General features: G+C 66.3%; 49 protein-coding genes (1 of these 49 running past the window's edge). 23 read left to right on the top strand and 26 right to left on the bottom strand.

From position 1 onward, the window contains the following. From FIU66_RS00245 to FIU66_RS00235, 3 genes are all read right to left on the bottom strand, one after another. Positions 1–505 carry the 5' portion of a Crp/Fnr family transcriptional regulator gene (locus FIU66_RS00245; RefSeq protein WP_167620823.1) on the bottom strand. 167 nt of this gene lie to the left of the window's left edge, so the window shows 505 of its 672 coding nt (coding positions 1–505); the start codon lies at positions 503–505; its stop codon lies off the left edge, out of view. Between the two features lie 273 nt (positions 506–778). Then, positions 779–2050: a glycerate kinase gene (locus FIU66_RS00240; RefSeq protein WP_167620822.1), complete on the bottom strand. Its 1272-nt coding sequence runs from the start codon at positions 2048–2050 to the stop codon at positions 779–781. Further along, the gene (locus FIU66_RS00235) at positions 2047–2826 is read right to left on the bottom strand and encodes an FCD domain-containing protein (RefSeq protein WP_167620821.1); all 780 of its coding nucleotides are present in this window, start codon (positions 2824–2826) and stop codon (positions 2047–2049) included. Before FIU66_RS00235 ends, FIU66_RS00240 begins: the two co-directional genes overlap by 4 nt. Before the next feature lie 100 nt (positions 2827–2926). Between FIU66_RS00235 and FIU66_RS00230 the strand changes: the two genes are divergently transcribed. The 5 genes from FIU66_RS00230 to FIU66_RS00210 all read left to right on the top strand — a co-directional run bounded on the left by FIU66_RS00230 (position 2927) and on the right by FIU66_RS00210 (position 9238). Further along, positions 2927–4369 carry an FAD-linked oxidase C-terminal domain-containing protein gene (locus tag FIU66_RS00230; protein WP_201281097.1) on the top strand — a complete coding sequence of 481 codons (1443 nt, stop codon included), beginning with the start codon at positions 2927–2929 and terminating at the stop codon, positions 4367–4369. Beyond that, positions 4366–5460 (top strand): FAD-binding protein, encoded by a 1095-nt coding sequence (locus FIU66_RS00225; protein WP_167620819.1) that lies wholly within the window; start codon positions 4366–4368, stop codon positions 5458–5460. Before FIU66_RS00230 ends, FIU66_RS00225 begins: the two co-directional genes overlap by 4 nt. A 1-nt stretch (position 5461) precedes the next feature. Continuing rightward, positions 5462–6760: a glycolate oxidase subunit GlcF gene (gene glcF / locus FIU66_RS00220; RefSeq protein ID WP_167620818.1), complete on the top strand. Its 1299-nt coding sequence runs from the start codon at positions 5462–5464 to the stop codon at positions 6758–6760. Positions 6761–6877: 117 nt separating this feature from the next. After that, positions 6878–8578, top strand: a complete 1701-nt coding sequence (locus FIU66_RS00215; RefSeq protein ID WP_167620817.1) for an ABC transporter ATP-binding protein — start codon at positions 6878–6880, stop codon at positions 8576–8578. Positions 8579–8749: 171 nt separating this feature from the next. Further along, the gene (locus FIU66_RS00210; protein WP_167620816.1) at positions 8750–9238 is read left to right on the top strand and encodes a hypothetical protein; all 489 of its coding nucleotides are present in this window, start codon (positions 8750–8752) and stop codon (positions 9236–9238) included. Positions 9239–9322: 84 nt separating this feature from the next. Here FIU66_RS00210 and FIU66_RS00205 read toward each other — a convergent pair whose 3' ends face one another. Next, positions 9323–10294, bottom strand: a complete 972-nt coding sequence (locus tag FIU66_RS00205; RefSeq protein ID WP_167620815.1) for a siderophore-interacting protein — start codon at positions 10292–10294, stop codon at positions 9323–9325. A gap of 108 nt (positions 10295–10402) precedes the next feature. Between FIU66_RS00205 and FIU66_RS00200 the strand changes: the two genes are divergently transcribed. After that, positions 10403–11296 carry an AraC family transcriptional regulator gene (locus FIU66_RS00200; protein ID WP_201281069.1) on the top strand — a complete coding sequence of 298 codons (894 nt, stop codon included), beginning with the start codon at positions 10403–10405 and terminating at the stop codon, positions 11294–11296. 6 nt (positions 11297–11302) lie between these two features. Here FIU66_RS00200 and FIU66_RS00195 read toward each other — a convergent pair whose 3' ends face one another. Further along, the gene (locus FIU66_RS00195; protein WP_167620814.1) at positions 11303–13459 is read right to left on the bottom strand and encodes a TonB-dependent siderophore receptor; all 2157 of its coding nucleotides are present in this window, start codon (positions 13457–13459) and stop codon (positions 11303–11305) included. Between the two features lie 286 nt (positions 13460–13745). Here FIU66_RS00195 and FIU66_RS00190 point away from each other — a divergent pair, with 286 nt between their 5' ends. From FIU66_RS00190 to FIU66_RS00170, 5 genes are all read left to right on the top strand, one after another. After that, entirely contained in the window at positions 13746–14732 is a 987-nt protein-coding gene (locus FIU66_RS00190) for an iron-siderophore ABC transporter substrate-binding protein (protein WP_167620813.1), read from the top strand. Further along, positions 14729–15751 carry an iron ABC transporter permease gene (locus FIU66_RS00185; protein WP_167620812.1) on the top strand — a complete coding sequence of 341 codons (1023 nt, stop codon included), beginning with the start codon at positions 14729–14731 and terminating at the stop codon, positions 15749–15751. The genes FIU66_RS00190 and FIU66_RS00185 overlap by 4 nt, the downstream gene beginning before the upstream one ends. Continuing rightward, positions 15748–16776: an iron chelate uptake ABC transporter family permease subunit gene (locus tag FIU66_RS00180; RefSeq protein ID WP_167620811.1), complete on the top strand. Its 1029-nt coding sequence runs from the start codon at positions 15748–15750 to the stop codon at positions 16774–16776. The genes FIU66_RS00185 and FIU66_RS00180 overlap by 4 nt, the downstream gene beginning before the upstream one ends. Next, positions 16773–17576, top strand: coding sequence for an ABC transporter ATP-binding protein (locus tag FIU66_RS00175; protein ID WP_167620810.1), 804 nt, complete (start codon positions 16773–16775; stop codon positions 17574–17576). Before FIU66_RS00180 ends, FIU66_RS00175 begins: the two co-directional genes overlap by 4 nt. A 156-nt stretch (positions 17577–17732) precedes the next feature. After that, positions 17733–19508 (top strand): SLC13 family permease, encoded by a 1776-nt coding sequence (locus FIU66_RS00170; RefSeq protein ID WP_167620809.1) that lies wholly within the window; start codon positions 17733–17735, stop codon positions 19506–19508. Here the strand turns inward: FIU66_RS00170 and nhaA are convergent, their stop codons facing one another. Together nhaA and FIU66_RS00160 are read right to left on the bottom strand one after the other, a co-directional pair. Further along, positions 19509–20696 carry a Na+/H+ antiporter NhaA gene (gene nhaA / locus FIU66_RS00165; protein WP_167620808.1) on the bottom strand — a complete coding sequence of 396 codons (1188 nt, stop codon included), beginning with the start codon at positions 20694–20696 and terminating at the stop codon, positions 19509–19511. 113 nt (positions 20697–20809) lie between these two features. Continuing rightward, the gene (locus tag FIU66_RS00160; protein ID WP_229849236.1) at positions 20810–21904 is read right to left on the bottom strand and encodes an AI-2E family transporter; all 1095 of its coding nucleotides are present in this window, start codon (positions 21902–21904) and stop codon (positions 20810–20812) included. A 181-nt stretch (positions 21905–22085) separates the two neighbouring features. Between FIU66_RS00160 and FIU66_RS00155 the strand changes: the two genes are divergently transcribed. The 3 genes from FIU66_RS00155 to cysN all read left to right on the top strand — a co-directional run bounded on the left by FIU66_RS00155 (position 22086) and on the right by cysN (position 26303). Continuing rightward, positions 22086–23324: an Hsp70 family protein gene (locus FIU66_RS00155; protein ID WP_167620806.1), complete on the top strand. Its 1239-nt coding sequence runs from the start codon at positions 22086–22088 to the stop codon at positions 23322–23324. Positions 23325–23455: 131 nt separating this feature from the next. Continuing rightward, the gene (gene cysD, locus FIU66_RS00150) at positions 23456–24382 is read left to right on the top strand and encodes a sulfate adenylyltransferase subunit CysD (RefSeq protein ID WP_167620805.1); all 927 of its coding nucleotides are present in this window, start codon (positions 23456–23458) and stop codon (positions 24380–24382) included. Position 24383: 1 nt separating this feature from the next. After that, positions 24384–26303 (top strand): sulfate adenylyltransferase subunit CysN, encoded by a 1920-nt coding sequence (cysN, locus tag FIU66_RS00145; protein WP_167620804.1) that lies wholly within the window; start codon positions 24384–24386, stop codon positions 26301–26303. 293 nt (positions 26304–26596) lie between these two features. On the opposite strand, the gene FIU66_RS00140 is transcribed toward cysN, so the two are convergent. The 4 genes from FIU66_RS00140 to FIU66_RS00125 all read right to left on the bottom strand — a co-directional run bounded on the left by FIU66_RS00140 (position 26597) and on the right by FIU66_RS00125 (position 35459). After that, the gene (locus FIU66_RS00140; protein ID WP_167620803.1) at positions 26597–27853 is read right to left on the bottom strand and encodes a CAP domain-containing protein; all 1257 of its coding nucleotides are present in this window, start codon (positions 27851–27853) and stop codon (positions 26597–26599) included. Positions 27854–28073: 220 nt separating this feature from the next. Next, a complete protein-coding gene (locus FIU66_RS00135; protein WP_167620802.1) occupies positions 28074–32558 on the bottom strand; it encodes a translocation/assembly module TamB domain-containing protein in 4485 nt (1494 codons plus the stop codon). Further along, the gene (locus FIU66_RS00130) at positions 32558–34420 is read right to left on the bottom strand and encodes an autotransporter assembly complex family protein (RefSeq protein ID WP_167620801.1); all 1863 of its coding nucleotides are present in this window, start codon (positions 34418–34420) and stop codon (positions 32558–32560) included. The genes FIU66_RS00135 and FIU66_RS00130 overlap by 1 nt, the downstream gene beginning before the upstream one ends. A gap of 112 nt (positions 34421–34532) precedes the next feature. Further along, positions 34533–35459 (bottom strand): glucokinase, encoded by a 927-nt coding sequence (locus FIU66_RS00125; protein WP_167620800.1) that lies wholly within the window; start codon positions 35457–35459, stop codon positions 34533–34535. A gap of 153 nt (positions 35460–35612) precedes the next feature. On the opposite strand from FIU66_RS00125, the gene FIU66_RS00120 reads away from it, so the two are divergent. Then, on the top strand, positions 35613–36044 hold the full coding sequence (locus FIU66_RS00120; protein ID WP_167620799.1) for a hypothetical protein: 432 nt from the start codon (positions 35613–35615) through the stop codon (positions 36042–36044). Here FIU66_RS00120 and FIU66_RS00115 read toward each other — a convergent pair. From FIU66_RS00115 to FIU66_RS00105, 3 genes are read right to left on the bottom strand one after another with little or no spacing between them, the layout of a single operon-like run. Then, complete coding sequence (locus FIU66_RS00115) at positions 36041–36781, bottom strand: amino acid ABC transporter ATP-binding protein (RefSeq protein WP_167620798.1); 741 nt, start codon at positions 36779–36781, stop codon at positions 36041–36043. The two genes, FIU66_RS00120 and FIU66_RS00115, sit on opposite strands and share 4 nt — an antisense overlap. Then, entirely contained in the window at positions 36778–37452 is a 675-nt protein-coding gene (locus tag FIU66_RS00110; RefSeq protein ID WP_167620797.1) for an amino acid ABC transporter permease, read from the bottom strand. Before FIU66_RS00110 ends, FIU66_RS00115 begins: the two co-directional genes overlap by 4 nt. Continuing rightward, positions 37449–38210 carry an amino acid ABC transporter substrate-binding protein gene (locus FIU66_RS00105; protein WP_167620796.1) on the bottom strand — a complete coding sequence of 254 codons (762 nt, stop codon included), beginning with the start codon at positions 38208–38210 and terminating at the stop codon, positions 37449–37451. The genes FIU66_RS00110 and FIU66_RS00105 overlap by 4 nt, the downstream gene beginning before the upstream one ends. Positions 38211–38469: 259 nt before the next feature. On the opposite strand from FIU66_RS00105, the gene FIU66_RS00100 reads away from it, so the two are divergent. Genes FIU66_RS00100 through FIU66_RS00090 form a run of 3 tightly spaced genes read left to right on the top strand, consistent with a single transcriptional unit; the run spans position 38470 to position 41216 of the window. After that, entirely contained in the window at positions 38470–39435 is a 966-nt protein-coding gene (locus tag FIU66_RS00100) for a TRAP transporter substrate-binding protein (protein ID WP_167620795.1), read from the top strand. A gap of 4 nt (positions 39436–39439) precedes the next feature. Further along, a complete protein-coding gene (locus FIU66_RS00095) occupies positions 39440–39934 on the top strand; it encodes a TRAP transporter small permease (protein WP_167620794.1) in 495 nt (164 codons plus the stop codon). Beyond that, positions 39927–41216, top strand: a complete 1290-nt coding sequence (locus FIU66_RS00090) for a TRAP transporter large permease (protein ID WP_167620793.1) — start codon at positions 39927–39929, stop codon at positions 41214–41216. The genes FIU66_RS00095 and FIU66_RS00090 overlap by 8 nt, the downstream gene beginning before the upstream one ends. Here the strand turns inward: FIU66_RS00090 and FIU66_RS00085 are convergent. Then, positions 41213–41827, bottom strand: a complete 615-nt coding sequence (locus tag FIU66_RS00085; protein ID WP_370528925.1) for an enoyl-CoA hydratase/isomerase family protein — start codon at positions 41825–41827, stop codon at positions 41213–41215. The genes FIU66_RS00090 and FIU66_RS00085 overlap by 4 nt on opposite strands. 76 nt (positions 41828–41903) lie before the next feature. Here FIU66_RS00085 and FIU66_RS00080 point away from each other — a divergent pair, with 76 nt between their 5' ends. The 4 genes from FIU66_RS00080 to FIU66_RS00065 all read left to right on the top strand — a co-directional run bounded on the left by FIU66_RS00080 (position 41904) and on the right by FIU66_RS00065 (position 46508). Beyond that, on the top strand, positions 41904–43517 hold the full coding sequence (locus tag FIU66_RS00080; protein WP_167620791.1) for a DUF2125 domain-containing protein: 1614 nt from the start codon (positions 41904–41906) through the stop codon (positions 43515–43517). Positions 43518–43588: 71 nt separating this feature from the next. Then, complete coding sequence (locus FIU66_RS00075) at positions 43589–44938, top strand: TldD/PmbA family protein (RefSeq protein ID WP_167620790.1); 1350 nt, start codon at positions 43589–43591, stop codon at positions 44936–44938. Continuing rightward, entirely contained in the window at positions 44925–45704 is a 780-nt protein-coding gene (locus tag FIU66_RS00070) for a 3'(2'),5'-bisphosphate nucleotidase CysQ (protein WP_167620789.1), read from the top strand. The genes FIU66_RS00075 and FIU66_RS00070 overlap by 14 nt, the downstream gene beginning before the upstream one ends. A gap of 339 nt (positions 45705–46043) precedes the next feature. Then, entirely contained in the window at positions 46044–46508 is a 465-nt protein-coding gene (locus tag FIU66_RS00065) for a hypothetical protein (protein ID WP_167620788.1), read from the top strand. Between the two features lie 66 nt (positions 46509–46574). On the opposite strand, the gene FIU66_RS00060 is transcribed toward FIU66_RS00065, so the two are convergent. From FIU66_RS00060 to FIU66_RS00030, 7 genes are read right to left on the bottom strand one after another with little or no spacing between them, the layout of a single operon-like run. Continuing rightward, complete coding sequence (locus tag FIU66_RS00060) at positions 46575–47207, bottom strand: membrane integrity-associated transporter subunit PqiC (RefSeq protein WP_167620787.1); 633 nt, start codon at positions 47205–47207, stop codon at positions 46575–46577. Between the two features lies 1 nt (position 47208). Next, positions 47209–49251 (bottom strand): intermembrane transport protein PqiB, encoded by a 2043-nt coding sequence (locus FIU66_RS00055; RefSeq protein WP_167620786.1) that lies wholly within the window; start codon positions 49249–49251, stop codon positions 47209–47211. A 7-nt stretch (positions 49252–49258) separates the two neighbouring features. Further along, a complete protein-coding gene (locus FIU66_RS00050) occupies positions 49259–49921 on the bottom strand; it encodes a paraquat-inducible protein A (protein ID WP_167623326.1) in 663 nt (220 codons plus the stop codon). Positions 49922–49926: 5 nt separating this feature from the next. Then, entirely contained in the window at positions 49927–50604 is a 678-nt protein-coding gene (locus FIU66_RS00045; RefSeq protein ID WP_167620785.1) for a paraquat-inducible protein A, read from the bottom strand. Positions 50605–50643: 39 nt separating this feature from the next. Continuing rightward, positions 50644–52425 (bottom strand): sensor histidine kinase, encoded by a 1782-nt coding sequence (locus FIU66_RS00040; protein ID WP_167620784.1) that lies wholly within the window; start codon positions 52423–52425, stop codon positions 50644–50646. Between the two features lie 9 nt (positions 52426–52434). After that, on the bottom strand, positions 52435–53001 hold the full coding sequence (locus FIU66_RS00035; RefSeq protein ID WP_167620783.1) for an RNA polymerase sigma factor: 567 nt from the start codon (positions 52999–53001) through the stop codon (positions 52435–52437). 44 nt (positions 53002–53045) lie between these two features. Further along, complete coding sequence (locus FIU66_RS00030; protein ID WP_167620782.1) at positions 53046–53192, bottom strand: NepR family anti-sigma factor; 147 nt, start codon at positions 53190–53192, stop codon at positions 53046–53048. Positions 53193–53289: 97 nt separating this feature from the next. Between FIU66_RS00030 and FIU66_RS00025 the strand changes: the two genes are divergently transcribed. Further along, positions 53290–54096, top strand: a complete 807-nt coding sequence (locus tag FIU66_RS00025; protein WP_167620781.1) for a response regulator — start codon at positions 53290–53292, stop codon at positions 54094–54096. A gap of 33 nt (positions 54097–54129) precedes the next feature. Here the strand turns inward: FIU66_RS00025 and FIU66_RS00020 are convergent, their stop codons facing one another. Genes FIU66_RS00020 through FIU66_RS00005 form a run of 4 tightly spaced genes read right to left on the bottom strand, consistent with a single transcriptional unit; the run spans position 54130 to position 57209 of the window. Beyond that, positions 54130–55020, bottom strand: a complete 891-nt coding sequence (locus tag FIU66_RS00020) for a YihY/virulence factor BrkB family protein (RefSeq protein ID WP_167623325.1) — start codon at positions 55018–55020, stop codon at positions 54130–54132. A 59-nt stretch (positions 55021–55079) separates the two neighbouring features. After that, positions 55080–55781 (bottom strand): DNA polymerase III subunit epsilon, encoded by a 702-nt coding sequence (gene dnaQ / locus FIU66_RS00015; RefSeq protein WP_167620780.1) that lies wholly within the window; start codon positions 55779–55781, stop codon positions 55080–55082. After that, positions 55774–56361 (bottom strand): dephospho-CoA kinase, encoded by a 588-nt coding sequence (gene coaE / locus FIU66_RS00010; RefSeq protein ID WP_167620779.1) that lies wholly within the window; start codon positions 56359–56361, stop codon positions 55774–55776. The genes dnaQ and coaE overlap by 8 nt, the downstream gene beginning before the upstream one ends. Next, positions 56358–57209, bottom strand: a complete 852-nt coding sequence (locus tag FIU66_RS00005; RefSeq protein ID WP_167620778.1) for a shikimate dehydrogenase — start codon at positions 57207–57209, stop codon at positions 56358–56360. The genes coaE and FIU66_RS00005 overlap by 4 nt, the downstream gene beginning before the upstream one ends. Between the last annotated feature and the right edge of the window lie 462 nt (positions 57210–57671).

Genomic DNA, 57671 nt, shown 5'->3' with positions numbered 1-57671 from the left:
CCGAATCGTCCGATTCGCTGGTCAATTGGCGCAGATACAGGCGGATGCGCTGTTCGGCACTGTAGTAATGGTCGGCCGTCCGGTTGCGGTTTTCCCGCATCAGCCGGTCATGCAGCAGGGTGCACAGGTTCGGGATCAGGATCTGCGGGGGGACATGGGCGAACAGCGCCTTGGCGGGGCAGAACAGCACTGTCGTGTCCGTCAGGGTCTGGCAGCTGGCCGCGCAGGGTCGGCCCGACAGGGCCTCGACCTCGCCCAGCATCTCTCCGGCCGTGGCGATATGGACGATGACCTGGTTGCCGGAACTGTCCACGTAACAGACCTCGACCCGGCCCGAGGCGATGAAATAGCTGCCCTCGGTCGTCTCGCCCTGGCGCAGGATATAGGCCCCGGGTTTCAGCAGCCGGGATGTGCAGCTGGCCAGCAGCGCGTGCTTCTGGCTCCGTGTCAGCCCCTTCAGGATCGGCGCCTGAAACAGATGGGAATATTCCTGGGGATCGATCATCGCAAACAGGTCCCTCGGCAACATTCGGGCAGGCCGCCCGCGAACCGCGAAATCATAGCAATGAAGCAGGAAAAAGGCTATCCCGGCCCAAAAAGGGCAACGCATCACACAAGATGCGACGGGATAGCCGGAACTCGCACTCAACCCAGAAAATGCAGCGCACCACGACTGCGCCCTTAGACAGATAGACCTTTTGTCTGAGGCGAAGTGTCAACCAGCCGACACAAGGCCTAACAAAACGCAGCCGGGTGCGACGATTGCATTATCTGAAAGCTATAAAGTCAGGATCGCCCTGAAATCGTTCACGTTCGTCAGCGTAGGTCCAGTAATGACCTGAGCATCGCAGGCTTGGAAAAAGCCGTGCGCATCGTTCGCCGACAAGGCCTGCCGCGCAAGGTCCAGCGACATAACGGACAAGGTGCCGGGGCCGATGATCGCGCCCGCAACCTCGGCCGCGCCATCGACGCCATCCGTGTCGCAGGCCAGTGCGTGAATGCCCGGCGCCCCCGCAAGCGCAATGGCCAAGGCCAGGCAGTATTCGGAATTGGGCCCGCCGATCCCCGTGCCTCGCCGGGTCACTGTCAGCTCGCCGCCCGACAGGATGAGATGCGGCTGGCCGCTGCCATGGCCGTCGGCCTGCCGCGACAGGGCCAGGCGGGCATGCTGGGCCGCGACCTCGCGCGCCTCGCCCTCCAGGGAATCACCCAGGATCTCGACGGTGCAACCGGCGGCGCGGGCCATTTCGGCCGCAGCCTCCAGCGATCGGGCAGGGGCGGCGATGATGTGGTTCTTGACCCGTGACAGGCGCGGATCGCCGGGGGGAATGACGCCGCTGCCGCCTTGCAGGGCGCGGGTGACGCTGTCAGGGACTGCGATCCCCCAGCGGTCCAGGATCGTCCGCGCATCGGCGGGGGTGCTGGCGTCGCCCACCGTCGGCCCAGACCCGATCATCGCCGGATCGTCCCCCGGCACGTCCGAGATCATCAGCGCCAGCATCCGTGCGGGCCAGGCGGCTGCAGCCAGCTGGCCGCCCTTGACGCGCGACAGGTGCTTGCGGACCACGTTCATCTGCCCGATCGGCGCGCCCGAGGCCAGCAGCGCTGCATTCACCGCCTGCTTTTCCGCAAGGCCCACGCCCTGAACCGGCGCGCAAAGCAGCGCCGAGGCCCCGCCCGAGATCAGCGCCAGAACGAAATCCCCCTCGTCAAGCCCGGCCAGCAGGTCCAGCATCCGCAGCGTGGCCTGCGCCCCGGCCTCATCCGGGACCGGATGGGCGGCCTCGACGATCTCGATCCCCTTGCAGGGGCGGCCATAGCCATAGCGGGTGATGACCAGGCCTTCGCATGACCCCCAGGCGGCTTCCACGGCCTCGGCCATGCGGGCACTGGCCTTGCCCGCGCCGATCACCACCACGCGCCCGTCGGGCCGAGGCGGCAGATGGGTTGCAAGCGAGCGCATGGGATCGGCCACCTCGACCGCGCGGTCGAACAGGGCGCGCAGGAAGGCGCCAGGATCGGCACTTGGATCGGCGGCGGGCGCGGTCATGGGCGACGCTGGCCCAAGCCCCCGCCCGACTGGCGGCGGCGGGCGGTTTCCAGTTGCGCCTCGGCCTCGGCAATGTCGCGCGAGGCTTGGCGGACATAGCCCAGATGGTCATGGGCCGCGGCGCGGGCAGCATCGGGGTCGCGGTCCAGGATCGCGGCCCCGATGGCGCGGTGCTGGTCGCGCAGCCGGTCGCGCATCTGCGGCAGGGTGAACATCCGCCCCCGGTTCCGCGCCACGTTGCTGCGCAGGTTGCCCGACAGCGCCCGCATGATCTGCAAAAGGACCAGGTTGTGGCTGGCCTCGTAGATTGCCTGGTGCAGGGCAGCGTCGGCCTCGGCCTCGTCTGCGGGGGTTGCGGCGGCATGGGCGGCCTCGATCGCCTCCAGCGCGGCGGCGATGCGGTCGCGATCCAGTTCCGTGGCCCGCTGCGCGGCCAGACCCGCCGCATGGCTTTCGACCACGTCGCGGAAATCCAGGTAGTCGTCCTCGACCTCGGGGTGATCGGCCAGAAGGGCGATCAGCGGGTCCGTGAAGGCCGCCTGCCCCAGCGGCGCCACGCGCAGGCCGCGCCCCTTTTCGCCCACCAGCAGCCCGCGATCCTGCAGCATCTTCAGCCCGTCCCGCAGCGTCGGGCGCGAGACGTTCAGCCGCTGCGCCAGGTCACGTTCCGGCAGCAGCCCTTCATCGGGGGCCAGCGACCCTTCAAGGATCAGCGTCTCGATATGGCGGGCCACGGCCTCGGCGGCGCGTTCGGGGCGGATCGGAAATTCGGTCATGGGCGGCACCCTTATCGCTGCGGCCATATCATCGCAATTGACAGGCTTGGTCAAATCATTTTACCAAAGATGCCGGAACAGAAAGGCCCGAGCCATGTCCATCGCCATGCCGACGCCCGACCCGCGGATCATCGCGCGCGGCCCGCAGATCGTGGCTGCCCTGCGCGCCGTGCTGCCCCCGGACGCTGTGATCGACGACCCGCAGGAAACCCGCGCCTATGAATGCGACGCGCTGACGGCATACCGCTGCCCCCCGCTGGCCGTGGTCCTGCCGCGCACGACGGCAGAGGTGGCGGCAACGATGAAGATCTGCGGCCAGATGGGTGTGCCGGTGGTGCCGCGCGGGGCGGGCACCTCGCTTGCGGGGGGCGCGCTGCCCACGGCCGATTGCGTGATCCTGGGCACCATGCGCCTGCGCGACGTGTTGCAGATCGACACCGACAACCGCTTTATCCGCGTCCAGACCGGCGTGACCAACCTGTCGGTCAGCGCGGAACTGGAACCATACGGCTTCTTCTACGCACCCGACCCGTCCTCGCAACTGGCCTGCACCATCGCGGGCAATATCGCGATGAACTCGGGCGGGGCGCATTGCCTGAAATACGGGGTCACCACCAACAACCTGCTGGGCGCGACCGTGGTCCTGACGACCGGAGAGATCGTGGAACTGGGCGGGCCGGAACTTGGCCCCGCGGGCCTGGACCTGCTGGGCGTGCTGTGTGGGTCCGAAGGCCAGCTTGGCGTCGTGACCGAGGCCACCTTGCGCATCCTGCCCCGCCCGGAAGGCGCGCGGCCCGTGCTGATCGGCTTCGATTCCCCCGAGGTCGCGGGCGAATGCGTGGCCAACATCATCCGGTCCGGCGTGCTGCCGGTCGCCATCGAATACATGGACGAACCCTGCCTGCGCGCGGTCGAGGCCTTCGCCAAGGCCGGATACCCCGATTGCCCTGCCGTCCTGATCGTCGAGGTCGAGGGATCGCGAGCCGAGATCGACGACCAGATCGCCCGCATCCGCGCCATCGCAGACGCCCTGAACCCGGTCGAGTTCCGCGAAAGCCGCAATGCCGACGAAGCCCTGGCGATCTGGAAGGGCCGCAAGTCGGCCTTCGGCGCGATGGGACGCCTGGGCGACTACATCTGCCTGGACGGCACCGTGCCTGTGGGCCAGTTGCCCTATACCCTGCGCCGGATCGGCGAACTGTCGCGCCAGCACGGGCTGGAGGTCGCGAATGTCTTCCACGCGGGCGACGGCAACATGCATCCGCTGATCCTGTTCAACGCCAACAAGCCCGGCGACCTGGCGCGCGCCGAGGCCTTCGGCGCCGACATCCTGCGCCTTTGTGTCGAGGTGGGCGGCTGCCTGACCGGCGAACATGGGGTGGGCGTGGAAAAGCGCGACCTGATGTCGGACCAGTATGCGCCCGAAGATCTGGCGATCCAGATGCAGGTGAAGGATGTCTTCGATCCCCAATGGCTGCTGAATCCGGCCAAGGTCTTTCCGCTGGACGCCAGCGCCGCGCATCGCGGGATGGCTGCGGAATGAACGTGGCATCGGATCTGGCGCCCACGACCGAAGCCGAACTGTCCGAAATCCTGTCGGACCACCATGCCCGCCGCGCGCCCCTGCGCATCATGGGCGGCGGCACGCGGGTCGAAAACCGCGCGGCCGGCGAAGCCCTGTCGCTGTCGCGCCTGTCCGGCGTGGTGACCTATTCCCCGGGCGAGATGACGCTGATCGCCCGCCCCGGCACGCCATTGGCGGAAATCGAACAAATGCTGGCCGCCGAAGGCCAGGCCCTGGCTTTCGAGCCGCCCGACATGGGCGCCGTCCTGGGGGGCAACGGCACGCCTACCCTGGGCGGCACCGTCGCGGCCAATGCCAGCGGTCCGCGCCGTCTGCTGGCAGGCGCCTGCCGCGATCACCTGCTGGGCGTGCGATTCGTCGACGGCCGGGGCCGCGTGATGAAGAACGGCGGGCGGGTGATGAAGAACGTCACCGGCCTGGATCTGTCCAAGCTGCTGGCCGGATCATACGGCACCTTGGCCGTGCTGGCCGAGGTGGTGCTGAAGACCCTGCCGCTGCTGCCCGCCCGCACCACGCTGTCTTTTCCCGGCGTGACCGAGGACATTGCCCTGCGCATCTTCACGACAGCTTTGTCCACCCCCTTCGAGGTCTCGGGCGCGGCCCATGTCGGCGGCACGGTCTATCTGCGCATCGAAGGGCTGGAAGGCCAGCTTGCCTATCGCCGCGACCGTCTGCTGGCGCTTCTGGCGGACCACCGCCCCGAGGTTCTGGACGATGCCCCTTGGCAAGCCATCCGCGACGTGGCGCATTTCGCCGGCGGCGGCCCGCTGTGGCGAATCCTGTGCAAGCCCAGTGATGCGCCCGGCCTTTGCGACGGGCTGCGAGCGATGGGCGGGGACTGCTCGCTGGATTGGGGCGGCGGCCTGATCTGGTATCGCGGCCCCGGCAACCCGCGTGCCCTTGCCCCCCATGCCACGCTGGTCCGCCGCGAAGGCGCGGAAGGTCCGGCCTTCCCGCCGCTGGCCCCCGCCGTCGCGCGCCTGCAGGACGGGCTGCGGCGCAGCTTCGACCCGGCGGGCATCCTCAACCCCGGCCTGATGGACGCCTGACATGCAGACCACCTTCACCGCCCAGCAACTGGCCGATCCCCTGACCGCGCGGTCGAACGAGATCCTGCGCACCTGCGTCCATTGCGGCTTCTGCACGGCGACCTGTCCTACCTACAAGGTGCTGGGGGACGAGTTGGACAGCCCGCGCGGGCGCATCTACCTCATCAAGGACATGCTGGAAAACAGCCGCGTGCCCGATGCGAAGACCGTCCAGCATATCGACCGCTGCCTGTCCTGCCTGTCCTGCATGACGACCTGTCCGTCGGGCGTGCATTACATGCACCTGGTCGATCACGCGCGGGAATATATCGAGGCGAACTATCGCCGCCCCCTGCCCGACCGGCTGCTGCGCTGGATGCTGGCGAAGATCCTGCCCTATCCCGGACGCTTCCGGCTGGCGCTGCGCGGCGCGAAACTGGGCCGTCCCTTCCGCCGCCTGCTGCCCGACCCCCGGCTGCGCGCGATGCTGGACATGGCCCCCCGCGACATCCCGCCGCCCAGCCTGAACGACCGCCCCCAGGTCTTCGCGGCCCAAGGCGCCCGCCGCAGGCGGGTGGCGCTGCTGGTGGGCTGCGCGCAGCGGGCGCTGAACACCGACATCAACGACGCCACCATCCGCCTGCTGCGCCGCCACGGCTGCGAGGTGGTGATCCCCAAGGACCTCGGCTGCTGCGGCGCGCTGACCCATCACATGGGCCGCACCGACGAAAGCCATGCCATGGCCGCGGCCAACATCCGCGCGGTCATGGCCGAGGTGAACGGCGGCGGCCTGGACGCGGTGGTCATCAACACCTCGGGCTGCGGGACCACGGTCAAGGACTATGGCCACATGTTCGCGGGCGATCCGCTGGAAGCCGACGCGGCGCGCGTCGCGGCCTTGGCAAAGGACATCACCGAGGTCATGGCCGACCTGGGCCTGCAGGACGCAACCCACGCCGCCCCCCTGCGCGTCGGCTATCACGCCGCCTGTTCGCTGCAGCACGGGCAGCAGATCAAGGCCACGCCCAAGGAACTGCTGGCCGATGCCGGCTTCACCGTGCTGGAGCCGAAGGACAGCCATATCTGCTGCGGATCGGCCGGAACCTATAACCTGATGCAGCCCGCCATCAGCGCCGAGTTGAAGGCCCGCAAGGTCTCCACACTGGAGGCTATCCGTCCCCAGGTCATCAGCGCCGGCAATATCGGCTGCATGATGCAGATCGGGTCCGGCACGGGCGTTCCGGTCGTCCACACCGCCGAACTGCTGGACTGGGCCACCGGCGGGCCCAGGCCGCGGGCGCTGTCCGAGGCCCTTGCCTAGGGCCGGGTTCTGGCGCTTGGCCGACCATTGTGGCAAGAGGCGGATCGCCGCGCCCCGACGCCGGGCATGACAAGCCGCCGCCGCGTCCGGGCAAGACCCGCCTGAAGGAATCACCCGATGCTGCGCCAGTTCTTTTCCTATTACCGTCCCTTCATGGGGCTGTTCTGGCTGGATTTCGGCTGCGCGGTGCTGTCGGGCCTGCTGGAACTGGCCTTCCCGCTGGCCGTCACGGCTTTCATCGACCACCTGCTGCCGCAGGGTGACTGGACGCTGACCGTTGCCGCCGCCGCGGGCCTTCTGGTGCTTTATGCCGTCAATGCGGGCCTGCTGACGGTGGTGATCTATTGGGGCCACAAGCTGGGCATCAACATCGAGACCGAAATGCGCGCCCGTGCCTTCGACCACCTGACGCGGCTGTCCTGGCGGTGGTACGACCGGGCGCGCACCGGCAAGCTGGTCGCCCGCGTGACCCGCGACCTGGAAGAAATCGGAGAGGTCGCCCATCACGGCCCCGAGGACGCCTTCATCGCCATCATGACCTTCGTGGGCGCCTTCGCGCTGATGTTCTGGGTCAACCCGCAGCTTGCCGTGATCGTGGCGCTGATCGTGCCGGCGATGCTGGCCATCGTGATCGTCTATGGCGGACGCATGACCCAGACCTGGCGCGCCATTTATTCCCGCGTGGGCGATTTCAATGTCCGGCTCGAGGAAACCCTGGGCGGCGTCCGCGTTGTGCAGGCCTTCGGCAACGAGGCGCATGAGAACCACCTGTTCGCCGCCGACAACGCCCGCTACCGCCAGGCCAAGCTGGACGCCTATCGCGTGATGGCGGCGTCGAACGCGCTGCAATACATGGGCCTGCGCCTGGTGCAGGTGGTCGTCATGGTGGTGGGCGCGGGCTTCGTGCTGTCGGGCGACCTGACCACCGGCGGCTTCGTGGGCTTCCTGTTGCTGGTCGGCGTCTTCTATCGCCCGCTGGAAAAGATCGCCGCCGTGATCGAGACCTATCCGCGCGGCATCGCGGGCTTCCGCCGTTACCAGGAACTGCTGGCAACCGAGCCCGAGATCTCTGACGCTCCCGACGCCGTCGAGGCCCCCGCCCTGCGCGGCGACATCCGCTTCGAGAATGTGGGCTTTTCCTATGACGCGGGCCGCCCCATCCTGGACGGGATCGACCTGACCGTGAAGGCGGGGGAAACCGTGGCCTTCGTCGGCCCCTCTGGCGCGGGCAAGACGACACTGCTGGCGCTGCTGCCGCGGTTCTACGAGCCGACCGCCGGCCGGATCACGGTGGACGGGCTGCCCCTGCCCGCCCTGCGGCTGAACAGCCTGCGCCGCCAGATCGGGCTGGTCAGCCAGGACGTGTTCCTGTTCGGCGGCACCCTGCGCGAAAACATCGGCTATGGCCGCCTTGGCGCGACCGACGACGAGATCCGGCAGGCCGCCGCGCGCGCGCAGCTGACCCAGATGATCGAAGGGCTGCCCGACGGGCTGGATACGGTCGTGGGCGAACGCGGCGTGATGCTGTCGGGCGGGCAGAAGCAGCGCGTGGCCATCGCCCGCGCCTTCCTGAAGAACCCGCCGATCCTGATCCTGGACGAGGCGACAAGTGCCTTGGACAGCCAGACCGAACGGGAAATCCAGCAGGCCCTGGACGCGCTTGCCGTGGGCCGCACCACGCTGGTCATCGCCCACCGCCTGGGCACGATCCGCAACGCCCATCGCATCGTGGTCATGCAGGCGGGCAGGATTGCGGAAATCGGCAGCCATGCGGACCTGATTGCAAAAGGCGGGATCTATGCGGGCCTGGCGGCCTGAAGGAACGGGCACCCGTTTGCGGCAAATAGCGGCAGGGGACGACGAATTTCATCCGGTCCGCAGAAAAGTGTTAATCTTTCGTTAATGATAGGGCATATTTCCCTTCGCGTGCGCAGGTGCCTTTCGATCACCTAGTCATGGTTTTCTTGTTCAAGTGGTATGGAGTGGTTCATGAATACATCCTTGAAGGCTGCCGCATTCCTTTTCCTCACGACCCTTGGCGTGGCACCGGCTGTCGAGGCGGCGACAGTCGCGTCGGTGGACGCGTCCTGGCTGCAGGCACGGGGGTTCCTTTACGAGATCGAGACTGCGGGGAACTACACGCTCGACTTTTCGGGTGAGGGACGCTGGCCGATCGCCCCGGATTTCCTGGGAACGGCCGCCTATGCCTTTGCCGAGTTCGACGGTGGCATCGACGAGTTCTTCGACAGCGTGACGATGGGCATGACCTTCGTCGCCTTCGACGGGCTGTCCATCAACCTTGGCTTTCTGGATGCCGGGGTCGACTTCGCCGCCGGGATCATCGCGCTTGGCGGCGACGCCACGCTCAGCCTGAACCGGGTCGATGATCCTGCGCCCGTTCCCCTGCCGGGAACCCTGCCGCTTCTGGCGGCCTCGATCGGGTCCGCCCTCTTCCTGCGGCGGCGCAACACGGCCTGAACACCCGATCCGCCAGACAAGCCAAAGGCCGGGTTGCACTTCGCATCCCGGCCTTTTTTAACGGCCGGGGCAGGCAAGGCGGCATCAGCCCCAATAGGCGGCGGCCATGAAGTCCTTGCGGTCGATGCCGCGGGCGATCAGGTGCTGCCGGGCAAGCCGGGCCTGGCCTGCCTCGCCCGCGAACCAGACATGGCTGCCTTGCTCCAACCGGGCCTCGGCCAGGGCAGCCAGCAGATCGCCGCAAGGCGTCACCCGCGGATCGGCGGCCAGGGGACCAAGGTCGCGCAGATCGGCCCGGACATGGGCTGAAACCTGACCCCGCGCCAGGTCTAGCATCCGCGCGATGGCAGGAAGCGCGGTTTCGTCGCCAAACAGGTGCAGCCGGTCGGCATCCGGGCACCAGCCGCCCCCAGGACCGATGATGCCCACCTCGGCCCCTTCGGGACCGGACAAGGCCCAGTCGCAGGTCGGGCTGCCCGCGTGGCGGAAGATGTCGAAATCCAGCCAGTCGGCGGCCTGTTCCGCCACGGTATAGACCGGCCGGTGCAAGGCATCCGCGCCCGTCGGCCATTCCGTGCGCCCCGAGGCGCCAATGCGCGGCCAAAGGGCTGCCCGTCCCGCAGGCGGCAGCAAAAGGCGGAAATGAAGGCTGCCCGTGCCGAAACGCGCGGCATCGGGACCGGCCAATCGAACCCGGATAAAGCCCGGGCTGCGCTGCCTGACCGATGCCACCCGCATCAAGGACAGCCCCGGCGCAAGGGCGCCGGCATCCACCCGGTCCCATTGAACGTCCAGCCCGGCTTCCGCGAACAGTTCGGTGGCGCTGTCCTGTAGGCTGCCGATCAGCCGCGATTCGGGCGCAGACAATTCGACGCGCACGTCATCGTCCCCCGGGATCAGCCGCAGCTCGCACCCCCAGACGAACAGGCTCAGCGCATCGGCGGTTTCTTCCAAGGGCACGTCCCAGGCCACGGCCCGCGCCTTCAGCGCAGCAGCCGCCGCGCCCGAGGCCCGGGGGATGATGCCAAAGTTCCGATGGGTACGCAGATGCGACATGACGCAGGCCTTTCCCTGATCGTGATGTGGATATAGTAAAGACATTCAGTCAACAATATGAAACACGGCTGCCCCGGCCGGATTTCCGGGGAAGATGAAAGGCGCGGGATGAGCTTTCTTCACAGGATGACCTGCCGGACCGAAGGGATCCATGCGACGCTGCCGGTCCGCTGGCGCAGCCTGGACGGGATGGTCGGGGTATTCTGGCAGGCGCGTGGCGAAGCCGGCGCCCGCGGCTATTACCTGTCGCCCGACCCGCGCATCGTGTTCTTCTTCAACGACGTGTCGTCCCATATCCGCGTTTCCAACCGCGAGGATGGAATACCCGGTCACGCCCGGCCGATGATGCGGGCGCTGTACGTCCCGCCGGGCGTCCCGCTGTGGTCCAGCTTCGCCGGGGCGCACCATTTCTCTCACCTGGATCTGCACCTTCACCGCGACCGGCTTCTGCGGCTGCTGTCCCCGTCCTTGGGAACGTCCGAGGCGCTGTCCGTCCTGAACCGTCCGGTCGAGACCGGGGATGCCGCCCCCCTTTCCGCCCTGGCCGATCTGCTGGTAGCCGAGGTTTCCCAACCCCGCCATCACCCCGTCTTTGCGGAAAGCCTGGTGGGCAGCATTGCCACGGCCCTGCTTGACCTGCCGGTGGAAGGTGGCGACCCTGTCTCGGGCGGGCTGACGCCGGCGCAGATGCGCCGGCTGACCGGCGCGCTGACGGCGCGGCAGGACCGGCGCATGACCGTGGCCGAGATGGCTGCCACGGTGGGCCTTTCCGAAAGCTGGTTCGCCGCCGTCTTCAAGCAGACCACCGGCCAGACGCCCCTGCAATGGCAGCTTGCGCAAAGGATCGTCCAGGCCAAGCGCCTGCTTCTGGAAAGCGACCTGACCGTGGCCGAGGTCGCGGCACAGCTTGGCTTTTCCGACCAGGCGCACCTGACCCGCGCCTTCCGCCAGATCGCGGGCGAGACACCCGCCGCATGGCGGCGGATGCAGATGGCAGGATGACATGGACTACCAGGTGCGGCGCAGGGTGACCGCGACCTCGCGGCCGGGGTTGTAGGTGATCGACCCGCCGGCAGCCTCGCGGTGCTTTTCATCCAGCAGGTTCGTCACGTTGACGGCCAGTGTGGTGTCGCTTGTCACGTCATAGCTGTAGGCAGCATCGACCAGGACGGCGGCTTCGCTTTTCACAAGATTGTCGTCGCCACCGAAGGCGGTGCCCTTGTAGCGGGCCCCGATCCCGAAGGTCATGTCTCCACGCGCGCCCTCGCCAGCCAGCGTGTAGTCTAGCCACACCGAAGCCAAGTGTTTGGGAACGTTGCCCAGGCTGTTGCCCTGGTTGGGTGACAGACGGTCCGTGATTTCGGTATCCGTATAGGAATAGGCCGCGATCACCTCAAGCTCGTCTGTCAGTTCGGCGCGTGCTTCAAGCTCTAGCCCGCGGGCGCGGATTTCACCGATGGTCCGCGGAATCGGGGGGCTGGTGCTGGAATCGGTACGAGTGATGTTCGTCTTGCGCAGGTCATAGACGGCGGCCGTGAACAGGGCATTCATGCCTGCCGGACGATACTTCATCCCCACCTCGAACTGCTCGCCTTCTTCCGGCTCGACCGTCAGGGCGGCCGGCAGGACCGATTCGGCATAGCTGGCATAGGTGGAAAGGTCCGGGGTGATCTTCCAGGTCAGGCCAAGGCTGGTCGTGGTCTTGCTGAAATCGCCTCTGGTGTCCGATCCCGCCAGCCGGTTGGTCTGCTGCCCGTCGATCCAGTCGTGACGCAGCCCGACATTTGCGATGAACCGGTCCGAGAAGGTCAATTCTTCCTGAAGGTAAAGGCTCTTGACGGTCGAGCTTGTTGCCTGGTCCGTGATGACCGGGATCAGCGACAGGTCGATGTCGCCGATATAGCGCGGATATTCCCAGTCGTAGTTCAGGTCCGCAGGATAAGGATAAAGAACCGTTTCTCCCACTCCGTCGCCATCGAAGTCGTAGGCCACGTTGTTCGCATATCGTGTCACGTTGTCGGATTTGGTCCGTTGGTAGCTTAGGCCGACTACAGTGCGGCTTCCGGCCCAGCCCAGTTGGGTGTCGTATTGGAGATTGGCGTCGGCATCAATTTCCTCGCCCGATCCTTCGCTTGCGAACAACTCGCGGCGTGCGACAGTAGGTCCGGCAAGGCCCGCCACATAGGCATAGCCAAAGCCGCGATCCTCATCCTGGTAGCGTGCCTTGGCATTGACCTTCAGGCCCCCGCCGAAGTCGTGGTCCAGGATGGCGGTGACGGCGTTGCGTTCGTTCGTCACCGAATCGAAATCTGGTTCCCCGAAGAACACATCGCGCCCAAAATCGGTGCCCAGCGGCCAACCCGATCCCGTGGATCCCTTCCGTTCCAGATGATCGACCACGACACTGAGCGTTGTCTGGTCGCTTGGCCGCCAGCTCAGCCCGCCCATGACCAGCGTGGCGTCGTCGCGGCTGTAGTCCAGTTCCTTTTCGGAATCCTGCACCCGCGCCGTCAGGCGATAGGACAAGGTCCCGTCCGGTGTCAGCGTGTTGCCGAAGTCCAGGCCCGCCTCGGCGTGGCCGTGGGATCCACCTGTCACATAGGCTTGCCCGAAGCGTTCGCCGCGGGGCAGTTTCGTGACATAGTTGACGATGCCGCCCGGTTCGGAGGGACCGTTGACCGAGGAATTGCCGCCCTTGACGATCTCGACCCGCTCATAGGCGAAGGCATCCTCGCGGATCCCGCCGAAAGCCTTCTGCAGCGGCAGGCCGTCACGATAGACCGAGGCGTCGAAACCTCGCAGCTTATAGTAGTCGAACCGGTCATCGCCGCCATAGAAGTCCGTCGCGACGCCGGTGGTATAGCGCAGGACCTCCTCGGCCGTCCGTGCGCCGCGTTGTTCGATCTCGCGGGATGTCACGACCGACACCGACGCAGGGGTGTCGAGAATCGGCGTCACCAGCTTGCTGCCCGCGGTGGTGGAATAGGCAACGACGCTGTCCGCGTCATTGTCACCCGCCCCCTCCAGGGTGATCGGTGCAAGAACCGTCACGTCCTGGCTTGCCTCTTGCGCCAGAAGGTTGGCCGGAGCCAGAGCGGTGCAGCCTAGAAGCAAGGCGGTCAGATAGCGGTGCCTGGCTGTTCCGGCAGTCTTGTTGATGGCCATGGGTCGTGTTCCACAGTGTTACAGGGCAAAGATGCTGGCCGCCCGCGCGGGATGAAGTTGCGCCGGATGGCTTGCTGATGGATGGACTGGCCTGGTCACGGCAATAAGCAGCCAGGCAGCGACAAAGCGCCTCTAGGACGGATGCCCCGCGCCTGTATTGTATAATCCTACTTTTTTTGTCAGAAGCTATGGGAAATAGCCGCCCACGCCGCACGGCCCGGTCCCGCGACCTTGACGAGGCAGCCCCGCATTGCGCAATCCGCATCTGACAGCGACTGGAGATCCCATGCAAAGTCCTCTTCGCGCGCTTGCCGCCTTGCTGGCCTGGATTTTGGCCGCGGGTGCCGTCCAGGCGCAGGAAGCTGCCTTTCCCCTCACCATTCCCCATGCCTTCGGGACGACCACGATCCCTGAAAGGCCGCAGCGGGTGGCGACCGTCAATTCCGGCAACCACGAGGTTCCTCTGGCGCTTGGCGTGGTGCCGGTGGGCATGGCCGCAGCGAACTACGGCGATGACGACGGCGATGGCGTCCTGCCCTGGGTGGCCGAGCGTCTTGAGGAACTGGGCGCCGAGACGCCGGCGCTTTTCGATGAAGGCGACGGGATCGACTTCGAGGCGGTCGCGGCCTCGCAGCCCGACGTGATCCTTGCCGCCTATTCCGGGCTTACGCAGGCGGACTACGACACGCTGAGCCAGATCGCGCCGGTGGTGGCCTATCCTGACAGCGCCTGGACCACCGAATGGCGCCAGATGATCCGCATGAACAGCGCGGGCATGGGCATGGCAGCCGAGGGCGAGGCGCTGATCGACCGGATGGAGGCGCAGATCGCCGATACCGTCGCCAAGCATCCGCAGCTGCATGGCAAGACGGCGATGTTCGTGACCCATCTGGACAGCACGAACCTGTCGGTCGTCAATTTCTACAGCGCCAATGACACGCGGGTGAAGTTCTTCGCCGACCTGGGCCTGTCCATGCCCCGCAGCGTCACCGAGGCGACCCAGCCCGGACAGTTCTTCGGTTCCGTCAGCGCCGAGCGGATCGACGCCTTTGACGATGTGGACATTGTCGTGACCTATGGCGGCGACCTGCTGCTTCAGGCGATGAAGGCCGATCCCCTGATGGCCCATATGCCCGCCGTCGCAAACGAGGCCATCGTCCTGCTGGGCAACGATCCCCTGGGAAACGCGGCCAATCCCACGCCGCTGTCGCTGCCCTGGGTGCTTGACGATTACGCAGCCCTTCTGGCCGAGGCCGCGCGGAAGGCCGAATGATCGACGCTGCCGCCCCTGCCCCGCGCCACGCCGCGCCGCGCGTCCTGTGGCTGGGCGTCCTGATGGCGGTGCTGGTCCTGCTGGCCGCGCTGTCGGTCGCGATCGGCACGCGAGAGGTCGGGCTGGACGACATCGCCGCGGCCCTGCGGGGCCAGGCCGACACGATCGAACAGGCCGCCGTGGCCGCGCGCATCCCGCGCACGGTGCTGGCGGCACTGGCGGGGGCGTCGCTGGGCATGGCGGGCGCGATCATGCAGGGCGTGACGCGCAATCCCCTGGCCGATCCGGGCATCCTGGGGGTGAACCTGGGGGCATCGCTGGCCATCGCGGTGGCGGTCGCCTGGTTCGGCATCGCCTCGGCCCAGGCCTTCATCTGGGTCGCGATCCTGGGCGCGGGGGGAACTGCGGTCTTTGTTTATGCGGTCGGATCATTGGGACGGGGCGGACCGACCCCGCTGAAGCTGGCGCTTGCGGGCATGGCGACATCGGTCGCGTTTTCGTCGCTGGTGGTGGCGGTGATGCTGTCGCGGGGCGACATCGCGGGCGGATTGCAGGCCTGGCAGATCGGCGGCGTGGGCGGGGCGACCTTTGCCCGCATGGTCCACGTTCTGCCCTTCCTGGCCCTTGGCCTTGCCATCGGCCTCGGCTCGGCCCGCAAGCTGAACTCGCTGGCTTTGGGGGACGACATGGCGGCGGGCCTGGGCGAGCGGGTGGCGGTCGTGCGCGCCATAGCCTCGCTGGGGGCAATCCTGCTCTGCGGTGCCACCACCGCGATCTGCGGACCGATCGGCTTCGTGGGGCTGGTGGTGCCGCATCTGTGCCGGCTGCTGGTCGGGGTCGATCACCGCTGGCTGCTGCCCTTTTCCGCGTTTGCGGGCGCTGCGCTGCTGGTCGGGTCCGACATCCTGGGCCGCATCCTGGCCCGCCCCTCGGAACTGGACGTGGGCATCGTCACAGCCTTTATCGGCGCGCCCTTCTTCATCTGGATCTTGCGCCATGCGTGGGTGAAGGAGCTATGAGCACCGCAGCCCTGATCGCCGCAGGCCGCAGGCGCCGCGCCCTGCGCCGCAGCCACGTTCTTTGTGGCGGGCTGGCCCTGCTGCTGGCGGGGTTCGCGCTGACGCTGATGGTTGGCCAATCTTTCGTGCCACCTGCCGATGTCCTGCGCGTCCTGGCGGGACAGGACGTGGCCGGCGCGTCGTTCACCGTGGGGCAGTTGCGCCTGCCCCGGGCCGTGCTGGCGATCCTGGCGGGCCTGTCCTTCGGGCTGGGCGGGGCGGCCTTCCAGATCATGCTGCGCAATCCCCTGGCCAGCCCCGACATCATCGGCATAAGCCGGGGCGCCAGCGCTGCGGCGGTTGTGGCCATCGTGGTCCTGGGACTGGACGGCCCGATGGTGTCGGTGCTTGCGGTGATCGCGGGCCTGGGCGTGGCCCTGGCCATCTATGCCCTGTCCTTTCGGGGCGGCGTGGCTGGGACGCGGCTGATCCTGGTAGGCATCGGGATCTCGGCCATGCTGGACAGCATTGTCGCCTTTGTCCTGTCCCGTGCGCCGTCCTGGGACCTGGCCGAGGCGATGCGGTGGCTGACCGGCAGCGTGAACGGGGCGCAACTGTCCCAGGCCCTGCCGCTGCTGGTGTCGCTGGCCGTCTTTGGCGGGCTGCTGGTCAGCCGCGCCCGCGATCTTGAATCGCTTCGGTTGGGTGACGATGCTGCCGCCGCGCTTGGCACGAATGTTCCCCTGACGCGGGTGCTGGTGGTGGTCGCGGCCGTGGGGCTGATCGCGGTCGCTACCGCTGTGACCGGGCCGGTTGCCTTTGTGGCCTTCCTGTCCGGCCCCATTGCCGCGCGGATCCTGGGGCCCAATGGATCGGTGCTGATCCCGGCCGGCTTGGTTGGCGCGGTTCTGGTGCTGGGTGGCGATTATATCGGCCAGTTCCTGCTGCCCGCGCGCTTCCCCGTCGGAGTCGTCACCGGCGCCCTGGGCGCGCCTTATCTGCTTTACCTGATCATGCGGGCGAACCGCGCCGGAGACTCGATGTGACCAGCCATTCCCTGACCGTCGAGGGCCTTTTCGCAGGCTATGGCGACCGGCTGATCCTGCGGGGTCTGGATCTGGCCGTGCTGCCGGGCCGCATCACCGCGATCGTCGGCGCCAACGCCTGCGGTAAATCGACGCTGCTGCGGTCCATGTCGCGGCTGCTGGTGCCGCGCGCGGGCCGTGTCCTGCTGGATGGCAAGGCGATTCACCGCATGTCGCCGCGTCGCGTCGCGCAGGTGATGGGCCTTTTGCCGCAGTCCCCCATCGCCCCCGAAGGCATCACCGTGGCCGATCTGGTCAGCCGGGGCCGCCATCCGCATCATGGCATCCTGTCCCGCTGGTCGCGAGCGGATGACGAGGCCGTGGCCCAGGCGCTTGATGCGACAGGAACGCAGGAGCTGGCCGAACGCGCGGTGGATGAACTGTCCGGCGGGCAGCGCCAGCGGGTCTGGATCGCCATGGCCCTGGCCCAGCAGACGGACCTTTTGCTGCTGGACGAGCCCACCACCTTCCTGGACATCAGCCACCAGATCGAGGTCCTGGACCTGCTGACCGACCTGAACCACCGACGCGGCACGACAGTCGTGATGGTGCTGCACGACCTGAACCTGGCCGCGCGCTATGCCGATCACCTGGTTGCGATGGCGGGTGGCAACCTTTACGCCCAGGGCACGCCGGATCATGTGCTGACCGAGGAGATGGTGCGCGCCGTCTTCGGGCTCGATAGCCGGATCATCGCGGACCCGACCTCGGGCCGGCCGATGATGCTGCCCATCGGCCGGCACCGGATGGCGGCGGAATAAGGGCGAGCCGCTTTCGGTGCTGCGGACCTCTGCCACGGGGGAAGCAGGCGCGGGATAAATCTTTCCACCGTGCCCGCCAAGTCTGGCAACCAATCTGGGGTGGGATCGGTTTTGCGGTGGTTCCCTTCGCTGCAAGGGGAAGGGGAAAGGCTTTTCATGACCGCACAGCAGGTGCTTGCCTTCGCCATCGTCGGCGTGATGATGGTGTTGTTCATCTGGGGCAGGCTTCGATACGACGTGGTGGCCATGCTGGCCCTGCTGGCATCGCTGCTGGCGGGAACCGTTTCCCCCGACCATGCCTTTGCGGGCTTTTCCGACGACATCGTCATCATCGTGGGCAGCGCCCTTGTGGTCAGCGCCGCCGTGTCACGGTCCGGCATCATCGAGGCGGTGCTACGGTGGCTGGTACGCAAGTTGACCACGATGGGGGTGCAGCTTCTGGTGCTGGTCGGCACGGTCACGCTGCTGTCTTCGCTGGTCAAGAACATCGGCGCGCTTGCCATGCTGATGCCCGCCGCGCTGAAGATGGCACGCAAGTCGGGGCAGTCGCCGTCGCTTTACCTGATGCCGATGTCCTTCGGGTCGCTTCTGGGCGGGCTGATCACCCTTGTCGGCACCTCGCCCAACATCATCGTCTCGGGCGTCAGGCAGGAAATGACGGGCCAGCCCTTCCGCATGTTCGACTTTGCCCCGGTAGGGCTGGGCCTGTCGGCGGTGGGCGTCACCTTCCTGATGTTCGCATGGCGGCTGCTGCCGTCGGACCGCCGCGCCACCGCCTCCCTGGGCGAGGCCGTGAAGATCAGCGACTACAACACCGAGGCCACGGTGCCGGAAAGATCCGCCGCCGCCGGCCGCACGATCGGCGCCCTGATCGGCATGGCGGACGGAGAGATCACCGTGACCGGTCTGATCCGGGGCGGGGAACGGCGCAAGGTCGTCTTGTTCGACACCGTGATCGAGGAAGGCGACATCCTGCTGCTGCGGGGCGAGCCCGACGGGCTGGAACGCGCGGTCGCCAAGGGCGGACTGGCCATGACGCGGCATGACACGGCGTCCCGGCTGGAGCTGCCCGCCAGCAAGATCGGCGTGATCGAGGCGGTGACAACCGTCACCTCCAGCCTGGTGGGGAAAAGCGTGGGCAGCATCCGGCTGTTCGACGAACAGGGCATCAGCCTTCTGGCCGTGTCCCGATCCGGCCACCGCATGACCGAGAGGCTGTCCCAGACCCGGCTGCAGGCCGGCGACGTGCTGCTGCTGCAGGGCCCGGTCGAGATCCTGCCCGAACGCATCCGCAGCTTGGGCCTGTTGCCGCTGGCCGAACGAAGCCTGCGCATCGGCAGCGTCCGCAAGGAACTGATGCCGATCCTGATCCTGGGGACGGCCATGGGCCTGACCGCCGCAGGCATCCTGCCCGTGGCCATCGCCTTTTTCGGGGCGGCGGTGCTGATGATCCTGTCGGGCGCGATCAGCCCCGAAGGCGCCTATGACGCGGTGGAATGGCCGCTGCTGATCATGCTGGGGTCGCTGATCCCCGTCAGCGAGGCCTTGCAGACCACCGGCGGCACCGACCTGATCGGCGCCTGGCTGTCCGATGTCGCGACCGGCCTGCCGGTCTGGGGGGCGGTGGCGCTGATCATGGTGGCGGCCATGGCGGTGACGCCCTTCCTGAACAACGCGGCAACGGTGTTGGTCATGGCCCCCATCGCCGTGACCTTTGCCGGCACGTTGGGCTATGCCCCCGAAGCCTTCCTGATGGCCGTGGCCGTGGGCGCGGGCTGCGATTTCCTGACGCCCATCGGTCACCAGTGCAACACGCTGGTGATGGGACCGGGGGGATACCGCTTCAGCGACTATCCCCGTCTTGGCCTGCCCTTGTCGATCCTGGTCGTGCTGACCGGGGTGCCGCTGATCCTGGCCGTCTGGCCCGTCTGATCAGCGCGCGTGCTGAGTCCGGCGCGGCGCCTCGCGCTTGGCGATGCGCAGGACGGTATAGCCAGCGATGCCGGATACCAGCGAACCCAGCAGGATGCCGATCTTGGCCTCGTCCTGCAGCAGCACCTGGTCGAAGGCCAGGATCGAGATGAACAGGCTCATGGTGAAGCCGATCCCGCACAGAAGCGCGGTCCCGAACATCTGCATCCAGCTTGCGCCGGCAGGCAGATCCGCCCAATCAAGCCGCACCAGCATGCCCACCGCGCCGAAGATGCCCACGACCTTGCCAAGGGCCAGGCCCATCGCGACGCCCAGCGTGACCGGCGCCAGCAGCGCCTCGGCTCCGACGCCGGCAAAGCTGACGCCTGCATTGGCAAAGCCGAATACCGGGATGATCAGATAGGCCACCGGCGCGATCAGCGCATGTTCCAGCCGGTGCAGCGGGCTTTCGGCCGGGCGCGCCTCGGGCGTGGCGGGCGTGCGCTTCAGCGGGATCGTCAGCGCCAGCAGCACGCCCGCGATGGTGGCGTGGATGCCGGACCGCCAGACGAAGAACCACAGGACGGCGCCAAGCAGCAGATAGGGCCACAGCCGCATCACCCCCGACTGGTTCAGCCCCACCAGGGCCATCAGGATCAGCGCGGCGATCGCCAGGTCCGCGGGCGACAGGCCGCTGGTGTAGAACAGGCCGATCACCACGACTGCGCCCAGGTCGTCGATGATCGCAAGGGCCGCCAGGAACACCTTGAGCGAGGTCGGCACCCGCGACCCAAGAAGCGAGATCACCCCAAGCGCGAAGGCGATGTCGGTGGCAGACGGGATGGCCCAGCCATGCGTGGCGCCCGTGCCCGCCGTGAAGAACAGATAAACAAGCGCGGGAACCGCCATGCCCGCTGCCGCGGCGACCCCGGGCAGGATCCGGCGCGGCCAGGACGATAGGTGGCCGTCCACCATCTCTCGCTTGATTTCAAGCCCGACCATCAGGAAGAACAGCGCCATCAGCGCGTCGTTGATCCAGTGCTGCAGGGACAGCGGCCCCAGATAGACGTGGAGCGCGTGGAAATAGGCCTCGGACCAGGGGGAATTGGCGACGATCAGCGCCAGGACGGCCGATCCCATCAACAGGATGCCCCCCGACGATTCGCTGTCCAGGAACCTGCGGATGGTGTTTTGAATGCGGCCTGCCAATGCACGGTCCCCCTTGTCAGAAACGGTTCAACCGGTCTCCGTATTCAGGGGTCGTCCCTGGGCGCACGCAGGACACGCCATTCGGCGGGATATTATTCAGCAAGGCCCGAGGATCAAGGGCTTTGCGGATGTTCACGGATTTCCCGCAGCCATTCGCGCCAGATCGCCACCAGCAGGGCCATCAGCACCGGGCCCACGAACAGGCCGACGATGCCCATCGTCTTGACGCCGCCCACCAGCCCGAAGAACGTCGGCAGGAAGGGCATCTTGACCGGCCCGCCGACCAGAACGGGCCGGATCGTCTTGTCCACGATGAACAGCTCGACCGAGCCCCAGAGGAACAACAGCACTCCTGCCAGCGGCGACCCGCTTGCCACCAGATAGATCGAGACCAGCGTGAAGGACAACGGCGCGCCCCCCGGGATCAGCGCCATGATCCCCGTGATGACCCCCAGCGTCACCGGCGAGGGCACGCCCGCGATCCAGTAGGCGATGCCCAGGATGACCCCCTCGCCGATGGCGATCAGGGTCATGCCGGTGACGGTGGCGCTGATCGTCAGCGGCACCACGCGCGACAGCCGTTCCCATCGGCGGGGCAGGATGCGCGCCCCCACGATGTCGATCTGGCCCGCGATCTTGTGCCCGTCGCGATAGAACACGAACAGCGCGATCAGCATGAACAGAAGGTTCAGCGCCAGGTGGAAGGCGATGTTCCCCGCCGCCAGGACGCTGCGATAGATCGAGGCGATGGTGTTGCCGCTGGTCAGTTGCACCAGTTCCGCGATCGCGCCGGGCTGGCCGACATGACGGGACCATTGTTCGTCGATCCAGTCGCCGATCCGGGGCAGGGCGGTCATCCATTCGGGCGCGGGCGCGCCATTGGCATTCACCTCGAACACCCAATAGATCCATTGCTGCAATTCGCGAAAGGCGTAAAGCAGCGCCATGGTGATCGGAACCACCAGGAACAGCACGATCACCAGCACGAACAGCGCTGCCGTGGTGGTGCGGTGGATGCCCAGGCCCCGCTGCACGCTGCGCGACAAGGGCCAGCTGGCAAAGGCGATGATCGTCGCGGCCAGCACCGGCACCAGGAAGCCGTGGAAGAAATAGATCGCGGCGGCGATGATGAAGACCAGCAGCCAGCGGGCGGCCGAGATGTCGCTGATCAGCGGAAAAGGCGTCGCCGGGTCGTCTTGCACCACCATCTGGGGGCGAGGCGTTGCCTGCTGTGGGTCGTTCATGCGCTCGCGCCTGCCTTTCGGTATTCCGCCTGCCATGACTGTTGCATTGTTGATCGCCGCGTCAACCCGTCTTTCGGACCTTGTGCTTGCGGGAATCTGTCGCATCGGCTAGCCACGGCGCCTTTCAATCCAAAAGGCCAAGGCCATGACCAGCAGCACCCTTGCGATCGATTTCGGCACCTCGAACACCGCCGTCACGATCCTTGATGCGGGCCGGGTCAGGCGCATCCCGGTCGAGGGGGCGTCCGACACCCTGCCCACCGCCGTGTTCTTTCCTGCGGGCGGCGGCGCCATGCGGATCGGCGAGGCCGCGGCGCAGGCGCTGATTGCGGGCGAGGAAGGCCGCTACATGCGGGCGCTGAAAAGCGTGCTGGGAACACCCCTGCTGCACGAATCGCGGCTGATCGCCGGAAGGCGGCGGACGCTGGCTGATGTGATCACGGCCTTCCTGGTGGCGCTGCGCCACAAGGCCGAGGCCGCCACGGGCCGGCCGCAGACCCGTGTCCTGTCCGGCCGCCCCGTCCATTTCCACCCCGATCCCGCCCGCGACGCGGCGGCCGAGGCCGACCTGCGCGCCTGCTATCACGCCGCAGGCTTCGACCATGCCGATTTCATGCCGGAACCCGAGGCCGCGGCCCTGGCCTGCCACGGCATGGGCACCGAGGGGCGGACGGGGCTGATCGTGGACATCGGCGGCGGCACCTCGGATTTCTCGGTTTACCGGGCCGAGCATGGACGGGTCCGGATCCTTGCCAGCCATGGCATCCGGCTGGGCGGCACGGATTTCGACCAGGCGATCTCGCTGTCCCATGCCATGCCCCTTCTGGGCCACGGAACCCAGTTGCGGCGAGAGATGGGGGCGGGCCTGCTGCCGGTGCCCAACGCGATCTATCTTGACCTGGCGACCTGGGCGCATATCCCCTTTGTCTATTCGCCCGAGAACCGCAGGCTGGCCCGGCAGATGGCCCGGCTTGCGGTCGATCCCGCGCGGATGGACCGGCTGGTGACGGTGCTGACGGACGAACTGGGCCACGACCTTGCCTTCGCCGTCGAACGCGGCAAGATCGCCGCCAACAAAGGTGGGGACGCCCGGATCGACATGGGCTTCATCCAGCCCCGCCTTGCCGCGCCCATCGACGGCGCCTCGCTGCAGGCGGCGCTGCGGGACTATCGCGCGGATCTTGGGGCGGCGGTGGCGCTGACGCTGGATCGGGCAGGCCTGGCCGCGCAGGATATCGGCGATGTCGTGCTGGTCGGCGGCTCCAGCCTGATGGGTCTGGTGACGGATCTGGTGGCGCAGAATCTTCCGGCGGCGCGGCTTCACCGATCCGAGGCATTCACCGCCGTGGGCGACGGTCTGGCTTTGGCCAGCAACGGGGAATAGCGTTCCTGCAAATGCGGCAAAGACAGGAAACACTGGTTTTTCCTGCCTGGCAAACTTGCATAAGGGGCGGCACTGAAGGATATCGTTCCTGACAAGGACGATGCCGCCCCGACGAAACAAGAGCCGATCCCATGAACAGCCAAGCCGAAACCCCTCTCGCTCCGGCGACATTGACGCATCTGCAACGCCTGGAAGCCGAAAGCATCCACATCATGCGCGAGGTGGTGGCGAATGCCGAAAACCCGGTGATGCTGTATTCAGTGGGCAAGGACTCGGCCTGCATGTTGCATCTGGCGCGCAAGGCCTTTTATCCCGCGCCGCCCCCTTTCCCGCTGCTGCATGTGGACACGACCTGGAAATTCCAGGCGATGTATGAATTGCGCGACCGGGCGGCCAAGGCCGCGGGCATGGATCTGATCGTCCACCAGAACCCCGAGGCCAAGGAACAGGGCATCAACCCCTTCGACCACGGCCCCCTTCACACCGATATGTGGAAGACCGAGGGGCTGAAGCAGGCGCTGACGAAATACAACTTCGACGTGGCCTTCGGCGGCGCGCGGCGCGACGAGGAAAAGTCCCGCGCCAAGGAACGGATCTTTTCCTTCCGTTCGGCCAACCATCGCTGGGATCCCAAGAACCAGCGGCCCGAACTGTGGAAGCTGTACAACACCCGCAAGTCCAAGGACGAATCGATCCGCGTCTTCCCGCTGTCGAACTGGACCGAGCTGGACATCTGGCAATACATCCACCTCGAAAACATCGAGATCGTGCCGCTGTATTTCAGCGAACCGCGCCCGGTCGTGGAACGCGACGGGCTGCTGATCATGGTCGATGACGACCGCTTCCCGCTGAATGGCGAAACCCCGCAGATGCGGTCGGTCCGCTTCCGCACGCTGGGCTGCTATCCCCTGACCGGCGCCGTCGAATCCAACGCCCGCACCCTGCCCGAGGTGATCCAGGAAATGCTGCTGACCACCACGTCCGAACGGCAGGGCCGGGCCATCGACAAGGATCAGGCCGCCTCCATGGAGAAGAAGAAGCAGGAAGGGTATTTCTGAGATGACCGCGCACACCCAGGATCCCGTATATGTGACCGATGCCCTGATATCGCAGGACATCGACGCCTATCTGCTGAAGCACCAGCACAAGACCATGCTGCGCTTCATCACCTGCGGATCGGTCGACGACGGCAAGTCCACGCTGATCGGCCGCCTGCTTTACGACAGCAAGATGATCTTCGAGGATCAGCTTGCGTCCCTGGAAGCCGACAGCAAGGTGTCGGGCACCCAGGGCGGAGAGATCGACTTTGCCCTGCTGGTCGACGGCCTGGCCGCCGAACGCGAACAGGGCATCACCATCGACGTGGCCTATCGCTTCTTCGCGACCGACAAGCGCAAGTTCATCGTGGCCGATACGCCGGGGCATGAACAATACACCCGCAACATGGTCACCGGCGCATCCACTGCCGATCTGGCCGTCATCCTGATCGACGCGCGCCAGGGCGTGCTGACCCAGACGCGTCGGCACAGCTATCTGGTGAACCTGCTGGGCATCAAGAACATCGTGCTGGCCGTCAACAAGATGGACCTTGTCGATTACTCGGCCGAACGCTTCTACGAGATCGTCAGCGATTACTCGCATTTCGCCAAGCAGATCGGCATGGACAGCTTCCTGCCCATCCCGATTTCAGGGCTGAAGGGCGACAATATCGTTTCCAGAAGCCCGGAAATGCCGTGGTACCAGGGGCCGACCCTTCTGGGCCATCTTGAGGAAGCGCCTGTCAGCGACACGGCCATGCAGGACGCGCCCTTCCGCATGGCGGTGCAATGGGTGAACCGCCCGCATCTGGATTTCCGCGGCTTCGCGGGCCAGATCAGCGCGGGCGCCGTTCATCCGGGCGATCCGGTGCGCGTCCTGCCCTCGGGCAAGACCACCACCGTCAAGTCCATCGTGACCTTCGACGGCGACCTGCACCAGGCCGTCGCCGGCCAGTCCGTCACCCTGACCTTCGCGGACGAGATAGACTGTTCGCGCGGCGACGTGATCGTGCGCGCCGACGCCCCCTGCGAGGTGGCCGATCAGTTCGAGGCGACCCTGGTCTGGATGGCCGAGCAGGAAATGCTGCCGGGCCGGCCCTATCTGCTGAAGATCGGCACCCAGACCGTCAGCGCCACCATCACCGAGCCGAAATACGAGGTGAACGTCAACACGATGGAGCATCTGGCCAGCAGGACGCTGGGCTTGAATGCCATCGGCGTGGTCAATATCTCGACCGACCGACCCGTGCCCTTTGAAGCCTATGCCGACAACCCGGACCTTGGCGGCTTCATCCTGATCGACCGGATGACGAACGCCACCATCGCCGCCGGGATGCTGCATTTCGCGCTGCGCCGGTCGCAGAACATCCACTGGCAATCGACCGACATCAACCGTGACGCCCATGCCGCGCAGAAGAACCAGAGGGCCAAGGTCGTCTGGTTCACCGGCCTGTCAGGTTCGGGCAAGTCCACAATCGCGAATATCGTGGAACGCAAGCTGCACGCGATGGGCAAGCATACCTTCCTGCTGGACGGCGACAACGTGCGCCACGGGCTGAATCGCGACCTGGGCTTCACCGATGCCGACCGCGTGGAAAACGTCCGCCGCGTGGGCGAGGTCGCCAAGCTGATGACCGATGCCGGCTTGATCGTGCTGACCGCGTTCATCTCGCCCTTCCGGTCGGAACGGCGGATGGTCCGCGACATGATGGCCGCGGGCGAGTTCCTCGAGGTTTATGTCGATACCCCGCTGGACGTGGCCGAGGCGCGCGATGTGAAAGGTCTCTACAAGAAGGCGCGGTCGGGCCAGTTGAAGAACTTCACCGGCATCGACAGCCCCTACGAGGCCCCCGAGCAGGCCGAATTGGTGGTCAACACCGTGGCCCTGACAGCCGAGGAAGCCGCCGACCGGGTGATCGCGGCGATCCTGTCGCAAGGCTGACCGGCCCCGGACAGCCGATCCTGCTACGGTCATCAGCCAGCCTCTGCCCTTTGGCAGACGCCGGCTGTGGCTGTGCCTTTGCCAACCCGGCTCTGCAGCTTGCTGATCATGTCGCTCTGCATGGGCGGGCCTTCGCACATGCAGAAAAATAAGCCGGATGTCAGGAACCTCTCGGGTTTATAAATGTTAAAACGCCGTAGTTGATCTGCTATTTTGCAATGACTTAACGAGTATGCCCGCCCTTTTCGGCGGGCATTTTTCGGTCTTGTTTCACCCTCTGGTTGATCGGTTGATCAATAACCGAAGATGTCATCCGCAAGCTGTGCGGGCGTAAGGTTTGGATCGCGAACAAGAATACGGTCCCCATCCCCCAGATCAATTACAACCCCAGCGGAAGTTCTTGTCATGTGGTCGCGCATGAATGCCGCAGGGTCGGCGTCCAGCAGGATCCGCGGGATCAGCAGGCGGTCGGCATCGTGGTCAAAGCCCTGGATCGTGTCAAAGCCGCCCCCGCGGGCAAAGACAAAGGTATCTGCCCCTGCCCCGCCATTCAGCAGGTCATTGCCGATGCCCCCGCTCAGCGTGTCGTTCCCCGCACCGCCCCACAGGCTGTCCGCGCCCCTTTCGCCGATCAGCCAGTCGTTTCCGGCATCGCCTGCCATCAGGTCATTGCCGTCGCCGCCCCAAAGCCGGTCATTGCCAGCCGCCCCGCGCAGCGTGTCATGCCCCGCTTCGCCGCGCAGCATGTCATGGCCATCCATCCCCGCAAGAAGGTCGTTGCCGATGCCGCCCTGCAGCGTGTCATTGCCAAGGCCACCGTCCAGGCTGTCCGCACCCGCACCGCCAATCAGCCGGTCATGGCCTGCCTGGCCCAGCAGGCGGTCATGGCCACCCGCACCATTGACCCAATCATCGCCGGCGCCCGCGTCGACAGTGTCGTTGCGGCTGGTCAGCCCCAGGTCGTCATTCCCGGCACCCGGTCCCGCAGCGGCCAGCCGGACGCCGGACGCGCTGTCCAGCCAGTCCGCACGGCTTTGCATCGTGCCGTTGACGCTGGGCTGGGCGACCTTCTGGAAGCCCCCCGTATCCGGCCGGACCTGCCCATCGGTGCGGGCAAGGTTCTGCGTCACCATCAGCACCGGGTAATCGTATCCGTTGATCCGCATCGTGCCGGTCTGCAGGCCGATCCCCAGATACGAGGTGGCGCCCATGATGTTGGCGTAATGGCCGGGGCTGTCCATCAGGTTCTGGTGCAGGTGACGGATCTCATCGCGTAGGTCCGACGCGCCCTGGATGCTGACATAGGCGATATTCTCGGCCGTTGCCCAACTGCCGGCCAGATCGAAGCCCGCGGCCTCGATCCGCTGGCGAGGGGATGAACCGCCCTGCCCCGTATGGGAAAACACGTCCTTGTCCAGCAGCCAGCGACTATGCGCGTCTGCCGAATCGTTCAGCCGTTTTTCCAGTGTAAGGGGCGGCAGCCCCCTGTCCTTGCGGGCCTGGTTGACGAGGCTGGCGAAGTAGCGTTCGTTCGCAGTGGCATAGGACATGTGACGGTCCAAGGATGGGGACGGTTCCTCAACCATAGCGTGTCAGGCATGAAAAGTTCGCTAAAGATATGTCAAATGCGAACTATCGCCGACGGCTGGCGTCCGGTCGGCGATTTTCCCCAGATCACGGCACCCGGCGTCACGAAATGCGCGATAGCGGCGCGAGCCGAGGCTTTACGGATTGCAGACTGCCAGAGGACAGCCCGCAATCCCCCCGGTCCTAGTAGTCATGCTCGAAATAGATGCCCAGGGTGCTGCCGCCCTCGGTCCCGACGGATCCGCGCGCGGTCAGGGAATCGGTGACGTCCAGGTTCAGGTTCAGCGTGCTTCGCCCGTCGGCCCCCACCGCGACATCGGTATACAGGTTGTCCGACAGATACTTGCCCGCGCGGACCTGGACATTCCCGTCATCGTCGGTTGCCAGATCCAAGTCGTCCAGTCCAACCTGGTTGCGCAGGTTGCCGATGATCCCCTCGCCCCCCCTGCCCGCCAGGACGGCGATGGCGTTGGCAAGCTGGGCTGCTTGCAGCGGACTGATATTGTCCAGTCCGCGCCCGAACAGCAGTTGGGACAGCACCTCCTCCTCGGGCAGTTCGGGCGAGGATTCGAAGGTGATCTCGGGGTCGCGGACCTCTCCGTCTATGATGATGCGGGTGGTGATGCCGTCCCGGTCGGTTTCAGCCACAAGGCGGATCACCGGGATCAGGCTGCCCTGCAGTTCGACCAGCCCCTCGGTCAGGTCGAACCGGCGGCCCAGCAGGTCCACCCGGCCCCGGATCAGTTCCAGGAAGCCGATGGGGATGGCGTTGCGGGTGGTTCCCTGGACCTGCAGCGACCCGCCCAGTTCCGCATCGACGCCGCGTCCGCGCACGAAGACCTGGTTCGGCGCGTTGATGACCAGATCCAGCCGCGGCGGCGCCGATGGCGGGGTCGAGGGCGGCCCGGCCATGCCCGCATCGCGCGCGGCCTGACTGGGATAGCCTTCAAGCCCGGCCTTGGCGCGGGTGGACCGGACAGGCCGCGTATCGCCGACATGGTTGATGTCCGGGATCGCCCTTGCTCCGCCAAGGCCGGTCGATGGGATGCGGATCTCGGTCTCGCCCAGGTTGACGACACCGGATATCAGCGGCCCGTCGGCATTGCTGCCCGACATGCGCAGGTTGCCGCTGATCTCGGTCTGGTACAGGTTCGGGTCGCGTGCGATGACCCGGTCCAGCACGATGGACAGGTCCAGCGTCCCGGCCTGCAGGTCAACCGGCCCGCTGACCTGCACGCGACCGCCCGCCGCGACATTGGCGCCGGCATCGACGCTGATGCGCCCGCCCGCCAGATCGGCCGTGGCATTCACGTCTTCCAGCCGGATCCCGACGCCCGGATCGACGATCTGGCCGTTGGTCAGTTGCAACCGGCCGCTGACCGACTGCAGCGAAGGCGGGCCGTTGACGGTCAGGTTCAGCGACAGCGGCCCTTCGACGCTGCGGGTGCGGATAAAGGTATTGGCGATCGACGCATTGCTGGAGCCGGTGATGGACAGGTCCATGGTCGAGAAATCGCGCGCGACGGTCCCTCCGACCTGCACCTGGGTGCTTCCCGGCGCGGTGATCGTCAGGTCAACGACGAATCTTGCCCCCTCTTCGCGAATGGTGCCGTTGACCTGCACGGGGCCGGGAAATTCAGGTTGCAGCAGACCCAGATCGGTCAGGCGCGCGCTGACGGTCATGCCGCTGGCGGTGTCGCCCTCGGCCTGGATTTGCAGCTGCGGGTTCTGGACGTTCAGCCGCTGGAAGGACAGCCCCGCCGGTGCTTGCGTGGCGGCGATGTCGAAGCTGGTCTGGCCCCGCAGCAGCGGATCGACGCGGGGCTGGCCCACCGACAGGCCCGAGGCGGTGCCGGTCGCGGTGATGCGACGAACGGCGCCGTCCTGGACCAGCCGCGCATCGGCGTTCAGCGCGCCGCTGATGCCGTTGCCCAGGAAGCGCAGATCCTGCGCATTCACCTGCGCCGTCACATCCGTCCGGTTGCCCCCGACCGTGCCGCTGGCGGTCGCGTTCAGGCGCGGATTCTCGACCCGGGCCTGCTCAATGGTGAAGACGCCGTTTTGTTCGGTGCCGGTCACGGCGAGGCGCGTTTCGCCGGCAAGCGCGCCATCGACCTGCGCTTGTCCAAAGGCAAGGTCGCGCCCCGTGCCGGTGACCTCCAGCCGCCGGATGCCGTCGCCTGCCTCGCGGAAGCTGCCGGTCAGGTTCAGGGCACCGCGCCAGCCGGGGCCGAAGGGCGCAAGCGAGGCCACCTGAACATCGGCCGAGATATCGGTGACGCCGGGGCCATAGACCCCTTGGGCGGTCGCGTTCATCTGGTCGTTGACCAGTTCCACGTCGCGCAGGGTGACGGTGCCGTCCCGTTCCTCGGCCTGCACCCGCAGGCGGGTTGTGCCGGTCAGGGCGGCATCGGCGTTCCCCACGCCGAAGGACAGGTTCTGCCCCGACCCCGTCATGTCGATGAAGCGCGTGCCGTCCTGTTCGGTCAGCCGGGCCATGGCATCAAAGCCGCCGGTCCAGCCTTCGCGGATCGCGGACAGATCCGGCACGGACAGATCCAGATTTGCGTCAAGCGCGCCTTGGGCAAAGCTGCCCCGGCCTTCGGCGCGGATCTGGGGGTTGGCCAGGCGAAACACCTCGACCTCGTAACCCTCGGGCTTTTCGGCGGCCAGCAGGGTCAGGGTGGTCTGGCCTTCAAGCGCGTTGTCCAGGGCCTCGATGCCGATGCGCAGATCCTCGGCCTCGCCGCTGACGGTCAACTGGCGCGAACCGGCTGCGCCCGACAGCTTAGCCTCGGCCTGAAGCGCGCCCGAGAAGTTCGGGTCGGCATCCTGCAGCGAGGGCATCGAGATCGTCGCGGTCAGATCGCTGGACAGGCTGTTGACATAGCCCTGCGCCTGCGCGGTCAGGCGCTGCGCGTTGACGGACAGATCCTCGATCTCGATCCCGGTTTCGTCACGGCGGGCGTCCAGGGTGATGGTGGACTGCCCTTCCAGCAGGCGGTCAAGCTGCGGTTGGTCCAGTGCGATATCGGTGCCGGTCACGCTGGCGTCGATGTCGAAGCTGCGGTTGAGAAAGCGGTAATAGCCGCGCAGGCTGGCATCGGCCCTGCCCTGAATATCCCGCCCGGCCAGCGTCGATAGACGGGCCAGATCCTCGTAACGGGCATCGGCATCGACCGACAGCACGAAGCCGCTGCCCAGGCCCGACAGCAGCACAAGCCCGTCCAGCCCATAGTCGGGACCGGTGACCGTCAGGTCGGAAAACTCGACCGCGTTGCCGGGCGTTAAGTCGAAGCTGGTGCTGCCGGTGATTTCGGGACCGATGGCCTGGGCCAGACCCGCATCGGCAAAGACCATCTGCCGCGACCCGAAGCGGATGCCGCCGTTCAGGGACGCAAAGCTGCCCCCTTCCAGCACCACCGCGCCCGACCCGTCCAGTTGCAATTCGCCCAGCAGCACATCGCCCAGGTCAAGCGCGCCGACACGTCCGTTCAGGGTCCAGCCCTGGCCCTGCGCCGCGTCATATTGCAGTTCCAGCCGCCCGCTTTCCACGGTCGAGTTCTCGCCCGCGAAGGGCAGGGGAACCGGCACCTGCGCGGCGCCCGCGTCCGATCCAAGCGCGATCAGCAATTCGGCATTCTGCGGCGCGCCCTGGGCATTGACGGCAAGCGAGCCGTCCAGCGACAGTGCCTCGGTCACAAGGTTCAGGGTGGGGATTTGCAGCCGTCCGTCCTCGCCCCGCCAGCCTTCGGCGCGAAGCTGGACCTGGTTGCCGAAGAAGGCGCGGTTCTGCGGCGCCAGCAGGGAGGCTACATCGCCACCCAGTTGCAACGCGAAATTGGTCCCGGGATCGCCGGCGGGGCCGGGGGCGCCCGATGCGCTGACGCGGCCTGTCACCCGCGGCAGCCCGTCGGTCGCCAGCCGGATGTCGACGCCAAAGTCGCGGATCTGGCCTTCGCCGCTGATTTCCGCCACGACCGAGGGCTTGTCGTAAAGGTCGATCAGGTTGACCAGCAGCCCGTCGGCAGCCTCGTCAAGCGTCAGGTTCACGCGCAGGACCTGCGTTTCGTTGGAAAAGCCGGCATCCAGGTTGAAGTTGCCGCGCGGACCGTCCAGCCGCTGGATCGCAAGCCGGGCCTGGCCCTCGCCGCCCTCAAGGCTCATGCCGCCGGTCAGGGAGATCGCGGCGGCAAGGCCGATGACGGGTTCGCCCAGTTCCACCCGCTCGGCCCGGATCTGCTCGATATTCAGGGCGACGGGCAACTCGGGCAGGGCGAATTCGAATTCCCGCGCTTCGGCGGTGGGGGCCTGTGCCTCGCCCACCGGCAGGCGGGGCAGCAGGATCTCGCGGGCCGACAGTTCCGCGATCTCGATCCGGCCGCGCAGCAGGGCCGAGCGGTTCCACTGGATCGCGCCATCGTTCAGCGTCAGCCAGACGCCGTCGCGGTCGGCGATGGTGATCCGGTCAAAGGTCGCGCGGGACGAGAGCGCGCCCTGAAAGCCGTCGATCACGACCTCGCGGCCGGCACTGGACAGATTGCGTTCCAGAAGCCGGGTCAGGAAGCCGCGGTCGTCGCTTTCCTGCTGGGAGATCTCGGCCGCGCTTTGCGCCATGACCGACAGCGGGAACAGGATCGCGAAAAGGATCAGCCAGAGTTTGCGCATTAGAAAGCCTGCCCCAGTCCAAGATACAGTTGCACGCCCTCGCCAGTGTCCCCCCCGGTAGGTCCGGCCACGTCGAAACGCAGCGGCCCGATGGGCGTGTTATAGCGAACGCCGATCCCCGCCCCCGAGTGCCATTCGCTTCCGCCGTTCCAGCCATCTTCCGCCCAGACCTCGCCGTAATCGGCGAATGCCACGACGCCGATCCTTTCGCGGACCTGCCAGCGGACCTCGGCCGACAGGGTTGCCACGCTCATCCCGCCGGTCTTGATCGTGTCGCCTGCTTCGTTCTCGATCTCCTCGACCCCCAGCGACTGGTAGGGCTGCCCTCGCACGGTGCCGCCCCCGCCCGAGAAGAACAGGTAGTTGCGCGGCGTGTTCTGGATTTCGCTGCCCAGGACGCTGCCGATGCGGGCGCGGCCCGCCAGGGTGAAGCGGTCGTCCGTGCCGAAGGAACGGAAGACGCGGCCCTCGCCCAGGATGCGGATGCCTGAATCGGTGCCGTCGAAGCCCTTGAAGGGCGTGGCGTCGCCCTGCAGGTAATAGCCGCGCTTGGCGTTGTTTTCGTTGTCGCGCGCGTCCCACAGGACGCTTGTGGGCAGGGCCAGGACCTTGAAGTCGGTTTCCTCGCCGCCCTCGTCGTAAACGCGGGAAAACTGGTACTGGATCGCCGTGTCGAAGGTGAAGCGGTCGCTGAAGATATAGTTGAAGCCCAGGCCGATGATGCCGGTATCCTCGTCGTAGTCTTCCTCTCGCATCCGGGTCAGGCTGGTCAGGACATAGGCCGTGGTATCAGGCGTGATGGTGGCAGGCCTGTCGATGCGCAGGGTGATGCGTTCGTCCCGGCCGCTGCTGTCGGATCCCATGTCCTTGACCTCGCCCTCGATCCGCAGGCGTTCGGCCCCGCCCAGAAGGTTGCGATGCATCCAGTAGGCCGACACCATCGCCCCGTCGGTCGAGGAAATCTCGAAGCCCGCGCCGATCCGGCGAGGCTTCTGTTCGACCACGGTCAGGTTGATGTCCATGCTGCCGTCGGGGTTCAGGGTTTCCGCCTCTTCCAGGGTGATGGCGGAAAAGACGCCGGTCCGGCGCAGGCGCTTCCTGACATCCTCGACCTCGTCTGGATCGAAGCGCGCGCCTTCGGGCAGGCCCGCGATCTTGTGCAGCCTGCGGGGGTTCATGCGGTCGTATCCGCGCATGTTCAGCCGCCCGAAGGTGACGGCGGGTCCGGGTGCCAGGCCGATCTGGCTGTCCACGGTGTTGGTGTTGTGATCCGCCGTGATCTCTTGTCCCGCGACCTCGGCCTTGGCGTGGCCGACCTCGCGCCAACCCGCGACGCCGGCCCGTGCGGCGCCCCGGATCGTGCCGGTGCCCGCGACCTCGCCCTGGCGGTATTCGGCGGGCAGGTCGGTTCGGGGGGCGACAGGCGCAATGGCCGCGCGCGAAAAGCGGAAGCGCGGGCCGGTCTGCACGCTGACGACCACCTGTCGCACGACCTCGGGCGCGTCCAGCGGCGCGACCTCGGCCGCCTCGACCCCGTCCAGGGTGATGTTGATGATGGCCGAGTAGTAGCCCCGGTCATAAAGGTTGCCCAGGATCCGGGCGTAATCGCCCCGCGCCGCCGCCAGCACGTCCTGTCCCGTGGTCCGGCCTTCCGACAGGGCGCCCGAGATCAGCGAGCCGTTGCGCAGCGGCTGTTCCAGGTCGTCGGCACCCTGGATGCGGAACTGCAGATCCACCGGGCCTTCGTCCGTGCGTCCCCCGAACAGGCCGGAAAAGGGCGAGGATGCGGATTGCGCCCAGGCCATTCCTCCAAGGCCCATGACCGTGGATGCCAGAAGCGCCGCCCGAAGATATGCCCGCATGTCCTGCCCTGCCGTTCTTGCTTTGCCTCATATGAACAGGACGCCCGGGTGAATCCAAGCGATTCATCGGCAGAAACGGGGGCGGCGGACGGGATTCCGCCACCCGGCGCGGTCAGGACAGCGCGGCCAGACAGCCGTGCAGGGCGGCCATGTCGTCGCGGATCAGGAAGATCGGCGTGTTTTCGGGGATGTGGCGCATATAGGGCTCGGCCAGGAAGGACGCCTCGAACCGATCCATCCGGTCCGAGATGCTGCGCCCGACGCTGCCCGCCAGGAACATCCCTTCCAGCGGCATGAAGCGCAGCGCCAGTTCCCGGCACAGCAGACCCACCAGGTCGGTGAACAGGTCATAGGTCGCATTGGCAACGGGATCGCCCGCATCCGCCGCCCGGTCGATCTGCTCGCCCGGCACTGGTGTCGTCCCCGTCAGCGCGGCATGAAGGCGCGACAACCCGCGCCCGGCAAAGGCTTCCTCGGTCGAGATGAAGCCCGCCATAGCCTCGGGGCCGACGGCATCCAGCAGGCGAAGATAAATGTTGGCGGGCAGGCTGGTATGGCCTTCCTCGGCCTCGAGCGCGGCGATGGCCCCGCCGGGCAGGCTGCGGACTGCGCAGACGTTGAAGCCGGTTCCCAGGTTCACGACCAGCGACTGCCCGTTGCGGGGCCGACCGGCCGGCGCGCGGCGCAGCGTGGCCAGCCCGTCGCCCGCCAGGACCGGCGTGGCATAGCCCATCGCGGTCAGGTCGTTGATCAGCCGGACATGGTCCGCATCCGTCAGCCGCGCCAGCCGATCCTCGGAAAAGTCCCAGGGCCGGTTGGTCAGCCGCGCCCGCCCGTTGCTGACCGGACCCGCCACCGCCACGCAGACGCCGGTGATGCGGGGCTGGTCCTGTTCCTGCAGGAACTGGCGCACCACGTCATCGAAGCTGGCATAGTCGTCGCCGCGAAAGCGGGTCACCGACTGCCGGTCGATGACGCCGTTTCGCGCAATGGCCAAACGAGCGTTCGTGCCCCCCACATCGCCCAGAAGTATCGCCATTCGGGGACCGTCCTTCCTGTCGCCTTAGCCCTTTACAACGCAGGACAATTGCCGGTTTCGACAGCCAACGCAACGCCGCGTCGCGCCAAAAAGCGGAACCCACCGCGCCGCCGATACGTTTTTCCCCAGCAAACACTGAAGAAAGGCCCTGTCATGTCCCGCATCGCAACCCGCATCGTCCGCCTTGGCGTGGCCGGCAGCGTCGCGGCGCTGATGGCCATGCCAGCCATTTCCGCGACCAGGCCCGACCAGCCCGTGCAGGCATGGCCTGCAATGGCGGGGGTCGATACCGCGACCCTGCTGGAACAGGCCCAGGACCTGCCCACGTCCGACATGGCGGTGGGCGACCAGCCCTATTGCGCCGCCGATGCCGAGATCCAGCAGACCCTGCGCCATGACTTCAACGAAACGCCCGTGCCCGGCGACGGCCATGCCGCGACCGAGTTGTGGGCCTCGGACCAGATGGGCACTTGGACGCTGGTCGCGCCACGCCGCGATGACACAAGCTGCATCATCGCCTCGGGCATCGGTTATGACCAGGCACGGGACGTGGATGTCTATTACCAGACGGCAGGCCTGCGCTAACTGACCCGGCGCAGGAAGGCGCGGGTGCGGTCGTCCTGCGGATCGCCGAAGATCTGCGCGGGCGGTCCCTGTTCGACGATGCGCCCGCCTTCCATGAAGACGATCCGGTCGGCGATCTCGCGCGCGAACTGCATCTCGTGCGTGACGATCAGGATGGTCTGCCGGCCATCGGCGATCGACCGGATCAGGTCCAGAACCTCGCCCACCCATTCGGGATCAAGCGCACTGGTCGGTTCGTCGAACAGCAGCAGGTCGGCGTCCAATGCCATCGCCCGGCCGATGCCCACGCGCTGCTGCTGTCCGCCCGACATGGCGGATGGATAGCTGTCGCCGCGATCGCCCAGGCCGATCTGGCCCAGAATCTCGTCGGCGCGCGCGGCGGCGCGGGCCTTGGGCCAGCCGCGGACCGTGGTCAGCCCTTCCATGATGTTCTGCCGGGCGGTCTTGTTGGCGAACAGCGCATAGTTCTGGAACACGAAGCCCGTCCTGCGCCGCAGCGCAAGGATGTCCGCCCGCGACGCGCGCGCGGCATCAACCGACAGATCGCCGACCGTGATCCGCCCCGCATCGGGCGCATCCAGCCAGTTCATGCAGCGCAGAAGCGTCGATTTGCCGGTGCCGGAGGGGCCGATGATCGCCACCCGCTCACCGGGTTTCAGGCACAGGTCGATGCCGTCCAGGACCGTGTTCGTCCCGAACCGCTTGACCAGGCCGGCAATGTCGATCTCGCATGTCATCGTGCAACCGCCTTTCCCAGCCGGCGTTCCATCCAGCGTTGCCCGACCGACAGCGCCTCGACCATGATCCAGTAGATCACGGCGACGACCAGGAAGGCTTCCAGGTACAGGAAGCTGCCGGCCGCTTCCTTTTGCGCGGCGCCCATCATCTCGGTCACGCCGAGGGTAAAGGCAAGCGAGGTGCTTTTGATCAGGTCGATGAAATAGTTCATCAACGTGGGCGCGGCAACGCGGGACGCCTGCGGCAGGACGATCCGGCGCAGAAGCTGGCCCTGCGTCATCCCGATCGATTGCGCGGCCTCCCATTGGCTGCGGTCCACGCCAAGGATCGCGCCGCGGATGCTTTCGGCCATATAGGCCGCGAAATGCAGCGTCAGGCCGATGACCGCCGCCGTGACCCCGTCGATATTGGTCAGCGCGGGCACAAGCTGCGGCAGCCCGTAATAGAACAGGAACAGCTGCACCAGCAGCGGCGTGCCCCGGAAGAAGCTGATGAACACCGCCACCACGCCGTCCGCGACCGGCACGCGCAAGACGCGCACGATCGCAAGCAGCGCGGCCAGGATCAGCGCCGCCGCCATCGCGACAAGCGCCATTCCCAATGTCAGCGGGACATAGCCGAGGATGATCGGCACCAGATCCCACATATAGGCGGTATCAAGTGGCCTCATTCAGCGGCGGCCGCGGGCTTGGTCACATCGGCATCCAGCCATTTCCGCGAGATCTCGGCCAAGGTGCCGTTCTCCTTGAGCTGGGTGATGGCGGCATCCACCTTGTCGCGCATCGCCAGCCCGGCCTCGTCGTTGCGGAAGGGCAGGGCGTTCCGGATCTCGCTGAAGGGCTGGCCGGCCAGGGCCAGGGGCAGCGGGCTTTCCTTGATTACCTGGGCCGAGGAGACGCGGTCCATGACAAAGGCATCGACCCGGCCCAGGGCGGTGTCCTGTTCGATATTGCTTTCATAGGTGCGGATGTCGATTTCCGACGCATAGGGCAGTTCACGCAGCAATTGCTCGTAATTCGAGCCCAGGTTCACCGCGACCGACTTGCCCTTGAGGCTTTCGGGGCCGGTGATCTCGCCCTCGTTGCCGGCCTTCACCACGACCTGCGCGCCGTCATAGACATAGGGCTGGGTAAAGGCGAACTTCGCCTCGCGTTCGGGGGTAATGGTGATCTGGTTCGCGACGGTGTCGATGCGGCCGGATTCCAGGGCACCGATCAGGCCGGAAAAGGACATGGTGACGAACTCGATGTCGTCGCCGGTGATCTCGCCCACGGCGTTCATCAGGTCCACCTCGAAGCCCTGCAATTCGTCGGCGCGTGTGAAGGTAAAGGGAAAATAGCCGCCCGACATGCCGACGCGGATCGTTTCCGCGGCGGCGGGCAGGGCGGTGGAAAGCGCCAGGGCGGCGGACAGGATGATGCTGCGCATGAGGAAAATCTCCTTATTCTACTGGGCCTTGAGATGCGCCGGGCGATGATCGGCCGCAAGTCCCCCGCCTGCAGAAAGGGACAAGATGCGCGACGGCTGGCAGGCCTTTGGGACGACAGTTGCGGGAAAACGGCTGGGCAGGAACAATGTTCCGCACCGCAATCATCGCCCAAGCAACAGGATTTCAAAACGGGCCGCGGGATTGCACAATCCTGTCTGGTTGCGCTAAATCCCTGGCATCCAGGGATGAGGGATCTTCATGAAACATGTCTATGTCGCGCTTTTGTGCGCAGCCTTCGCCGCGCCCGTTTCCGCGCAGGAAATCAAGATCGGCTATGCCTTGGCCGAGGACAGCCATTACGGCGCGGGCGCCAAGGCCTTCGAGGAATCCCTTAAGAAATCCCTGGGCGAGCAGTTCACCTTCCGGCATTTCCCCTCGTCCGGCCTGGGCGGCGAACGCGAGGTGCTGGAAGGGCTGCAACTGGGCACGGTGGAAATGACCATCGCGTCCGACGGCACGCTGACCAATTTCGTTCCCGAAGTGGGCGTTCTGGGCATTCCTTTCCTGCTGCGCGACAAGGATCACGCCCGCAAGGTCCTGGACGGAGAGATCGGCGAGGAGATGCTGGCCAAGTTCGAGGACGCGGGCCTGCACGCCCTGGCCTGGGGCGAACAAGGGTTCCGCCACATCACCAGCAATCGCGGCGCCATCCAGGCGCCTGCCGACCTGGACGGGCTGAAGATCCGCATGATGGAAAACCCGGTCCATATCGAGGCCTTCCGCGCCCTTGGCGCCGCCCCCACGCCGATGGCCTGGCCCGAGGTGATCGGCGCATTGCAGCAGGGCGCCATCGACGGGCAGGAAAACCCGCTGTCGGTGATCGTCTCGGCCAAGCTGAACGAGGTGCAGGAATACCTGACGCTGGACGGCCATGTCTATTCGTCCACCATCATCCTGGTTTCCCCGTCGCTCTGGGGCCAGTTGGACGACACCCAGAAGGCCGCCTTCGAAAAGGCCGCCGACGATGCGGTCGTGGCGATGCGCGCCTTTGTCGACGAAGTGGACGCTTCGGGGGTCGAGGCGATGAAGGCTGCCGGGATGGAGGTCAACGAGCTGACCCCCGAACAGAAGGCAGCCTTCCGCGATGCCCTGGCCGAACCCTACAAGGCCTACGAGGCGCAGTTCGGCGCCGACCTGATGGCACGGATCCAGGCGGTCGAATAAGCCCATGGCCCGGATCGAGCGCGCCTTTGTCGCCCTGAACGGGGCGATCCTTGTGCTGGTCCTGATGGGCATGGCGCTGATCCTGGGGTGGAACGTCGCCGGTCGCTATCTGACCGGCAACTCGCTGACCTGGGCTGACGAGGTGGCGCGCTATTCGATGATCTGGCTGACCTTCCTGGGCAGCGGCCTGGCCCTGCGCGAAGGCGCGCACGCGGCCATCACCAATGCCCAGGATGCCCTGCCGACTGGCGGACAGCGGGCCTTGCGCGCGCTGATCCTGGTCGTGCTGTTTTCCTTCTTCGCCTTCATGGTCTGGGTCGGCGTCGACTACATGAACCGGATGGCGGTCCAGAGATCGGCGGCGCTGCGCGTGCCGATGAAATGGATCTATGCGGCGATGCCGGTCGGTTTCGCGCTGATGATCGTCCATCTGGCCCTGATCGCGCCCCGCTATTGGCGGGCGGGCCTTCAGCAATCGGACGAGGCCGCCCTTGGTTGAGGTTCTGGGCATCGCCTTCCTGGTGCTGATGGTCATGGGCGTGCCCATCGCCTTTGCGCTTGCGATGGCGACATTCTCGGCGGTGGCGCTGTCGGGGCGCTATCCCATGGTGGTCGTCGTCAAGGAAATGTTCACCGGCCTTGACAGCTTTCCGCTGCTGGCGGTGCCCTTCTTCATCCTCGCGGCCGAGATCATGTCCACCGGCGCCATCTCGCGGATGCTGCTGCGGTTCGCGGCGCAGTTCGTGGGCCATCTGCGCGGGGGCCTGGGCTATGCCAATATCCTGTCCGGCACGCTGTTCGCGGGGATCTCGGGCTCGGCCCTGGCCTCGGCCGCGGGGCCCGGCGCGATGATGTCGCGGATGATGGAGCGCAGCGGCTATGCCAAGCCCTATGCCGGGGCGCTGACGATTTCGGTTGCGGTGATCGATCCGATCATCCCGCCCTCGATCACGATGATCATCTATGCGCTGCAGGACCGCAATGTCTCGGTTGGCTCGCTGTTCATGGCCGGGATCCTGCCCGGCCTGCTGATCGCGGCGCTGCTGGCGGGCGTCAACTGGTGGATCAGCCGCAAGCGCGGCTATCGCAGCGGCGATCCCCGCCCGCCCGCTGCGCAAATGGTCCGCAACAGCATCGCTGCCCTGCCCGCGCTTCTGCTGATCGTGCTGATCGTCGGCGGCATCCGGGGCGGGCTTTTCACCCCGACCGAGGCATCGGTCGTCGCCGTCTTCTATGCCATCGTCGTCAGCGCCGTCGTGTATCGCGGGTTCTCCTGGGCGGATCTGTGGGGCGCGTTCCTGCGATCCGCGATCATGTCGGTGGCGGTGCTGATGATCCTGGCCGCAGCCCGCGCCTTCGCCTGGGTGCTGATCATCGAGGGCGTGCCGCAGGCCATGGCCGATGCGGTGATTGCCATGGATCTGTCGCCCCTGGCCTTCCTGCTGATGGTGAACCTGCTGCTGCTGGTCTTCGGGATGTTCATGGACCCCCTGCCCGGCGTGATGATCCTGGTGCCGATCCTGGCGCCCATCGCCCACAGCCTGGGGATCGCCGCCGATCATTTCGCCATCGTGGTCATCGTGAACCTGACCTTCGGCCTGATGACGCCGCCGGTGGGAAGCCTGATCTTCGTTGTGGCGTCTGCCACCAAGCAGCGCCCCTCGGCCCTGATCCGCGAGTTGCCGCCCTTCTTCCTGGCCGCCCTGGCCGCGCTGATGATCCTGACCTTCGTGCCGGGGCTATCGACCTGGCTGCCCCGGCTCAGCGGCTTCGCGCCCTAGACCACCATGGCCTTGATCGCCGCGACATGATCCGGTGCCGCCGACAGCGCGTCGCCTGCCAGGGCGCGGGCCGCGTCCATCAGATCAGTCGGCGGGACAATGCGGTCGATCAGTCCCCATGAAAGCGCCTCGGGCGCCTCGATCCGCTGGCCCGCCATCAGGATCATCTTCGCCCGCGCCGGTCCGACCAGCCGCGCCAGCCGGAAGGGATCCGAGCGCTGCGGCAAAAAGCCCAGTCGCATCACCGGATAAAAGAACCGCGCCTCGGGGACCGCGATGCGCAGGTCGCAGGCCAGCGCCATGCCGAAGGCCCCGCCCGCCAGCGTGCCATTCAAGGCGGCAATCGTCAGGCAGGACAGGCTGGCGACGCGGCCCGACAGCCGTTCCCATTCCGGCGACAGCGCAAGCCCGACCTTCGCTTCGTCCAGGTCGGCCCCGGCCGAGAAGACCCGTCCCGTTGCGGTCAGCACCGCCGCCCGGCAGCCCGTCGCGGCGATCCGGTCGAAGGCGTCGGTCAGGTCGCGCAGCATCCCGGCCGTCAGGGAATTGGCCTTGTCCGGCCGGTCGATGGTGACGATGGCAAGGCCGTCTTCGGTCACGGAATGGATCACGCGATTGCTCCCTTGGAGTCCGGGGGACACTGTGCCACAAATCCCACAAGCAATGTTTTTCCGAAAGGTCTTTGGCATGGTCCGCCCCCTTGCAACCTCCGCCCTGGCGCTGATCCTTGGCGCGGCCCCCGTCCTGGCCGAGGTCACCCCCGCGCAGGTCTGGGAAAATCTGCAGAAATACAGCACCGACTATGGCTATGTCGTTTCCGGCAATGTCGATGACGCGGGCGGCACGCTGACCGTGACCGACGCGGTCTTCTCGATGACGAACGAAGACGGCAAGACCTCGCTGACCTTTCCGCAGATGACCTTCCAGGAAACCGGCGACGCCAAGGTCCGCGTCGTGGTCGAGGGCGACGTGGCGGTAGACAGCCGCTTCTCGGTCCCCGCCCCAGCCGAGGCCGAGGACATGGCCGAGGGCACGGATCCCGCGCCGGAAGCCGCGCCGGAAGCCGAAGCCCCGGAGATGGTGGAAATGGCGGTGACCGGGACGATCAAGGTGCCGGGCAACGAGATGGTCGTCTCGGGCACGCCCGAGGACATGCTTTACGAATATACCTATCCAACGCTGGCCTTCGACTTCTCGTTGCCGGCGGAACCGGGGCAGGACGCGACGATCCCCGTGACCGGGACGATCACCGACCTGGCTGGATCGCAGCGCAATGCCCAGGCCGATGGCGGCACGAACACGACCTATGACCTGACGGCCGCGCGGGCCGAGGTGCAGGTCGCGGCCACCATGCCCGCCGACGAGGCCGGTGCGGGCGGTGGCACCATGGATTTCCAGATTGCGCTGAACAACCTGGCCAGCCAGGGCAGCGGCAAGACCCCCGGCCAGACCTTCGACCTGGGCACCCAAATGGCCGAGGCCTTGGCTGCCGGGCTGACGCTGGACACCACCCTGACCTATGAAAGCCTTGAAGGCCGATTCGATGTCACGGGCAAGGATGAAACCGGCCAGGACCAGACCGGCCAGGGCAGCTTCGCCACCGGCGCCAGCGACCTTAGCTTCAGCCTGTCCGGCCAAGGGATGGGCTACAAGGCCAGCAGCGCGGATGCCATGGCCGAGATGACGCTGGGCACCCTGCCCTTCCCCATCAGCTATGCGGTCGAGCAAATCTCGGCCGAGTTGCAGATCCCGGTGACAAAGGGCGACAGCGCCCAGCCGTTCAAGCTGGCCTATGCCCTGGAAGGCCTGACCTTCGCAGACGCGATCTGGAACCTGTTCGATCCCCAGAACCAGTTGCCGCGCGATCCGGCCAGCCTGACGGTCGATCTGTCCGGCGACGCGGTGCTGAACCAGGATCTGTTCGACCAGACCCAGCCGCAGTTGCAGACGGACGAGAACGGGATGCCCGTCGAACAGACGCCCTTCGCCCCGCGGAACCTGGCGGTCAACCGGGTCGCGCTTGATGCGGTGGGCGCCAAGGCCGAGATCACCGGATCGCTGGCCTTCGGCGACAATCCCAACGAGCCGGTCGGCACCCTGAACGGCACCTTCCAAGGTGTGAACGGGCTGATGGACAAGGTCGTCGCCATGGGCCTGGTCCCCGAGGAACAGATGATGGGAATGCGCATGATGCTGGCGATGTTCGCCAAGCCCGCCGAGGGCAATCCCGACCAGCTGACCTCGGAAATCGAGTTCCGCGAAGGCGGGCAGATCTTCGCCAACGGCCAGCAGGTCAAGTAAGGCCGGCCCAATTGGCCTTGGCCGGGGCCACGGTCCCGGCCTTTTTCATTCGCAGGCAAGGAGAACAGCCGATGTCACCCGTGGATTTGCAGTCGCTGGCCGAACAGCTGGTCGATGCGGCGCGGCGCGCGGGAGCGGACGGGGCCGACGCGCTGACCAGCAGCGGCCAGTCGATCAGCATCGACATGCGCGGCGGCACGCTGGAACAGGCCGACCGGGCCGAAGGGGTCGAGATCGGCCTGCGCGTTCTGGTCGGCGGGCGGCAGGCCTGCGTTTCGGCATCCGACCACAGCACCGCCACCATTGCGAACATGGCCGAACGTGCCGTCGCCATGGCCCGGGAAGCCCCGGTGGACGACATGCTGGGCCTGGCCGATCCCGACCAGCTTGCCCGGCAGCGTGACGCGAACGGGCTGCAGATCGCCGACGACCGGCCCGATCCGTCGCCCGACCACCTCCAGGACCTGGCGCTGCGGGCCGAGGCTGCGGCGCGCGATGTGCCGGGCATCTCGCAGGTGGAATCGGCCAATGCGGGCTTCAGCCGGCGCCAGTTGTGGCTTGCTGCTTCGAACGGGTTTTCGGGCGGCTATGCGCGCACGACCCATGCCATCTCGGCCGTCGCCATCACCGGCGAGGGGCTGGGGATGGAACGCGACTATGCCGGCGAATCCCGCGTCTGGCCCGAGGATCTGCCCGCCCCCGAGGAGATCGGCCGCCTGGCCGCCGAACGCACGCTGGCCCGCGCGGGATCGCGTAAGCCGCCGACCGGGGCCTTCCCGATCCTGTACGACCGACGCGTCGCGTCGTCCCTGATCGGCCACCTGCTGTCTGCGGTGAACGGCAGCGCCGTCGCGCGCGGGGCAAGCTGGCTGCGCAATGACCTGGGCCAGCCGGTCCTGCCCGAGGGGTTCGACCTGACCGAGGACCCGCTGCGGCCGCGCTATCCCTCATCCCGCCCCTTCGATGCCGAAGGGCTGGCGACGCAGCGGCGCGACATCGTCAAGGGCGGGGTGCTGCAAGGCTGGACGCTGGATCTGGCGACGGGGCGCAAACTGGGAATGGACAGCACCGCATCTGCCGCCCGGGGCATGTCCTCGGCCCCATCGCCCACCAACAGCAATGTCATCCTGACCCAGGGCGAGGTGACGCAGGACGACCTGATCGCCCAGATGGGGACGGGGCTGGTCGTCACCTCGATGCTGGGGGCGTCGATCAACGGGACGACGGGGGATTATTCGCGCGGGGCGGCCGGGTTCTGGGTCGAGGGTGGCCGCATCGCCTATCCGGTCAACGAATGCACCATCGCCGGCAATCTGCGCGACATGCTGATGACGCTGCAAGCCGCGAACGACGCCCTGCCCTGGCGCGCGGTCGAGGTGCCAAGCCTTCTGGTGGGGGGAATGACCGTTGCGGGGGCCTGACGAGGATCTGGCCCTTTTAGCCGAGGCCGCCCGGAAGGTGGGCCCCATCGCCCTGTCCTTCTGGAAAGCCGAGCCCCAGGCTTGGGAAAAACCCGACGACGCCGGTCCCGTGACCGAGGCGGATCTGGCCGTCAACGATGCCCTTCACAGCACGCTGATGGGTGCCCGGCCCGGCTATGGCTGGCTGTCCGAGGAAAGCGAGGCGGACGCATCCCGCCTGGACGCCCGGCGCTGCTTCATCATCGACCCGATCGACGGCACCCGCGCCTTTATCGCAGGCCAGGCCGGTTTCGCCCATTCGCTTGCCGTGGCCGAAGGCGACCGGATCATCGCCGCGGTGGTGCATCTGCCCGCCATGGACCTGACCTTCACCGCCCATGCCGATGGCCCCGCGCTGCTCAATGGCCAGCCGATCCGGCCAAGCGGCGCCGGGATCGGCGGCGCTCGCGTGCTGACCTACAAGTCCGCGACAGATCCCGAGCATTGGAAAGGCGGACGGGTGCCCCCTTTCCGCCGCGAGTTCCGCCCGTCCTTGGCTTGGCGGCTGTGCCTTGTGGCCGAGGGGCGTTTCGACGCGGCCCTGTCGGTGCGCCATGTCTGGGAATGGGACATCGCCGCGGGCAGCCTGATCGCGGAACGCGCGGGCGCCATTGCCACGGACCGGCACGGGCAGCCGATGCGCTTCAACAGCCCGCGCGCCATGATAGACGGCATGGTCGTCGCCGGGCCACGGCTGCACCGGGACATGCGCGTGGCGATGACATAGGGCGCGCCATGCCGGGGATGATCCCTGGGATGCGCCAAATTGCTGATCGAATAAACGAACCGGCAGGCCCATCGGCGTCGCGTCCTGAACCGCCCTGCAGTGATTCGCCGGTTTGGCAGAACGACTGCCAGAGCCATTCCACAGGGTCGCCAACACCGACCATCCGGACAATTTTCCGAAAAACCCATGTCTTTCGTCCATTATTCACGCGGCGGGGTGATCTGCGGGCCGATTTTTCACGTCGGATTCACGGCCCCAGGGGATAAGGTCAGTATTGAAAGCGATGATCGGTCGCACGGGGTGACGCCTCGCTTGGCAGAAGCAGGAGGGATAACGGACATGCCGGGTGACACAATGCGGAATTTCAATGACGTAATCGCCGCACTTCAGCTTTTGGGTGGTGGGCCGGGGGGTGTGCAGAATGTGCCGGTTCCCGCCACGAAAGACCTGCTGGCGGCAATCTCGGGGCGGTTGGGCTTCGGTGCTCCTCTCACCGATGACGATCGCCCGACCTGGGCCGCGTTCCGGCGGCTCGAGCAGGAGAACCAGCTTCTGATCGATCGGATCGAGATGCTGGCCTGCGCCCTTGGTGCCTGCCCGAATTGCTGGGGCAGGATCGAGGATTGCGAGGACTGCGGAGGCATCGGGCGTCCCGGTGCCTTCGCACCCGACCGGGGATGCTTCGACCAGTTCGTGCTGCCGGTCATCGTCCGCGTCATGGGTCGTTCCGACCTGGACGAGGATTCCTTGTCCGATCCCGGCGATTACCGGGACAAGGGCAGCCCGCCAAGTGCATCTGTTTGACCAGTAGCTTTTGTTGCCTGCGGGGTTTTCTGGCGGATGGTTTCGGCCATCCGCCATCTTGTTTCGTCAGAACAAGGGATCAAGGGCAAAGGGATCGGCGGGGGCCGTGGTGGCGATGGTGCGGCCCGGCCCCGAAAGGGTCGCGATCTGCTGGGCCAGCAGCGCGATCGCCGATGACGCGGCCGCAGCCGATGCCGCAGGCCCCGTGCTGCCCATCGGCACCGCGATGTCGAAGCTGCGGGCATGGTTTGCGCCGTTGCTACCCTCGTCCGCGACAAAATAGCGGCCCTGCAGGCGATAGATGCCGTTGGCCTGGGCCAGGGCCCGTTCGACCCGCACCTCCAGCACGCGCTGCGGCGGCTCGGCCAGGGGCCAGGGCTCGCTGATGACGGTCGCGCCAGAGGCATCCGAGATGGCGCGGGCCAGCGACATGGTAAAGGCCCGCTGCGGATTGTCGGCCCAAAGGTTGTCGGGATTGGACCTGACAGCGCCATCTTCGGTCTGGAAGGCCACTTCCTGCCCCGAGGCATATTCCGGCAGCGACACGTCCTTCAGTTCCGCGCTTCCCAGACGATTGGGCACCTGCCCCCCCGTCACCGGCGGATCGATGATATAGCGCGCCGTATCCTCGGGGTCGGAGCAGGCGGACAGCCCCAGGAAACCAAGGCACGCGGCGGCAAGGGGCAGGCGGTGGGTCATGTCATCGTCCCAGGATAAAGGCACGGGGGTTGCGTTCGATCAGGCGGGCCAGCGATCCGAAAGCCTCGGTCGCACGGCGCAGTTCGCGCAGCATGTTGACGGCCTCGGTGTTGAAGGCCGAACGGTCGCCATAGGAAGCCAGAACCGAATCCGCCCTTGCGGCCGTCGCTTCCAGCCGCTGGATCAGTTGCGGCAGCCGCTGGACCGATGTGGCGATCTCGTCCGCCGCCGTGCTGGCGCTGTCCAGCGCGTCGTTCAGGCTGCCTGCCGCATCGCCGTCGCGCAGGTCGTTCAAGAGGCCGGACGCCGCTTCCAGCGTTTCCGACAGGTTGCGGGGCAGCTGCTCGGCATCCTCGCTGCCCAGCATGGCGCGCAGGTCGGCCAGGATGCCTTCGGCCTGGGCGCTGATCTCGGCGAAGCCGAACTCTTCCACGGCGGCGGCGGCGGCGTCGATCTGGTCCACCATCTCGGGCACGTCGGCTGCGGCAAGCCTGACGGCTTCGGCCGCGGCGGCGGCTTCCTCGACAAGGCGGGCAAGGTTCTGGGCGGTGCCGCCTTCGCGCAGGTCGCGTGCCATGCCGCCGATATCGGTGGCGGCATTGCGGGTCTGGTCCAGGGTCTGGCGCAGGCTTTCGGGGATCGCGCGGGTATCTTCGGAACTGGCAAGGGCCGTGATGCTGTTCATCATGTCCGTCGCCGATTGCAGCACGTCTTCCAGCGGCAGGTTGCCGATGCGCGACAGGAACCCTTGGGCGCTTGCGCTGAAATCATCCAGGTCGCCGGGGACCGAAGGAATGATCGCGTTCGGCTGGGCATCGGTGTTGATCCTCGCCGGTTCAGCGCCTGGGATTTCCACAAGCTCGACCATCAGCGAGGTTCCAAGGAAACCGGCACTGGCGACGCGGGCGCGCAGGCCGTCTTCTACGGCTTCCTGCAGGAAGGCTAGGGCATCCTCGGGCGTGGCATCCTCGGGCAGGCCCAGACGCGCGGGCGAGATCGCCATGGTCACGACCTGCCTGATCTCCCCTCTCGGTTCGTCCAGCGAAACGGCCAGATCCGTGACCTGGCCCACACGCAGGCCCTGGAACTGCACGTCGGCGCCCTTCGCCAGCCCGCGCAGGGAATCGTCGATCAGCATGGCCAGGCGCAGCGGTTCGGCATTGTCGCTGGCCAGGATGTCGTTGCGCGCAGTCTCCTCGTCGGGCTGCAGCGTATAGACATGGCCACGTTCGACAGGCCGACCGCCGCTGATCAAGGTGTCAAAGGCCACCCCGCCCTGCAGGACCGAGGACAGGGAATTGACGTTGAAGGACACGCCCGACGCCCCCAGCGACAGCGAAAAACCCGAGGTGTCCCAGAACACGGTCGAGGTCGTCAGCCGCTTGTCATGGGGCGCCTCGATAAAGGCGTCGGCGATGACCTGGTCTTCGGTATCGGCCAGGCGGATATTCTCCATCCGTCCGACCTGGACCCCGCGGTACAGGACGGGCGCGCCTTCGGTGATGCCGTCGGCGTTCTCCATGGCCAGGGTGACCAGCGTGCCAGGCGTATCCTCGCGGATCAGCGGCGGGCGGTCCTGGCCGACGAAGCGGTTCTGTTCGGCCGAGATGCTGGCATCCCAATAGCCTTCGATGAAGGCGCCGGTCAGCACGGTGTCAAGGCGGGTCACGCCCTGAGCCGAAACCTGCGGCCGGACTATCCAGAACGAGGCTTCGCTGTCGATATAGGGCGCCACGTCCTTGTCGACCCGGATGCTGACGACAACGCGGGACAGATCCGGGGTGAAGCTGACCGATTCCACCTGCCCCACGGTGATCTCGCGAAAGCGCAAGGTGGTTTCGCCAGGCGTCACGCCGGTCGCGTCCGCGAACTCGACCTCGATCACGGCGCCGCGGCTGGAATAGGCGTTCCATGCGATGCCCAGAGTTACGATCAGGGCGATGATGGGCACAAGCCAGATCACGTTGATCCCGGCCTGCGCGGCGCGCGCGGCCGTGTTGCGCACGGGGCTTGCCGGTCTCGGCGGCGGCGGCGTGTCGGTCATTGCGGTATCAGTCCTGCCCCTCGATCCCTGTCCGGTTCCGCAGCGGCAGGCCGCGCCAGATCAGTCTTGGATCGAAGCTTTGCGCGGAAAGCATGGTGAAGGCAACCGACAGCGCAAAGGACACGGCAGCGGGTCCGGGATGAACCGATGCGACAAAGCCAAGCTGCACAAGCGCCGACAGGATCGCCACCACGAAGACGTCGATCATCGACCAGCGGCCGATGAATTCCACCACTTCATAGATCTTCAGCCTTGTATGGGCCTGTTCGACCGTGGCCGGGCGCCCGGCAACGGTCGCAAGCCAGGCGATCGCCAGGAACTTGGCCACCGGCACGATGACCGATGCGACGAAGACGATGATGGCGATGTCATAGTTGCCATAGTGCATCAGCTCGACCACGCCTTCCAGGATCGTGGCCTCGGAACTGCCTTGCAGACCGGCAAAGGTCTGGGTGCGCATCATCGGGAACAGGTTCGCGGGGACATACATGACCAGGCCCGCGATCCACCAGGCCCAGACCTTTTGCAGCCCGCGCCGGTCGGGCGGCACCAGATCGGCGCCGCAACGGTCGCAGGTTTCCTGATCCTCGGGCCAGACCCTGCCGCAGGACCGGCAGCCCAGCAATCCCGCGCGATGGGCGGTCATGATCGGCCCGTCGTGGCCTTCCATGTTCATCATGCGCGGCCTTTGGCCATTTCGCGACCGTCTGTCTTCATGCCCGCATCCTCGATCGCGTCCCAGATGGTCGTCTGGCACATGAACCCGCGCGAGGCGAAATTGACCAGGATCAGCGCGCAGAAGGCCCAGAAGGCCGGACCCAGATGAACCGTGGCGATGCCCGCCACCTTGACCAGGGCCACGGCGGTGCCGATCACGAAGATTTCGGCCATGGACCAGGGGCGCAGCAGTTCCGACCAGCGAAAGGCCCGGGCCGCGTGACGATAAGGCGCCCGCCCCTGCGCCAGCGGGGACAGGGTATAGACCAGCAGAAAGGCCCGCAGCACGGGCAGGCCCACGATCATCGCCATCACCGCCAGCACCAGCGGCAGCAGGACCCCGTCGGCGAAGGCCATGCCCACCCCGAACAGCGAGGTGGCATTGCCAAAGCCCATGCGCGAGATTTCCAGGAACGGAAAGAAGATGGCGCCCATCATAAGGACGACCGTGGTGAAGGACAGCGCGATCAACTGGATGAAGGCGCCACCGCGGGGCTTCGCCAGAACGCCGCCGCAGCGGACGCAGCGAGCCGTTTCGCCCGGCTCCAGTTCCTCCTCGATGTGCAGCGCGTCGCAGCGCGGACAGGCCATCAGGCCCCTGCCGGTCGTCAGGTCAAAGGTTTCGGGCGCGTCCATGCCTGACAAGATAATATCCCAGCCTGCCTGCGCAAGCCTTCAGTGCCGCGCCCCTGCCCGCGCGGCCGAGGTCAGGACCACATTCCGTCCTTCGGGCGTCATGTTTCCGCTCTCGACCGCGAATTCCAGTCGCAGCACGAAGCTGTTGTCCCGGATGCCGGTGGTGGATTGCCCTTCGAGCTGGGTCGTGAAGGCCTCGATCAATTGGCTGCCAAGGCCGGTGCCGCCGGATTGGTCGGTCTGGTCGATGGAGTTGGCAATTTCGAGGACGCCGCGCCCAGGTTCGGGCGAGGTCAGGCTGATCCTGACCCACGGCCCTTCCTCGCCCGAGGAGGTGCCTGCGTATTTCAGGGCATTGGTGAAGGCCTCGGTCGCCAGCAGGGACAAGGGGACCGCCTGGTCGGGCAGCAGGATCAGGGTCTCGATATTCATCTGGATCCGCAGGTTGCCGCCCGGCGGCACCGAGGCGCTGACCATCTGGTTGATGATGTCGCGGATCAACTGACCCGCCTCGACCGCGTCCAGATGCTCGGCCTGGTAAAGGTTGCGGTAGATCGTGGCAAGCGCCGCCACCCGGTCCTGGACCGACCGCAGCACGCGCCTTGCATCGGGATCGTCGATCACCCGGCTTTGCATGTTGATGATCGAGGCGATCAGTTGCAGGTTGTTCTTGACCCGGTGATGGACCTCTTTCAGCAGGACGGTCTTTTCGGCGACAGCCTCTTCCATCTGTTCCTCATCCCGGATCAGGATCCGTGCCATGTTGTGAAAGGTCTGGCTGACATCGCAGATCTCGGCCGGCGCGTCCGAGAGGACGGGCGGAGGCTCGGACCGGTTGCCGATGGCAAAGCGGCGCATCTGGCCGCGCAGCACGGTGATGTGGCGCAGCACCATGCGGAACACCGCGAAATAGGCCACGGCAAGGGACACGATCCACAAGGCCATGGGAATCGTCACCGCGCCGAGGCGGGAAATCTGGAACAGTCCGACGCTGGCCGTCTTGGGAGACCAGCTTCCCAGGGCATAGACCAGCCCCGGCACCGCAGGCACCACCGTGAACATGCGCGTCTGCCCGTTGCCCGCCCGCGCCTTGAAGGTCGTCTCGGACCGGGACAGCAGATCGACCAGGTTCATGTTCCGCGGCAGGATATCCTCGGTCGATGTCTGGGCATCCGTGTCCGAGGTCAGGATCTCTCCTCGGTGGTTGAAGGACACGATCCGCGCGCCGTCGGTCCCGAAGGTCAGGTTATGGGTGGACCGCAGCAGTTCGGTCGTCAGCGACAAGCTGATATAGCCCAGCATCTCGCGGTTGCGATACAGGGGCTGCATGACCACCACGATCGGCCGCTGGATCACCGGGCCGCTGTCCAGCGAAGTGACAAGCGTCCCCGGCTCGGCCATGAAACGTTGGTATCCCTCCGAGCCGGTGAAATCGACAGGATCGCTGCGCCCCGAGGAATTGCAGGTGCTGATCCCGTCCAGGGGCACGAAGCCCGCAAAGACATAGGTCGCGCTTCGTTCGATGAAGTTGCGCATCAGGTCGGCGCAGACCCCAGGCCGGTCCAGCGAATCCAGCACGGCGGGACCAAGCGCATCCGCAGAACCAAGGGCGCTTTGCAGAAGCGCGCGTTCCCCCGCCGCGGCCGAGGATGTCCGGCCCAGAAGCGCAAGCTCGACCCCCCGTTCGGCTTCCCGGACCAGGTTGAAGTTCTGGATTAGGGAAATCAGACCCAAGGGCAGGATGGCGACCGACAACAAGGCGCCCAGCCGGAATCCCAGCTTGCGCGTGAAGTCCAGCCGATCGCTGATCCGCCGGAGCACCGGCCCGCCTTATCGGGCGATGGTGTGGCTGGACGCCATGACGGCCAAGGTCGCCTGATCGGTCATGTCCAGATCCTCACCGTTTTCCATGTGCAGCAGTTCGGCCAGCTTGCGGCGGCCCCGGTTGGCCCGCGACTTGACGGTGCCGATCGCCACGCCGGTCATGTCGGCCGCTTCCTCGTAGGAAAAGCCCGACGCGCCGACTAGGATAAGCGCTTCGCGCTGTTCGTCAGGCAATTGCTGGAAGGCCACCCGGAAATCCTTGAGCGCCAGTCGCCCGTCATGATCGGGCCGGGTCGCCTGCCGGGCTGCGTGAATGCCGTCGGTGTCGCTGACCTCGCGCTTGGTCTTGCGGCGGGCGGAATAGAAGGTGTTGCGCAGAATGGTGAACAGCCAGGCCCGCAGATTGGTGCCTGCCTGGAACTTGTCCATGTTCGTCCATGCCTTGACGATGGTGTCCTGCACCAGGTCGTCGGCAGCAGCCCCTTCGCGGGTCAGCGACAAGGCAAAGGCGCGCAGGGCGGGCAGATGATCCACCAACTGGTCGCGCGGATCCGTCGTCGCGGATGTCTTCATTCTGTCACCGTCCACCGTCGCATGTCGTCGCTTTTTGAAATAGGTCACTTCTGCTCGCGCAGTTGTTCGAGAAGAGCGAGAAAGCGATCGGGAATGTTTTCGCTTGTGTCCTGTTCAAAGGCGCGACGCAAATTTTCGTCGATCTGTTTCTCGACTGCCGCCTTGCGGCGGTCATCCCGCTTCGGTGTCATGTTTTTGTTAGTCCCGGTAATCTTGTGCGCACGCTGACCAACCTGTAGGGGTTAGCACAGGTTCCGCACAATATGTGAAATTCGAAGGATGTGAAACATGTCGTCTGCCGACCTCGCCCAGTCCATTGGGCGCGAACTGCCCTATCTGCGGCGTTACGCGCGTGCGCTGACCGGCAGCCAGCGTGCTGGTGACAACTATGCCGCAGCCACGCTGGAGGCCATCCTGTCCGATCGTTCCGTGCTGGAAGCCGAGGACGATACCCGCATCGGCCTGTTCCGGACCTTCCACGCGATCTGGCAAAGCTCGGGCCAGCCGGTCGAGGAGGGCGAGCGGACGGCGCGCGAATCGCGGGCGCAGGACCACCTGCGCAACCTGACCGCCAATTCCCGCGAAGCGCTGCTTTTGCGCACGATCGAGGAATTGCGCTATGACCAGATCGCCCGCGTGATGCAGATCGACCAGGCCGAGGCCGAGGAACTGGTCCAGATCGCCCTGAACGAGATGAGCGTGACGCTGCGCGGCAAGGTCATGGTGATCGAGGACGAGATGATCATCGCCATGGACCTGAAAGGCATCGTCCAGGCGATGGGTCACGAGGTCACGGGCGTCGCCCGCACCCATACCGCCGCGATCGAGCTTGCGGGCCAGGGCCGTCCCGACCTGATCCTGGCCGACATCCAGCTGGCCGACGGCTCCTCGGGCATCGAGGCCGTGAACGAGCTTTTGCGCGACATGGGCGACATTCCCGTGATCTTCATCACGGCCTTCCCGGAACGGCTGCTGACGGGCGAGCGGCCCGAGCCGGCCTTCCTGATCTCGAAGCCCTATACCGAGGAACAGGTCCGCTCGGCAGTCAGCCAGGCGATGTTCTTTTCGTCGACCGAAGGGCTGGACGCCGCCTGAGGCCATCCGGCCAGCAGACAAGGGGGCGGCGGATCATTCCGCCGCCTTTTTCACATCCGCCACCAGGGATGCGCGGGCCTCGCGGGCGGCGCGGACGCGGCGGCGGCGGGCCAGTTCGACATTGATCAGCGCCCCCAGCAGGACCGAAAACCCGGCCAGATAGAACCACATCAGCAGCGCGACCACGGTGCCGATGGACCCGTAGATGCGGTTGTAGCTGTTGAAGCTGCTGAGATAGGCCGAAAATGCCACCGAGGCGAGCGCCCAGAGAAGGGCCGCGAAGAAGGCCCCCCAGGTGAAGATCGGGGTGCGGGGCGTCTTCACGTTGGGGCCGTAGCGGTAAAGGATGCCGATCCCCAGGATCACCAGCAGGAACATCGCCCCCCAAGGCAGGCCGGCGACCAGCCACCCGCGCACCTGGTCGAAGACCTGGAAGTTCAGCAGAACCGGCACGATCACGATGGTCGCAAGCCCTGCCAGCGAAATGCCGACAATGGCCAGCGTCAGGGCATAGGCCAGGACGAAGCTGAAGATCGTGGAATGGCCCCTGACGCCATAGGCGGCGTTCAGGCCCCCCACGACCGCCTCGACCCCCGCGCGGGCGGCGATGGTCGCCACCATGAAGGACAGGAACGATGCCCAGCCGACCGACGTCCGCCCGGTCGAGGCCAGCGACATGATCTGCGCGTCGATCAGATCGGCGGCGTCCTCGGGCAGGAACTCGTGGGCCACGTCAAGATAGGTCATGACCACGGCAGGGTCGAACCACAGGCTCCACAGCGCCATGATCGCGGCAAGGCCGGGAAAGACGGCGAACATGGCGTAGAAGGCCACGCCCGCTGCGATCAGGCCCATGTGGATCTTGTCCATCCGTTCGAAGACGGCCGAGATGAAGGCCCAGATTTCGCGCAGGATGGTCAGCATCGGCACCTATGCCCTTGGTGATCGGTCCGATCTTATGGCGTCATTGGCCGGGTGATCTGTCAACCACGATACCGTGCCCAGACCGCGCTTTCCCCCATTCGTGCGACAAATTCGGCATGGGCGGCAGCTTCGGCCGCCGTCAGGCGGGGCGGCAGGGGCACAGGGCGGGGATGGCGCGGCCCCCCGTTGCCCTGCTGTCCGACGACGGCTCCGCCCCGCGCGGGCTGGTCCAGCACCAGGTCCGGCTGCCTGCCGCCGATCAGTTCCAGATAAACCTCGGCCAGAAGTTCGCTGTCCAGAAGCGCGCCGTGCAACTGCCGGTTCGAGTTGTCGATGCCAAAGCGGCGGCACAGCGCGTCCAGCGAGGCGGGGGCGCCGGGAAACTTCTCGCGCGCAAGGGCCAGGGTATCCAGCGCACGGGACCAGGGCAGGGCGGGCCGCCCGAGGCGGCGCAATTCGGCATTCAGGAACTTCATGTCGAAGCTGGCATTGTGGATCACCAGGCGGGCGTCGTCGCCGATGAAGTCGATGAAGCCCTGAACAATGTCCGCGAATCTCGGCTTGTCGCGCAGGAAGTCGTCGCCCAGGCCATGCACCTCGAAGGCATCCTTGGGCATGGGGCGTTCGGGGTTGATATAGACATGGAAGGTCCGCCCGGTCGGCAGGTGGTTCAGCAGTTCGATCCCGCCGATCTCGACGATGCGGTCGTCCTTGTCGGCATCGAAACCCGTGGTTTCGGTATCCATCACGATTTCACGCACGGGCGGCAATCTCCTTCACGATATCTTCCACGGCCTGGCGCGCGGCGCCGGGACTGTCGGTCGGGATGATCCAGTCGGCACGCGCCCGCTTTTCCGCATCGGGCATCTGCCGCGACAGGATCAGCGCCAGAAGATCCTGGGTCATGCCCGGCCGCGCCATCACCCGCTGCCGCTGGATCGCCGCATCGGTCGAGACGACGGCCACGCCATTCATCCAGGCCTCATAGCCGTTTTCGTAAAGCAACGGAATATCCAGGACCACCAGTACGGCATCGGGGTGGCGGGCGATGAAGTCCTCTCGATCGGCTGCGACAAGGGGATGGACGATGGCCGACAGCCGGTCCAGCGCACCCGGATCGTCGGCGATCAGGGTCTTGAGCGCCCCGCGGTCGATACCTCCCTCTCGCAACGCGCCGGGAAAGGCGGCGGCCACCGGCCCGACACCCGCACCGCCCGGCGTGTAAAGACGATGAACGGCCTGGTCGGCATCCCAGACAGGATGGCCCAGGTCGCGGAAGATTTGCGCGGTGGTGGACTTGCCCATGCCGATGCTGCCGGTCAGGCCCAGCAGGAAGGTCATTCCAGAACGACCCTGCGGGTCTCGTCGTCGACTTCGGGACGGTGCCCGAACCAGCGTTCGAAACCCGGCGCGGCCTGGTGCAGCAGCATCCCCAGCCCATCCACCACCCGGCAGCCGCGGGCCTGCGCGTCCAACAGGAAGGGCGTCATGAGGGGCGTGTAGACCAGATCGGTCACAAGTGCGTCGGGCGACAGCGCATCCAGCGGCAGGCGCAGGGGCTGCTTACCCTCCATACCCAGCGAGGTCGCATTCACGACCGTGGTGGCGCCTTCCAGCATGTTGCCCGCCTGCGCCCAGTCATAAACGACCAGCCGTGCGCCGAATTCCGCCTTGATCTGTTCGGACCGGATGCGGGTGCGGTTTGTGATCCGCAATTCCTTGACGCCGCTGTCCAAAAGCGATGCGACCACCGCCCGCGCGGCCCCGCCCGCACCGATTATCGCCGCCGGTCCTGCCTCGGGCTGCCAGCCCGGTGCGTTCTGGCGCAGATTGGCGATAAAGCCGTAGCCGTCGGTATTGTCGGCATGGATCTTTCCATCGGGGCGGAAGATCAGCGTGTTCGCAGCCCCGATCAGCGCCGCGCGATCGGTAACGGCATCGGCCAGCGTCAGAACGGCCTCCTTGTGCGGGAGCGTCACGTTGATGCCGACAAAGCCCAGGCGGGGCAGGGCGCGCAATGCCTCGGCCAGATGCTCGGGCATGACGGGCATGGGAATGTAATGACCTTTGATGCCATAGCGCCGCAACCAGTGGCCGTGCAGCCGCGGAGACCGGGAATGCGCGACGGGCATCCCGATCACTCCGGCAAGCGGAACATGGGCAGGACGGCTGGGCTGGTCGTCGATCATGGTGGCATCCCTTGGCTTGCCATCAGCCTAAGCCCATGAGGGGACGAAAAAAAGCGTCGTTTTGCAAAGCCCTGCCGGGTGTGGCCGTCCTGCTTGTGGATAAGATCCGGGGGGAATCGGGTCGAATCATGGGGGTGGGTGGAAGATTTGCGTCACACCCCGGATTCCGGCCCGGAACATCCCTTGAACGGCTGCGGGACACACACAGGTGGATAACTTCCGGGGTCCGGATCGTGCATCTGTGGAGAAAGCGTCGTCGGCACTGGTCTCCACAGATTTATCCACATACCAAGTTGTTGTATTCTCTACGTTTTTATTCATAGGCCATGCACTTTACAGAATATATCCACAAGCGTCGCTTCCGGGGAAAAGGCTTGGGATTTTCCCTTTATCCTTTTCTCCACAGGGCCTACATCAACATCATCCTTTATCTTTTCCTTATATTTAAGAAGAAGCACGGCG

Origin of the sequence: Paracoccus sp. AK26 (assembly GCF_011801365.1) — a bacterium.
Taxonomy (GTDB): Bacteria; Pseudomonadota; Alphaproteobacteria; order Rhodobacterales; family Rhodobacteraceae; genus Paracoccus; species Paracoccus aerius.
This window is presented reverse-complemented; position numbering and strand designations above follow the sequence as displayed.

Coding starts and splice junctions, on each gene's coding strand:
- FIU66_RS00125 (WP_167620800.1), bottom strand. CDS start 35,459: ATGGCGATACTTCTGGGCGATGTGGGGGGCACGAACGCTCGTTTGGCC.
- FIU66_RS00020 (WP_167623325.1), bottom strand. CDS start 55,020: ATGCTGACCATCCTGCGCGAAATCTGGGCCTTCATCTCGGCCGTCTTC.
- FIU66_RS00155 (WP_167620806.1), top strand. CDS start 22,086: ATGACCAGCAGCACCCTTGCGATCGATTTCGGCACCTCGAACACCGCC.
- FIU66_RS00190 (WP_167620813.1), top strand. CDS start 13,746: ATGCAAAGTCCTCTTCGCGCGCTTGCCGCCTTGCTGGCCTGGATTTTG.
- FIU66_RS00045 (WP_167620785.1), bottom strand. CDS start 50,604: ATGGACGCGCCCGAAACCTTTGACCTGACGACCGGCAGGGGCCTGATG.
- FIU66_RS00105 (WP_167620796.1), bottom strand. CDS start 38,210: ATGCGCAGCATCATCCTGTCCGCCGCCCTGGCGCTTTCCACCGCCCTG.
- FIU66_RS00180 (WP_167620811.1), top strand. CDS start 15,748: ATGAGCACCGCAGCCCTGATCGCCGCAGGCCGCAGGCGCCGCGCCCTG.
- FIU66_RS00030 (WP_167620782.1), bottom strand. CDS start 53,192: ATGACACCGAAGCGGGATGACCGCCGCAAGGCGGCAGTCGAGAAACAG.
- glcF (WP_167620818.1), top strand. CDS start 5,462: ATGCAGACCACCTTCACCGCCCAGCAACTGGCCGATCCCCTGACCGCG.
- FIU66_RS00170 (WP_167620809.1), top strand. CDS start 17,733: ATGACCGCACAGCAGGTGCTTGCCTTCGCCATCGTCGGCGTGATGATG.
- FIU66_RS00215 (WP_167620817.1), top strand. CDS start 6,878: ATGCTGCGCCAGTTCTTTTCCTATTACCGTCCCTTCATGGGGCTGTTC.
- FIU66_RS00235 (WP_167620821.1), bottom strand. CDS start 2,826: ATGACCGAATTTCCGATCCGCCCCGAACGCGCCGCCGAGGCCGTGGCC.
- FIU66_RS00055 (WP_167620786.1), bottom strand. CDS start 49,251: ATGACCGACACGCCGCCGCCGCCGAGACCGGCAAGCCCCGTGCGCAAC.
- FIU66_RS00140 (WP_167620803.1), bottom strand. CDS start 27,853: ATGTCCTATGCCACTGCGAACGAACGCTACTTCGCCAGCCTCGTCAAC.
- FIU66_RS00205 (WP_167620815.1), bottom strand. CDS start 10,294: ATGTCGCATCTGCGTACCCATCGGAACTTTGGCATCATCCCCCGGGCC.
- FIU66_RS00005 (WP_167620778.1), bottom strand. CDS start 57,209: ATGATCGACGACCAGCCCAGCCGTCCTGCCCATGTTCCGCTTGCCGGA.
- FIU66_RS00160 (WP_229849236.1), bottom strand. CDS start 21,904: ATGGTGGTGCAAGACGACCCGGCGACGCCTTTTCCGCTGATCAGCGAC.
- FIU66_RS00225 (WP_167620819.1), top strand. CDS start 4,366: ATGAACGTGGCATCGGATCTGGCGCCCACGACCGAAGCCGAACTGTCC.
- FIU66_RS00195 (WP_167620814.1), bottom strand. CDS start 13,459: ATGGCCATCAACAAGACTGCCGGAACAGCCAGGCACCGCTATCTGACC.
- FIU66_RS00240 (WP_167620822.1), bottom strand. CDS start 2,050: ATGACCGCGCCCGCCGCCGATCCAAGTGCCGATCCTGGCGCCTTCCTG.
- FIU66_RS00050 (WP_167623326.1), bottom strand. CDS start 49,921: ATGGAAGGCCACGACGGGCCGATCATGACCGCCCATCGCGCGGGATTG.
- FIU66_RS00135 (WP_167620802.1), bottom strand. CDS start 32,558: ATGCGCAAACTCTGGCTGATCCTTTTCGCGATCCTGTTCCCGCTGTCG.
- FIU66_RS00080 (WP_167620791.1), top strand. CDS start 41,904: ATGGTCCGCCCCCTTGCAACCTCCGCCCTGGCGCTGATCCTTGGCGCG.
- FIU66_RS00185 (WP_167620812.1), top strand. CDS start 14,729: ATGATCGACGCTGCCGCCCCTGCCCCGCGCCACGCCGCGCCGCGCGTC.
- FIU66_RS00210 (WP_167620816.1), top strand. CDS start 8,750: ATGAATACATCCTTGAAGGCTGCCGCATTCCTTTTCCTCACGACCCTT.
- FIU66_RS00100 (WP_167620795.1), top strand. CDS start 38,470: ATGAAACATGTCTATGTCGCGCTTTTGTGCGCAGCCTTCGCCGCGCCC.
- FIU66_RS00110 (WP_167620797.1), bottom strand. CDS start 37,452: ATGAGGCCACTTGATACCGCCTATATGTGGGATCTGGTGCCGATCATC.
- FIU66_RS00075 (WP_167620790.1), top strand. CDS start 43,589: ATGTCACCCGTGGATTTGCAGTCGCTGGCCGAACAGCTGGTCGATGCG.
- FIU66_RS00120 (WP_167620799.1), top strand. CDS start 35,613: ATGTCCCGCATCGCAACCCGCATCGTCCGCCTTGGCGTGGCCGGCAGC.
- FIU66_RS00115 (WP_167620798.1), bottom strand. CDS start 36,781: ATGACATGCGAGATCGACATTGCCGGCCTGGTCAAGCGGTTCGGGACG.
- FIU66_RS00200 (WP_201281069.1), top strand. CDS start 10,403: ATGAGCTTTCTTCACAGGATGACCTGCCGGACCGAAGGGATCCATGCG.
- FIU66_RS00130 (WP_167620801.1), bottom strand. CDS start 34,420: ATGCGGGCATATCTTCGGGCGGCGCTTCTGGCATCCACGGTCATGGGC.
- FIU66_RS00025 (WP_167620781.1), top strand. CDS start 53,290: ATGTCGTCTGCCGACCTCGCCCAGTCCATTGGGCGCGAACTGCCCTAT.
- cysD (WP_167620805.1), top strand. CDS start 23,456: ATGAACAGCCAAGCCGAAACCCCTCTCGCTCCGGCGACATTGACGCAT.
- cysN (WP_167620804.1), top strand. CDS start 24,384: ATGACCGCGCACACCCAGGATCCCGTATATGTGACCGATGCCCTGATA.
- FIU66_RS00095 (WP_167620794.1), top strand. CDS start 39,440: ATGGCCCGGATCGAGCGCGCCTTTGTCGCCCTGAACGGGGCGATCCTT.
- FIU66_RS00060 (WP_167620787.1), bottom strand. CDS start 47,207: ATGACCCACCGCCTGCCCCTTGCCGCCGCGTGCCTTGGTTTCCTGGGG.
- FIU66_RS00035 (WP_167620783.1), bottom strand. CDS start 53,001: ATGAAGACATCCGCGACGACGGATCCGCGCGACCAGTTGGTGGATCAT.
- FIU66_RS00065 (WP_167620788.1), top strand. CDS start 46,044: ATGCCGGGTGACACAATGCGGAATTTCAATGACGTAATCGCCGCACTT.
- coaE (WP_167620779.1), bottom strand. CDS start 56,361: ATGACCTTCCTGCTGGGCCTGACCGGCAGCATCGGCATGGGCAAGTCC.